The sequence below is a fragment of the Paraburkholderia sediminicola genome, assembly GCF_046026855.1.
Classification (GTDB): Bacteria; Pseudomonadota; Gammaproteobacteria; order Burkholderiales; family Burkholderiaceae; genus Paraburkholderia; species Paraburkholderia sediminicola_A.
The window spans coordinates 115,344-173,014 of the sequence record NZ_JAQQET010000018.1 but is presented as its reverse complement, the minus strand read 5'-3'; the positions used below and the strand labels follow the sequence as shown (position 1 = coordinate 173,014).

The following is a 57,671-nucleotide window of genomic DNA, read 5'->3' as shown; positions in this document are numbered from 1 at the left end:
GGTCGCGCGTCGGTTCGACCAGGTACGCGAACGTGCCGGCCTGCAAGGGCTTCGTGCGCGTCTTGCGAAACGCCAGATGCACGCGCGCGCCTGGCTCGACGCCTGGAAAGATGACCGTGCGCAACACGCCGTCCTCGAAACTCGGCGCGCCCGCCGAGCGCGGCTCCTGCACGTCGCGGATCGCTTCGGGGCCGACCGGATGCGTCACGCCGTTCGGGTCGATCGTTTCCGCGCTCAGCAATTGCACCTGCTCGATGTCCTTGTTGAACCACACGTAACGTTGCGCGATATCGTCGACGCCGCTTGTCGTGTTCGCCCGCAGGACCGTGTCGTCGTGTTCTTCGACGGAGCCGTCTTTCTGGATCACGAAGAGATGGACGTCTCGCTCCATCGTCGAGGGGGAGAGGTCGTCGTTGGCGGTGCTTGAGGTGCTTGAGGTGCTTGAGGCGTCTGTGGTGCTCGAGCCGCCAGCGGCATACGAGGCAGTTGCGCACACGATCAACGCCAGCGTGGCAGCCCGCTTCATAAAAGCGACGCACCGCGTCATGCGCGACGCGCCCTGCCCCGCGCGCGCCACGCACGCGGACTCGACGCGAACTCCGCGCGAAACGCATGATTGAAATTCGACAGATCGTTAAAACCGCAATCGAGCGCGATATCGACGACCTTCGCGCTATCGTCCTGAAGACGCAGCGCCGCTGCTCGCAAACGCGCCCGCAACACATATTGATGCGGCGTCACGCCGGTCACGCGCTGGAACGTCCGCAGAAAATAGAACTCGCTCAGCCCTGCCGCGACAGCGAGGCTCGTGAGCGTATGCGGTGCGCCAGGCGTGTCGTCGATCAGCCGCACCGTCTGCGCAACGCGCGACCAGGCCGCAGCGCTCGCGGGCGGTTCCCCGCGTGTCAAAGCGCCCGCCGCCTTGAGCGTCGAGACCGCCAGTTCGACCGCGAGTTCGTCCCACACCGCGTCGCCTGTATCCGACGCGCCCGCACAGGCCCGTGCGATCAGCGATGACAACGCAGGCAGTGACGGGATGCGAACGCGCCTGAAGTTCAGATTCCCGCTCGCGATGCCCGCGTCCGCGGCAAGCTGTTCAAAATACGCCGGCGCGTAGCGGAAGGCGAGGCAGCGATCGCCGGCCCCATGCCGATGGCCGCATTCGAAACACTCACCCGTATTGCCGAGCAGCAGCGCGCCGGAGGTGAGCAGCTCACGCCCCGTCCCTGCCCGGTAGCCGAACGAACCGGCGACCACCATCGCGATGCACACGCCCGCATGCCGTTCTTCGAACGGCTGGTCGCGTGGCCCGAAGGTGCAGAGGATGTCCGCGACATCCCAGTTCGCGCCTTGGGCCAACGGGCGCGCGGTTATGCTGCCGCGCGCGCCTTCCCGGGCCCGTTGCGCGAGCGCCTGCTGCAAAGTGACGGCAATTTTCCCCAAGATGCACCTCGGCTGAGTCCGTATCGTCGTTTTAGCACATCGGCGGCCGGCGCGGTTTTGCCCGTCCCGGCGATGGCGCTTTCACCGAACGCCCGAAGGAGCACATACGATGAACATGCTGGACGACACCGTCGACCGCGGCTTTCACGCCGCCTTAAGCGCCCCGGCGCGGGCCGCCGACATCGATATCGCCGACGACCTATACGGTTGGCTGATCGGCAGTTGGGACATGGACGTGCTGCATTACCGCGTCGACCTTGGCAGCGCGCGCCGCCGCGGCGAGATTCATTTCGGCTGGGTACTGGAGGGCCGCGCCGTGCAGGACGTGTGGATCATGCCGCCATGCAGCGAGCGTCACACGGGGCTCGACGCCGGCGCCACGATGTACGGCACCACCCTGCGAGTGTGGGACCCAATGCTGCGGGCGTGGCGCGTGACATACATCAATCCGCAGACCGGTCAGCGCGATGAACTGATAGGCCGGCGCATTGGCCATGATCTCGTGCAGATCGGCACGCACGCCGACGGCACGCCGATTCGGTGGAATTTCACCGATATCACGAAGGATTCGTTCCGCTGGACCGGGGTCGCGCTGGCGCAGGACGGCGTGACGTGGACGCTCGAGGCGGAATTTCACGCGCGCCGCAGGTGTTAGCGTGCAGCCTCGCAATCAGGGGTTTCAAACCTGCGTATCACCGGAACCCCCGCTGCGCGCTCAATCCCCCTCCCCGATTTGCCCGAGCAACGCCTGCAACCGCTCCACATGCCTGAGCAGCAAATGCCGATGTTTTTCGATCTGCTCCAGCCGCCCGGCCAGGTCGGCCTGAATCGGGTCGTCGAGATCGGCGGCGGCGATCACGTCCTCCACCTTCGATCGCATCGATGAAAGATCCACCGGCGCATGACTCAAATGCCGCTCGAAGCGCCGCACGTCCTGCATCGCCAGATCGCGAACTTTGCGGATATGGGCCTGACGCCGGTGTGCTTCGGCATCGAGCGTCTCTTCTTCCACACGTTTGGCCGGACCCGCCTGGCCGAAAATCGGCTCAGGCGGCCGCAGCACCGTCTTCTTGCGCACCGGATGCGCAGTGCCGCGAAACCGCGCCAGCGGCCGTTCGTTGTCGATCGCCTCGCGCGCCTTGGCCGGTATGTCCTGCTGCGTATGCGACGCGTTCATCCAGCCATTCGGCAAACCCGTGACCGCCTCGATACCGCGCACGAATTCCTCGCTGAATTCGCGCTGACCGGACAACATCAACTTCAGGTAGCTGGCGGAAAAGGTCATCATGCGTGCCAAACGCGTCGCCGCGCCCACCTCGCGGGTCAGCAGCACCAGGTTCGCTCGCCAGACCGGGAGCAGCAATTCGTCGGAATCTTCCATCGCTGGGTCTTCCATCTTTTTGCCCGATGTATGGACGACGCGCTCACACACGTCATCGTTCTGAAAGGGTAGCCGCCTGGGCGCGCGGCGCGCAATGCCCGCGCACGCATCCTGCGACTGTCGATGTGTCGAAATTACACGCTACTGCGCGCGGCTGCCCGGGGATAAAACGCCATGAAGCGCTGCGTTTTGAGTTGACCCATGCATTCAGCCAGCGTTCCTCCGCTACGCACGCGATGTATGGCATCCTTCGCTACCGGTGCGGCACGTCTCGTGCTGTAGCCCCTGCACCACCTCAATGATTTAAGGATTCTGTAATGAAAAAAGTCATTCTTGCGCTTGCTGCGGCCATAGCCGCCCTCAGCGCGATCGCTCCCGCCCAGGCCGACGAGCATCATCACAGGGTATGCCACAAGGTGCACGTCCACCATCACTGGGAAAACCGCTGCCACTGATTGCCGCGTGCCGCCCGGGTGAGCATCAAAGATGCCCCGCTTTATGCGGGGCTTTTTTTTGAGCCGCCCGGGGCTGCGTGCCGGCATGTTCTTCAACGCTCTATAAGTTCTGCGCGAAACCGGCAGCATGCAATCACGGACACATGCTGTTACACCTTTGCGGTGCAAGGGGACGCCTCATGGCGACCTCGCGGAATGCGAAGCGCCATGAATGCTGTGGGGAAGAGTAGATGAAAAGCAACGACAGCGGCGCCGACCTGGCCGACGCGCGCGAACGATCGGTCAAGCTGCCTTGACGCGCTCCAACGCTGTCGCCACAAGTTTTTCCAGCAAGGGCTCGATTTTCACTGCCAGCGTTTCGTTGTACGCATAGGGCATCTGCTCCTCCATATACGTAATCTGCGACAACTCGAGTTGTACCGCGTGCACACCCTCCGAGGGCTGCCCGTACTGCCGCGTGATATACCCCCCCTTGAAGCGCCCATTGGCGACAGCGGAATAACCGCCATGCCGCTCGACCACAGCGGCCAATTCCTCGCCTAATCCGGCCACCGCGCTGGCGCCGTTCGACGTGCCGAAGTTGAAATCCGTCAGACGTCCTTCAAAAAACCGCGGCACATGCGAGCGAATCGAATGCGCTTCCCAGAGCAACACCTTGCCGTGCTTCGCCTTCAGCGCGGCAATCTCGCCCACCAGTGCGTCGTGATAGGGCTTCCAGTAAGCATCGCGCCGACGCGCGACTTCGGCGTCGGTCGGCAGATGGCCTTCGAGATACAACGGCTCCTTGTCGAAGGTATCGACCGGCAGCAAACCGGTGGTGTCCTGCCCTGGATACAGATTCGCGCCGTCGGGCGGACGGTTCAGGTCGATCACATAACGCGCATACGTCGGCGACAGGATCGACGCGCCCATGCGCCGCGCAAACGCGTAGAGGCGGTCGAGATGCCAATCGCAGTCGTCGGTGCGCTGCGCGACCGGCGTCATTGTTGTGGCGATATCGGCGGGGATTTGCGTGCCCAGATGCGGGATCGAAATCAGCAACGGCAGGCTTCCCTGATGCAGCGATAAAACCGGCGGAGTAGTTGCAGTAGACGAAGCAGTCATGTCAGTCCGGAATCGATAAAAGTCGAAGGCTCTAGTTTACCCAGCAATTCACGCGAGCATTTCACGTCAACAAGCCGCTTTAGCAACTCATTTGAGCAAATCGGCGAGCGCCACGCGATAGCGCGCGTACACAGCCTCTTCGTCGCGATGACGGCGGTTGTCGACAACCTTGTCGCCGCCTGCGTAGACGTCGCGAATCGGCGTCTCGCCATGCTCGCAGAATACAACGCCCGAGAGCCACGCGCCCGGCGCGTGCTCGGCGATACTCGAATGATCCGGATCGAGTACCAGCCAGTCGGCTCGGCGCCCTGCCTGCAATGCGCCGACCGCACGACCCGTTGCATGGGCACCGCCGTCGAGCGAGGCGTCGAACAGACGGTCGGCCACATGCGTGGCCTGCGGCGAAGCCAGCACGTTGCGCTGCCGACGCGTGAGACGCTGCCCGTATTCGAGCAAACGCAATTCCGCCCGCCAGTCGACGCCGATATGGCTGTCCGAACCAATGCCGATGCGCCCTTGCGCGTCGAGATACTCTTGCGCCGGAAAAATGCCATCGCCGAGATTGGCTTCGGTGGTCAAACACAAACCGGCGACCGCACCGCTTTTCGCGAGCGCCAGCGTTTCGTTCGCATCGACGTGCGTGGCATGCACGAGGCACCAGCGGCTGTCGACGTCGAAGCGGTCGAGCAGCCATTGCACCGGCCGCGCACCTTCGGTTTCAAGGCAGGCGTCGACCTCGGCGGTTTGCTCGGCAATATGAATGTGAACCGGCGCGCTTCGCTCGATGCCGTTCAACAATGTCCGCAACGATTCGGCCGAGACCGCACGCAATGAATGCGGCGCGACGCCATAGCGCAACGCCGCACTCTCAGGACGCGCCGCACGCAACGTGCCGAGCAGATCGAGCAGACTCTCCGGCGTATTGATGAAGCGCTGCTGATCTTCACGCGGTGCGCGTGAACCAAAACCGCTGTACTGATACAGCACGGGCAGCATCGTCATGCCGATGCCGCTGGCCGACGCCGCATCCACCACGCGCTGCGCCAGTTCCGCCTGGTTCGAATAACGACTGCCATCCGGCGTGTGGTGCACATAATGGAATTCGCAGACCGACGTATAGCCCGCTTTCAACATCTCGATGTACAGCCACTGCGCGACAGCAGCGAGTCCTTCCGGCGTAATGCGCGCGGCAAAACGGTACATCAGATCCCGCCAGCTCCAGAAATTATCGGTGGCCCCTGTGCCGGATGCGGCGCGATATTCGGTGAGGCCGGCCATTGCGCGTTGAAACGCATGCGAGTGAAGATTCGGCATGCCAGGCAATACGGGACCGGCGGCTTTTTTTACACCGTCAGGAACCGCTACCGTATCGGGCGTAACCGATGTCAGCGTGCCGTTTGTGTCCCATTCCAGCAGCACATTGCGGCGCCAGCCGTCGGGGAGATAGGCGTGATCGGCGAATAGTGATTGTTTTGCTTGCGTCATCTCTCAGGCCCTAGCTCAATTCACGCCGCGTATAAACGGTCTCGCCCGCGCGTACGACTCGTGCGCACAACGGACGCCCAATCCAGTAAGCCAGCTCGGCAAGCGTTTCCACCGACCACACCGCGAAATCCGCCGCACGCCCGGCTTGCAGCGCGCCATGCGTATCCGCCTTGCCGAGCGCACGCGCCGCATGCGCGGTCACGCCTTGCAGCACTTCGGGCACGGTCATGCGGAATAGCGTGGTCGCCATGTTCATCATCAGCAGCAGCGAGGTGGTGGGCGATGTGCCGGGATTGCTGTCGGTGGAAATTGCGATCGGCACCTGATAGCGCCGCAGCAAGTCCAAAGGCGGCAATTGCGTCTCGCGGATGAAGTAGTACGCGCCGGGCAGCAGCACGGCGACTGTGCCGGACGTTTTCATCGCGGCAACACCGGCCTCGTCGAGGAATTCGAGGTGATCCGCGGATAGCGCGTGGTGACGCGCGGCCAATGCCGTGCCGCCGCTGTTCGATAACTGCTCGGCGTGCATCTTCACCGGCAGCTTGTAGCGCTCCGCTGCGTTGAACACACGCTCGCTTTGTTCCAGCGAAAAACCGATGCGCTCGCAGAACACGTCGACCGCATCGACCAGGCCTTCGTCGGCAAGCGCGGGCAGCATCGTGTTGCAGACTTCGTCGATATACGCGTCGGCTCTTCCGGCGAATTCGGGCGGCAAGGCGTGCGCGCCGAGAAACGTCGTATAGACCGACACCGGATAGCGCTCGCCCAACTGGCGCGCGACGCGCAGCATCTTGCGCTCGCTCGCGAGATCGAGGCCGTAGCCGGATTTGATTTCGATCGCCGTGACGCCTTCGGCGAGCAACGGTTCAAGGCGTGCGGCCGATTGGCGGAACAGCGAGTGCTCGTCGGCGGCACGCGTGGCGCGCACCGTCGACACAATGCCGCCGCCCTGCCGCGCGATTTCTTCATAACTGACGCCCGCGAGACGCTGCGCGAATTCATCCGCGCGCTGGCCGCCATATACCAGATGCGTATGGCAATCGACGAGACCTGGCGTCACCCACGCGCCGTGCAGGTCTTCACGCGGCCATGCGGCGTACTCGGCGGGTAATTCGGAAGCTGCGCCGAGCCATGCGATCTTGCCGTCTTCAACGGCAATCGCAGCATCGGGCAGCGTGTGTTGGGGATCGCCCTCGGGGCAGAGTTTCAGGTGATGCCAGACGGTTTGCTTCATCGCGTGCTCTTTGCAGCTCGTTGCGTGTCTGTGGTGATTCGCGGCGCGCTTTGCCAGGCCTTCGCCGAGCGTTTGCCAGGACCTAGGCGCGGGCGCGAATCGTCGTCATCGTTGCGTTCATCACGTATAGCGGATGCTGATCGCGAGCAAGGCACCAGCGCCCTTGACCGTGCATGACAGCGTATTCGGCGTGCCGATGCGCAGTGTGTCGCCGGGCTCCAGCGCGCGCGGTTGGGCGTCGCCACCGAGCGTGACCGAAACCGAACCGCTTGCGCAGAACAACAGCACCACGTCGGCGGACACAGTGCGCTGCGTAGCGCCGCGCCATACTTCAGTTTCGCCCACCGCCGCGCCACGCCGGACCATCAGGTTGAAGTCGCGCGTGGCGCCGTCAACGAGGCGTGCATCGATTTGCGCTTCGCCCGCGAACTCCGCGATATCGAGCGGCTGAATCAATGCGAGCGTGTTCACGGCGTGCGTGCCGGCGTCGTCTGTTTCGTCGAGCAACATGCCCGCGCCCGACAACAACACGAGTGTGCGATCGATGCCCGCGAAACGCGAGAACGGTCCTGCTTGCGCGACATCGGCGATGCTCACGCGCCACACGAATGCATCGAGCCCCGCGCCTTCGGGGAACGCCGCGACTTCACGCGTGACGCCGCCGCCGTTCTTCCACGGCGCCGCCACGAGATCGGCGCCACGGATGAGCGTTGCGGTTGCCATGCTACCGACAAGCGTGCCGTGAAGCGCCATGATCAACGGCCCAGCATCGGCAGATTCAGGCCTGCCTCGCGCGCCGTTTCCTGCGCGAGTTCATAGCCCGCATCCGCGTGACGCATCACACCGGTCGCCGGATCGTTGAACAGCACGCGGCCGAGGCGCGCCTTCGCGGCATCCGTGCCGTCAGCGACGATCACGACGCCCGAGTGCTGGCTGAAGCCCATGCCCACCCCGCCGCCATGGTGCAGCGAGACCCACGATGCACCGCCTGCCGTGTTCAGCAGTGCGTTGAGCAACGGCCAGTCGCTGACTGCGTCCGAGCCGTCTTTCATCGATTCGGTTTCGCGGTTCGGACTTGCGACCGAACCGGTGTCGAGGTGATCGCGGCCGATCACGATCGGCGCCTTCAGCTCGCCGCTCCTGACCATTTCGTTGAACGCCTGGCCCAGACGGTAACGATCCTTCACGCCGACCCAGCAGATCCGCGCCGGCAAACCCTGGAACGCGATACGTTCGCGCGCCATGTCGAGCCAGTTGTGCAGATGCGGATCGTCGGGAATCAATTCCTTGACCTTCGCATCGGTCTTGTAGATGTCTTCCGGATCACCGGACAGCGCGACCCAACGGAACGGGCCCTTGCCTTCGCAGAACAACGGACGGATGTACGCCGGCACGAAACCCGGGAAATCGAACGCGTTTTCCACGCCCATTTCCAGCGCCATCTGACGGATGTTGTTGCCGTAGTCGAGCGTGGCGGCGCCGCGTTCCTGCAGCGTCAGCATCGCCTGCACCTGTTTGGCCATCGACTGCTTGGCCGGCGTGATGATGGAATCCGGCGCCGTCTTCATGCGCTCACGCCAGTCTTCGACGTTCCAGCCTTGCGGCAAATAACCATGAATCGGATCGTGGGCGCTGGTCTGGTCGGTCACGCAATCCGGCGTGATGCCGCGCGTCACGCATTCGGCGAACACATCGGCTGCGTTGCCCAGCAGACCGATCGATACCGGCTTGCCGGCCTTCTTCGCTTCTTCAAGCATGACGAGCGCTTCGTCGAGCGTCTTCGCTTTTTTGTCGACGTAGCGGGTCTTCAGACGGAAATCGATACGCGTCTCGTCGCATTCCACCGCGATCATCGAGAAGCCGGCCATGGTTGCTGCCAACGGCTGCGCGCCGCCCATGCCGCCGAGACCACCCGTCAGAATCCAGCGGCCCGAAGGATCGCCGTTGAAATGCTGGTTCGCCACCGAGAAGAACGTCTCGTAGGTGCCCTGCACGATGCCCTGGCTGCCGATGTAAATCCAGCTGCCCGCGGTCATCTGCCCGTACATCATCAGGCCCTTGCGATCGAGTTCGTGGAAGTGTTCCCACGTCGCCCAATGCGGCACCAGATTCGAATTCGCCAGCAGCACGCGCGGTGCGTCGGCATGCGTCTTGAACACGCCGACCGGTTTGCCCGATTGAATCAGCAGCGTCTCGTCTTCGTTCAGGTCCTTCAGCGATGCGAGGATCTGATCGAAGCAATCCCAGTTCCGCGCAGCACGGCCAATACCGCCATACACAACCAGTGCATGCGGATGCTCGGCGACTTCCGGGTCCAGATTATTCTGGATCATCCGGTACGCAGCTTCCGCGATCCAGGTCTTGCAGGTCTTTTCCGCGCCGCGCGGTGCGCGGATCGTGCGAGTCGGGTCCAGACGCGGGTCGATGTGTTTCGGGTTGTTCATGGTGGCCCTCGGAATGCGTGAAAATGTTCGGGAGAAATCGGGAAAATGAGTCGGAAAATACGGCGAAATCAGAAATGTCCGGTGAAGCGATAGCGGCTGCCGGGATGCCAGAGATTGGCGATCGAGGCGACCTGGCTTTGCGACCACGTGCGCCGATGCAGCACGAGGCACGGTTCGAGTTCATCCATGGTCAGCAATTCGCGCGTGTCAGCGTCCGCAGCCAACGCTTCGATGCGGTACTCGACGCGCTGCAGCGGCGCGACGCGCACCAGATACTGATTCGGCGTGGTGTTCGTGAAGTCCTGCAACGCGTACTCGGGCGCGACCGCCGGGTTGACCCAGCGCTCTTCGAGCTGCACCGGCTCGTCGTTTTCGAAATGCAGCACGCGTGAATGAAACACCGGACTGCCCGCGCTCACCTGCATTTCTTCGGCGAGCGCTTCGTCGGCGATGCTCGCGCCGATGTGCAACACCTTCGCCTGATAACGATGACCGCGCGCGACGATTTCGTCGGAGATGCTGCGGATCGCAACCAGCGTCGATTCGTACTTGGGCCGGGCGACGAATGTGCCCGAGCCCTGCACGCGCGTCAGCACCTGCTCCGAAGTCAACTCGCGCAACGCGCGGTTGACCGTCATGCGCGCGACGTTGAATTCGCGCGCGAGCTCGTTTTCGGAGGGCACCTGGTCGCCTTCAGACCATTCGCCCGCATGAATGCGGCCGAGGATGAAGTCCTTGATGCCTTGATAGGCCGGTGCGTTCATTGGCTTGTTGGCGTGCTTAAACGTGTTTTTCGAGCTTACTGTTCGGATGCAAACGAGAACGGGCTCAGCTTCGCGATCGTGCCGTTCTGCACCAGGTGCGTCACAGCCTCGATATCCGGTGCGAAGTAGTGATCGAGTTCATAATGCGCGACGTCCTTGCGCACCGCGTCCATCACTTTCTGCAGGCTCGGGCTGGTCTTGTGCGGCGCGCGCAGGTCGACGCCTTGGGCGGCGGCAAGCAACTCGATCGACAGGATGTTCGCGACGTTTTCGGCAATATCGCCGAGCTTGCGCGCGGCGAACGTGGCCATCGAAACGTGATCTTCCTGGTTCGCGGAGGTCGGCAGGGAATCGACCGAAGCCGGATGCGCGAGCGTCTTGTTCTCGGAAGCGAGTGCCGCGGCGGTTACATGAGCAATCATGAAGCCCGAATTCACACCGCCATCACGCACGAGGAACGGCGGCAGGCCCGACAGCGTCGTGTCGATCAGCAGTGCGATGCGGCGTTCGGCCAGCGCGCCGATTTCAGCGACGGCAAGCGCGAGGTTGTCGGCCGCGAATGCGACCGGCTCAGCGTGGAAATTGCCGCCCGACAGCACTTCGCCCGTGTCCGGGAAAATCAGCGGATTGTCGGAGACGGCATTGGCTTCCAGCAGCAGCACATCGGCTGAATGGCGCATCTGGTCCAGACACGCGCCCATCACTTGCGGCTGGCAGCGCAGGCTGTACGGGTCCTGCACCTTGTCGCAATCGGCGTGCGAAACATTGATGCCCGAGCCTTGCAACAGCGAACGGTAAGCGGTTGCCGCGTCGATCTGGCCTTGATGGCCGCGCAGTTCGTGAATGCGCGCGTCGAACGGTTTGACCGACCCCGCTGCTGCGTCCACCGACAACGCGCCCGCCACCAGTGCGGTGCGGTACAGATCCTCAATGGCGAACATGTTGTAGAGCGCGAGTGCGGTCGAAGCTTGCGTGCCGTTCAGCAGCGCGAGACCTTCCTTCGCTTGCAGCGTGAGCGGCTTGAGGCCGACCAGCTTGAGGCCTTCGATGGCCGGCATGCGTTCGCCCTTCGCGAACACGTCGCCGACACCCAGCAAGGCGGCCGACATATGCGCAAGCGGCGCGAGGTCGCCCGATGCGCCAACCGAACCCTTGACCGGAATCACCGGCAGGACGTCGGCGTTGTACAGCGTGATGAGCGCTTCCATCACTTCACGGCGGATGCCCGAGTGGCCGCGCCCGAGGCTCGACAGCTTCAGCGCGATCAGGAGACGCACGACCGGACGCGACATCGGCTCACCCACGCCAACCGCGTGCGACAGCACCAGATTACGCTGCAGCAGTTCGAGCTGGTCATGCGGAATGTGCGTGCTGGCGAGGCGCCCGAAACCCGTGTTGATGCCATAGGCCGGTTCGCCCTTCGCGGCGATATCGGCGACTGCTTTGGCGCAGGCGTCGATGGCGGCGTGGCTGGCAGGATCGAGTTGCAGCGCGACGTGTTCGCGTGCGATCTGGCGCAGTTGCGGGAGGGTCAGGTGGCCGGGCTTCAGAATCATCATGGTGTTGTGTCCTGTCTTGTCTATACAATTCGAGAGAAGTCTAACGTCGCCGTCTTGTATATACAACTTGTTTTTGCGGCTTCCAGCCTAGGGGTTTCCATTAGAACTAGATGCTGGCAAGGCACCCATGTCGGTTGAGCCGCGGTTTGAGGTGACAGCGCTTGCCCCACCGCATTCGTTCGCCTCGATAGATAACTTGTATATACACGTTCAAAATGTAGAGCGGCAAGCGGACAAAAAGATTCAACGCGCCGGCTGGGGCAGTTCGCGGGCCGCGGCGGTCAATGCACCCCCTTCCCCTGCCGATGCGCCGCGCTGGCCTGCAACCTCGATGTCCCTCTTCCAGAGTTATAGGAGAACGCACTGACGACGCAAAAAAGCCCGCGCACTCCTACGAGCCGCGGGCTCTGTTGAAACGCGCTACTGGCGAAAGATTCGCTAAAGCCTTACCCGCGCCGCAATGAAATCCAGGAAGCACTGCACGCGCCCCGCCAGCGACGCGCTCTGGTAATACACCGCGCTCACCGGCTGCCTTTCATCTACCAGCACGTTGCCGAGAATCGGCACCAGCCGCTCTTCGCGCACGTCGGCCGCAGTCATGAAGTCGGCAAGACAGGCGATGCCCCAGCCTGAGAGAGCCAGTTGGCGCAGCGTCTCACCGCTCGATGCGGTGATCGCGGGCTCGATCTTCAGCGGCTCTGACTTGCCCTTCCCGCCCCGCCGCAACGGCCAGCGATTCAGATGCTCCGGCGCGGTAAAACCGATCAGACGATGCTCGCGCAACGCTTCCACCGACCTGGGTTCGCCGTATTCGGCCAGATACGCCGGACTGGCGAGCACTCTCAGCTTGCTGTTGCCCAAGGCGCGCGCATGCAAGGTCGAATCCTGCAACGCGCCAATGCGGATCGCGATATCCACCTTCTGTTCGAGCAGATCGACGATCCGCTCGTTGCTGGTCAGCTCCAGACGAATCTCCGGATACAGCGCCGAAAACGCCTTCATATGGGGCGCCACGCAATGAAGCATGAATGGCGACGCCGCATCGACACGCAAACGCCCCGACGGCCGCTCGCGCCCGCGCGTGACGGATTCCTCGGCCTCTTCCATCGCATCGAGAATCGCCCGGGCCCGCTGCAGGAACGCCTCACCCTCTTCGGTCAGTTGCAGACGGCGCGTCGTGCGCCGTACCAGCGCCGTGTCGAGTTTCTTTTCGAGGCGCGTAAGCGCCCGGCTGACGCCTGAGACGGTTTGCCCCAATTTCTCCGCCGCCGCGGTGATCGAGCCGCTATCGATCACCGTGACGAACACCAGCAATTCGTCGGTCGAAGTTTTCATTGTTGATTTAAAATCAAGATTGATTTGAGACTAACACGCTTTTTGCGAGAATCAAGACGGTGGATACTGCGTGCATGTCATCGTGTTTCCGGTGTTTCCATCTAGGAGAACGTCTTGAAGATTTTCATTACTGGCGCAAGCGGCTTTATCGGCGGTTCGATTGCGGCGCACCTCGTACGCGCCGGCCATCAGGTGCGCGGTTTGATCCGCAAGCCCGAACATAGCGCCGAGTTGCAACGCCTCGGTATCGAACCCGTCATCGGCACGCTCGACGACCGCGAGCTACTGATCGCGGAAGCAAAAGCGGCCGACGCGGTCATCAACGCCGCGAGCAGCGACCATCAAGGCGCGGTGCAAGCGCTGATCGACGGCCTGGCCCGCTCCGGCAAGCCGTTTCTGCATACGAGCGGCTCGAGCATCGTCGGCGATGCCTCGGGCGGCGAAGCGGGCGAGGCACGCATCTATCACGAGGACGCCCTGCCCGAGCCGACCGCGGATAAAGCGGCACGCGTCGCCATCGATCAACTCGTGCTCAACGCGGCGCAGCAGAACATCCGCTCGGCGGTGCTGTGCAACACGCTGATCTATGGCCACGGCGCGGTGCCGGGCAGCGCAAGCGTGCAGTTGCCACGGCTCGTGCGTCAGGCGCAAAAGAGCGGTGTCGTGCGGCACGTGGGCAGTGGCGGCAACATCTGGTCGAACGTGCATATCGACGACGTCGCCGAACTCTATCGCCTCGCGCTGGAGAAGACACCGGCGGGCACGTTCTACTTCGTCGAAAGCGGCGAGGCGTCGTTTCGTGACATGAGCGCCGCGATCGCGCGCGTGATGAAACTCGGCGCGGCGCAAGACTGGCCGCTCGGAGAAGCGCAGAAGGAATGGGGCTACGAAATGGCGTCGTATGGGCTGGGTTCGAATAGTCGTGTGCGCGGTGAGCGCGCACATAAACTGCTCGGCTGGCAGCCCAGGCGTAACTCGGTGATCGACTGGATCGAGCACGACATGATGTCCGCGTAGGGGACTTCCTCCGGGGCGCCCCCCAAGGGGACTTCCTCCGGGGCGTAATTTGTGTAAGCCCAGTCGTTGCGAATCCGTAAGCTCAACTCGCTAGAATCCGGCTCACGTAATAGCGTGATTCGACGATACGAGTCACGCGCGAGCCCGGATTTAATCGATGAACTTGGCGCTGAACTTCGACTGGCTAACCAACCTGCTAGCGATTATTTTCGTCGTGGCGTGTCTATACGACTCACGCTACGACGAATACGGCACGTTGACATTGTCAGCGGCCGCAATGGGCCTTGTGGTGATGGCGATCGAGCTGTTCCTCAGGCCCGCTTTCGATATGTCGCTTTGAGTTCGACGCTGCACGAAGCAGCGTCATCAGGTTTAATTCGCGCATGCCCTCGCGCCGCACCTCGCCGCTGGCAGACAACCGCGAGCGCGAGCGGCTGCGTCAGACCGCGACTTCCGGCGGTGCCTGGCGGAAACAGCGCGTGATCCAGCCCAGATAGCACAAGCCCAGCACGAACCACACCGCACCCAGCACCAGCGCGGTTTTCTCGAGGCTCACCAGCAGCCAGATATCCGCAATCGCCCCGGCCAGTGGAAACAGCAGGCCACCGATCACACTCATCGCATTCGCACTGCCCTTCGCGTTGAAAAACTGACGGATCACGCACAGATTGACCGCAGTGAACGCGAGAAACGCGCCGAAGTTGATAAACGAGGTTGACGTCGCCACATCGAGCTTCAACGCGACGAGACCGATTGCGCCCGCAATCGCGATGTTCAGCGCCGGCGTCTTGAACTTCGGATGCACGAAACCGAAGATGCGTTTCGGCAATACTTCGTCACGTCCCATCGCATACAGCAAACGTCCCACGCTTGCCTGCGCCGAGATACCCGAAGCGAACTGCGCGAGAATCAGGCCGGCCAGAAACACCGTCACGAAGATATCTCCGCCCACTTTGCGTGCGACTTCGAAAGCGGCCGAATCCGGGTCCTTGAACACCGCACCCGGGTGCGCGAGCTGCACCGTGTACGCGGCAATTACGAAGATCGCGCCGCCGATCAGTGCGATCAGCACGATCGCGCGCGGCATGGTCTTTTCAGGGGCGATGGTTTCTTCGGTCAACGTCGACACCGCGTCGAAGCCGAGATACGAATAGGCGGCAATTGCGGCACCCGCCATCGTCGCCGAGAACGGCACGTGCGGCTTGAAGAACGGTTCGGCCGAAATCAGACCACCGGGGCCGACTGCAGCGGTCACATAGTGGCAGCACAGCACGACGAACAACGCGACGATCGCGAGTTGCACGACCATCAGCACGATGTTGAAACGGTTCGCGAGTTCGATGCCGAGAATATTCAGCGCGCTCGTCAAGACGATAAACGCGATGATCCAGATCCAGCTCGGAATGTGCGGGAACGCGGCGCTGAGATACGCGGCGCCGATTAGCCAGATCACCATCGGCAGGAAAAAGTAATCGAGCAAGGTGGCCCAGCCAATCATGAAACCCAGATGTGGATTGAAGGTTTTGCGCGTGTATGTATAGGCAGAACCCGCCACCGGGAACAGCCGCGCGAGCTTGCCGTAACTGAGCGCGGTGAACACGATGGCGATCAGGGCAATCAGATACGCGAGCGCAGCGGTATCGTTGCTGGCGCTCGCCAGCACACCATAGGTGCCGTAGACGATCAGCGGCGCCATATAGGCGAGGCCGAACAGCAAGACTGAAGGCAGGCCAAGCGTACGCTTCAGATGCGTGCCTTGCGGCGCGGCAGGTGCGTCTGCGCGCTCAGCGGGTGATATCGGGGTCATGCGGTGTCTCCTCTTACGAATGGGCGAGCGTCGCCGGGGGCGGCGTTGAACGCGCCCCGGTCGAGCTTTGTCGATCAGACTTGCTGGATGCGCGTATCTCGCGCAGATAGTTCTTTGCGTGAAGGGGTGCGCGTGAGTGCGTGGGTGCGCTTATTTGTGCCCGAGGCTACGCATCTGCACTTACGTACGCCTCAACGCGCGCGGATCACACGCGCAGGTTGCCCGTGCTCGCCATCCACTGTCGCGAGATCGAGCGCAATGCGCGCGTCATGCAGATAACGATAGTGTTCACGCGCGCCTTCGAGACGCGCCGGATCGAGCGTGGCGCGCAGAACTTTTTCTTCCTGACCCGCATCGCACACTACGTCGCCGAACGGATCAATGAGCGCCGATTCGCCGGGGAACGTGAGATTGTCGTCACCTGTGCCGATGCGATTCACGAGCGCCGCGAACATCTGATTCTCCATGGCGCGCGCCACGATCGCCCGGCGGTGCACTGGCCCGAACGGCTCCATATTGCCGTTCGTCACGATCAGGAGATCGGCGCCCAACGACGCGACCGCGCGCGCCGTTTCGGGAAACTCGATGTCATAGCAAATCAGCAGGCCAACGGTCAGGCCCTTGAAACTGCACACTTCGTAACGGTCGCCCGGTTCGAATACACCCGTGTCCGAGGCCCACAGATGCGTCTTGCGATAGCGCAGCGCGATCTCGCCGCGTTCGTCGACCAGCACCGTGGTGTTGAAAAAGTGGCTGCCGTCCCGTTCGGCGAGACCCACTGCAACCGCAACACGTGCTTCGCGTGCCGCATTGCGCACTGCGGTAAGCGACGGCCCGTCAATCGGTTCGGCCACGTCTCCGATGGTGTCCCGCGTCGGAAAGCCCGACAGCGTAGTCTCCGGAAACACGATCAGATCGGTCCCGGCCGAGCGTTGGCTGATGGTTTGCAGCACGCGTTGCACGTTTCTACCGCCGACGCCCACCGCGCCATCCACGATCGGGATCTGTGCCAGTTCGAGTTGAAGCATTCTGTCTCCTGTGTCGACTAGAGTTAGCGCTTCAGCGCTTACTCTAGTCCCATGCAATCTGCGGTCGACCAGAGTTAGTGCTTTAGCACTTACTCTGGTCCCATGCAAAATGGTTACGGTCCTTGCCGGTCTGCTTCGCGTTAAATAGCGGTTGTTGTCAGTCCGCCCGCGTTTCAGGTTGGGCCTATTATTACCAGACATATTTTTGTTCGTAATCACCCAGCTGGGTTACCCTCAACGGAGCACGCATGGAACTCGAATGGCGCGATCTGGCCTTTCATCGCGAGATCGGCGCGGTTATCGAAGCACTCGACAGCGCGCAATTCTGGACTCGCCTCACGCGCGCACTCGAACGCTATGTCGTGTTCGACAACTGGGTCGCCCTGCGCTTCACACCGGGCGTCGCGCCGCTCGTCTGTGCGGAATCGCCCACACCGGACGGCACAGTAGATGCGATGTTCCAGGACTATCTCGCCGCGCTCTATCAACTCGATCCGTTTTATATCGCCGCAACCGGGAAGCCTGCCTCCGGCTTCGTCACGCTTGCGGATGTCGCGCCCGACAACTTCTCGATGACCGATTACTACCAGCGGTACTTCAGGAAAAACATCGTGGGCGACGAAGTGCATTTCAACTACGTGATCGACGCGAGGCATACGCTGGCATTCTCGCTGGGCGCAACGCATCGCTATGGCGAGCGCGACCTGGCCGTACTCGCGCTTTGCGCGCCATGGGTCATCGCACTGCTGCGGCAGCGCTTGCCGTATGAGGCATTCGACGCGCCGCAGCCCACCTCGATCGAAGCGGCGACGCAAACAGAGATGGGCGCAGCGACAGAAGCAGGCGCCCCAGCGGACACGCCCACCTATGCCGCGCGCTTCGAACAGGTGTCGTCGACAAGCGGACGCTCGCCGCTCACCGCACGCGAAGTGGAAGTCGCGATGCTGACCTTGAGCGGATTTTCAACGCGCGCCATCGCGGAGAAACTGGTGATCTCATTCGAGACGGTGCGCGCGCACAAGAAGCACATCTATACAAAACTCAACGTCAACTCGCAGTCGGAGTTGTTCGCGCTGTTTTATGAAGCGGGACGCAAAGGGGCATGACGTCCCGCGCTTTCCTGCGAGCGCGCACTACTGCTGCACACGGCCGCCGCGCACTTCGCCATCACGAGCCGCACGCGGCGCAACCACCCGCCTTCTCTTCATAGCGGTCGTGATGTTTGAGCCATTCGCCCATATTCTTCTTCTCGTCGCGGCCCTTCGGCGTGACGTCGAAATGCGCGTACGTGCTGAGGAACTGCTCGCCGCCGCGCCCGTAAGTGGAATACGTGTGATGGACGTCGCCCGCTTCGTCCTTGTAGAACACGCTGTGACCGGATAGCTCGTCGATGCCGACATCCTGCTCGGTAAAGTTGTAGAAGGCCTTTTTGCTGGCGACCTCCTCCGGCGTGAACGACACGTGATAGTCGAAATTGAAGTCACTCTCATTGGACGACACCCACTGAAACTTCCAGCCCATCCGTTTCCTGAAAGCCTCGATCTTCGCGAGCGGCCCACGCGAGACCGCCACGTACGATACGTCGTGATGTTCAAGATGCGTCAGGATGCCGTCCATGTGATCCGACACGAACGAGCAGCCGAAACAGCCCTCTTCCCAATCCGGGCCCAGCATGAAGTGATAGACAATCAACTGGCTACGCCCGCCGAACAGATCCGCCAATGTCTTGCGGCCTTGCGGCGTATCGAATATATAGGTCTTGTCGACCTTCACCCACGGCAGCGCGCGACGTTTGCGGGCGAGTTCGTCGCCGGCGCGTGTGTACGCTTTCTCTTCGACCAGTAGCGCCTTGCTGGCGGCCAGCCATTCTTCCCTGGTGCCGATCCGGTGTTGGGGGTCCATATGCATCTCCTTGTCTGCGTCGTGCAGGTTCGATAGAGCAAAATCAGGCGAACCCAGATGAGTTCAGGCGAAGTAGCGTTCCAGCGAATCGAGGCCACCGTTCCAGCCGAATTGGTGGTGGTCGCGCGTTTCTTCGTCGACGAACTGTTCGTGCGTGAGCGTCAACAAGGTGCCGTTACCCTCCGGTCGTAACAGCACCGTGACGAGCGACTCCTGCTCAGGACTCGAACGCCATGCCCATGTGAACACCAGTTTGGCGTCCGGCGCCACCTCCAGATACTGGCCACTGACCTCGAGTTCGCGGCCATCCGCCTTCAGATACCTTATCGAGTAGCGCCCGTCCACGCGCGCATCCAGTTCCGCACGGGTCACCTCGGCATCGCCCGGATGCATCCACTTCATGAGTTGCGCCGCCTCCGTCCAGGCGCGGAAGACTTTGGCGGGTGCGGCGTTGATCCGGCGCTGGAGGGTGAGGCTGGGTTTGGTGGACATGGGGTTTCCTCTTCGACGAAAGCGGCAAGACGATCGAGTGATCCAGACCAGAAGCGCTGATAGCGGGTGAGCCATTCCATGGCTTCCTCCATGGGTCCGGCGCACAAGCGGCACGCCACTGTACGGCCGGTTTTGCTACGCGTGATGAGGCCAGCCTCGGACAACACGTCGAGGTGCTTCATCACCGCGGGCAACGACATCGCAAACGGCTCCGCAAGTTGACTGACCGACAGATCGCTCAGTTCGGACAGACGCGCGAGCAACGCACGCCGCGTCGGATCGGACAGTGCGGCAAAGGTCCGATCGAGTAGCATTTCATTAAACTTAACCATGAGGTTAAGTTTAGAAACACACGTGAGGATGTCAAGGACAGGTACGTACTTTTCTCAAAGCACGCAGGAAGATGAAGGGAACGCTACAAAAAAGATACGCGGCGCATCGCAGATAAAACCCTGCAATACGCCGCGTCAAGGTGGAGAACAACCGACTACACGTTCGAGCAAAGCGGCACAGAAAGCCCGCCCCACTCTCGCGTTACAGCAAATCGCGTAAAACGCAATGCAGCAGAATCAGATCGCCCAACCGCCGAGATAGAAACCGACCAGCACGACAGCGATGACAACCGTACCCACGTTCAGCTTGCGATATTCACCGCTCACCACGCGGCCGATCACCAGCGTCGCGAAGCCGAGCATGATGCCCGTCACGATGTTGGCGGTCAGCACGATGAACACGGCGCACATCAGGCCCGACATCGCGTCGACCATGTCGTCCATGTGCAGCTTGCTCACGTTCGAGAGCATCATCAGACCGACGTACATCAGCGCCGGTGCCGTTGCATACGAAGGCACCAGACTCGCCAGCGGCGAGAAGAACATCACCACCAGGAACAGCAGACCGACCACCGCCGCCGCCATCCCCGTCTTCGCGCCGGCTGCAACGCCGACCGTCGATTCGATGTAGGCAGCCGCCGGTGCGCCACCGAGCAGGCCCGAGAAAATCGAGCTCAGCGAATCCGCCGTCAACGCACGGCCGCCGTTGATGATACGACCGTTTTCGTCGAGCTGACCCGCCTGGCCGGCAACGGCGCGAATCGTGCCGGTTGCGTCGAACACAGCGGTCATCACCAGTGCCAGCACGCTAGGCAAAACGGCCATCGACAGCGCGCCCTTGATGTCCATCGCGCCAATCAGCGAAGCATGGCCCGGTGCGCTCAGCGCAGGCAGTGCGAACACGCCGTGGAACGCCACCGCCGGATCGATCATGAGCGCAATCGCCGAGATCGCGATGATCACGATCAGGATCGAGCCCGGCACGCGACGGCGCACCAGACCGAAGATCGCAGCCAGACCCGCCACCGACATGATCGCCGGCAACGCCGTGATGTTGCCGAGCGCGACCGGCAGACCGGCGCCCGGATTCTTCACGACCAGACCCACGTCGTTGGCGGCGATCAGCAGCAGGAACAGGCCGATGCCGATGCCCGTGCCGTGCGCGATGCCCGTCGGCAGATTGCGCAGAATCCACGAACGCACGCCCGTCACCGAGATGCCGGTGAAGACGACACCCATCAGGAATACCGCACCGAGCGCGACATTCGGATGCAGACCTTTACCAAGCACGAGGCCGAACGCGGTGAACGCGGTTAGCGAAATCGCGCAGCCGATCGCAATCGGCAGACGCGCCCACACACCCATCAGCAGCGAGCCGAACGCGGTGGTCAGGCACACGGCGACAAACACCGCGCTGGTGTCGAAGCCCGCTTTGCCGAACATGCCCGGCACGACGAACACGGAATAGACCATCGCGAGGAAGGTCGTGATACCCGCGACGATTTCCGTACGCTGCGAACTGCCGCGTGAAGAGATTTCGAAGTAGCGGTCGAGAAAGCCCTTTCCGTCGAATGATTCGGCGCCGACTTCAGAAATCGGTTGGGCGTGGGGTTCCATCATGATGAGTGCCTCCTTTATCAGCGTGCTGAAACGGCCCGTATTCCGGCCGCCATCAGGTTGGTCTCGTTACGTTGATCTAATGTCGTGTGGCAAGGTTTGAACGTCGGCTTGCGATGCGTCCGGATAACCCGCATGCTCCGTTCTTCTTTTGCTGTCCCGAAATGTAGGGCAACACAAATATGTCTCCCATCGCATGAATGGCATGCCCGACATGTCGCGACGCTTATATCGTTTAGGGGACGGCAAACCAGGTGGGCGCTCCACGCGTTTACACCTACGGTTTGTCATGAAGTTGTGAAAGGGTTTTGAGGGGTTCAGCACGCCAGAACGGGCGTCGATCGCGGCCGGAAGTGCACAACGCGGCATGCACCTTGCGCCGGGGACACCTGTCAGGAGCCCTTCAAAACCGGGCCGCCCGACGCCGCGGGTTACACTCTGGCCCTTACCCGACTTAACTGCGGCGGTCCACAGCGCCCGTCCGCACTGGCCGATGGAGTCCTTCTTGATGAGTGGCGGTTTTTCGCGTCCTGCCTGGCGTCTTCTGATTCTTGCTGTGTTCGCGCTATTCGCGCTGTCCGGTTGCAGCCTGCTGTGGGGTCCGGGACAGGCGCCGATCGTCGATGCCACGGTGATGCCCGTCGAACCCGCGAGCGCCCCCGTGGCTGCCTCCGCGCCGGAACCGGTCGAGACCGAAGCGGCCGAGCCCGAACAGCAGAAGAAGCCCAGGAAACCGGTCGTCAAGCCGCGCAAGGTCGAACCTCCGCCGCCAGTCGTCACGCCCGCGCCGCCGCCCCCTGCACCCCCGCCGCTGATCGTGCTGCGCACGATCGAGCGCAGCGAGGCGCGCGCCTTGCTCGATAGCGAAGTCCAGAAGCCCGACGGCAAAGTGATTGGCCGCGCGGTCGATATGATCGCGGATGCGAGCGGCAAGCCGCGCGAAATGGTGGTCAATCTGCAGGGCTTCCTCGGCGTCGGTGATCGCAAGGTCAATTTCCCGTGGAGCGCGTTCCGCTTCACGCCGACCGCGAAGACCGCGCCGATCACGCTCAACGCAGCGGCCGTGCCGACGCCTGCGGCAAAGTCCACTGCCGTGCAATTACAGCTGATCGACACCGATGTCGAGCGTTCGAACGGCGCCAAGGTCGGCCGCGTGATCGACGTGCTGATCGACGCCAACGCGCAGCCGCAGGCGGTCGTGCTCGACGTCAACGGCATGGTCAGCACCGAGCGGCGTTCGATTGCCGCCAACTGGTCGGCGCTGCGTTTCGTCGTCAAAGACAAGGAACTGCATCCGCTGATCGATCTGAGCGACGCGCAGATCAATGCAACGCCGCCGTACGCCAGCGACAAGCCGATCCGCGCGGTGTCGCCGGCCCCGGTACCCGCTCCTGCGCCCGCTCCCGCCGCTGCAGCCTCCGCCGCGCCGGCCGCGACCGTTACGGCGGGTTCCAACGCACGGGCGGCCCGATGATAGGCCGGACTTTGGTAACCACGCGCAGTCTGCGCGCCCTCGATTGGCTGAATTTTTTCGTCGCCAACGTGCAGACCGGTTTCGGGCCGTTCATTGCGTCGTACCTTGCCTCGCACAAGTGGACCCAGGGCGAGATCGGCATGGCGCTGTCGGTCGGCACCATCAGCGCGATGGTGAGCCAGGTGCCGGGCGGCGCTGCCGTCGACGCCCTGCGCAACAAGAAAGGCGCGGCCGCATGGGCGATCTTCGCGATCATCTTCAGCGCGGTGCTGCTGGCCGCGAGCCCGACCGTACTGCCGGTGATTGCCGCCGAGGTGTTCCACGGCTTTGCCAGCTGCATGCTGACGCCGGCGTTGGCCGCGATCTCGTTTGCGCTGGTGGGACGTGCGAACCTCGGCGACCGGCTGGGACGCAATGCCCGCTGGGCGTCGATCGGCAGTGCCGTAGCAGCCGGGCTGATGGGCGTGTTCGGCGAATACTATTCGCCGCGCGCGGTGTTCTGGCTGACCGCGGCGCTGGCCGTCCCCGCGCTGTTTGCGCTGACGATGATCCAGCGCACCGACACAATCGAACTGCCGAAAACCGGGCCGACACCTGAACAGATCGAACGACGCGAGAGCCTGCGCGAGTTGCTGCGCGACAAGCGGATGCTGCTGTTTGCGGCGTGCATTGTGTTGTTCCATTTGTCGAATGCGGCGATGTTGAATCTTGCCGCCGGGGAAGTGACGGCCGGCATGGGCGACAACGTGCAGCTCGTGATTGCCGCGTGCATCATCGTGCCGCAGGCGATTGTGGCGATGATGTCGCCATGGGTCGGACGCTCCGCCGAACGGTGGGGGCGCAGGCCGATCCTGCTGCTCGGGTTTTCCGCGTTGCCGATACGGGCGTTGTTGTTTGCCGGAATCAGCAGCCCTTATTTGCTGGTGCCGGTGCAGATGCTGGACGGCCTGAGCGCCGCGGTGTTCGGCGTGATGCTGCCGCTGATTGCCGCCGACGTGGCCGGCGGCAAGGGACGGTACAACCTTTGCATCGGCCTGTTCGGGTTGGCTGCCGGGATTGGGGCGACCTTGAGTACGACTGCGGCTGGGTTTGTGGCGGATCACTTTGGGAATGCGGTGAGCTTCTTTGGACTTGCTGCTGCGGGCGCGCTTGCCGTTCTGCTGGTGTGGGCGGCGATGCCCGAGACGCGGGATGCAGCTGCGGATGAGGAGGCTGCGGCTGTGGGGGATGGGAAGTCGGCTGTTAGATGATCGGTTTTTTGCCTTTGGCGGCGGCATTTGGGTGGTTTGTGTTTTGTCTGCGCGGCGCTTTATTTGTCTGTTCGCCTACGGCGTTGGCCTTTCCTTGAATTCTTATTGGTTTATTAGCGTCGCCCCTGTGCGGGGCAGGCACTTACTTCTCTTTGCCGCCGCAAAGAGAAGTAAGCAAGAGAAAGCGGCTCACACCGCTAATTCTTAAGCGGGTCCCCCGCACAGCCACGGTAGTGGTGCATCTGGAATCCGTGCCCTCGCACATTCGGCGTTAGTGACACAGAGCTCATCAGCTCCCACTCCGCACTGCGTGCGTCGCGGATGGGTATGCACGGGAAACCAGAGGCTTCGTTTGAGCACGGCGGGAGCCGTCGGCTTCGCCTCGGCGAAGCGCCCAGCTATCCAAAAACGAACTCCCCCACGCATATCAAAGTGCAAAATCACTGACCGATAAACGTAGTTGCCATGACAGCGGCAATGGCGCTAGCAATGACATCGGCACTGGCAGTCGCAGTCGCACTGCCAGCGGCAGTCGCGAGCCGTGATGCTGAGCGAAACGCGGGTGTGAAAACGTAGTGGATGGTTCTATGAAGTGCGCTTCGGCGCGCGCAGCGCTGCTGGAAGTATGATGGCCTTGTCACTCACGCCGAATGTGTGAGGGCGCGGATTCCAGATGCACCACTACCCTCTCCGAGCCAGGGGACCCGCTTATAAGCTAGCGGTGTGAGCCGCTTTCTCTTGCTTACTTCTCTTTGCGGCGGCAAAGAGAAGTAAGTGCCTGCCCCGCACAGGGGCGACGCTAATAAACCAATAACAATTCAAGGAAAGGCCAACACCATAAAACCGCAGACAAACAAGCGCCGAGCAGGCAAACAACCACCCAAAGCGCCCCGCAAGAAAAACTCTTTAATCAATAGCCTTCCCAGCAGTCTCCCGCATAAACGGCAACGGCAACAACGACACAAGCCCACATCCAATCAGATACCAGGCAGGAGCCAGATTACTCCCAGAAACCTGAATCAACCATGTAGCAAAAAACTGCGCAAACCCGCCAAAAATAGAAACACCCAAACAATAAACAATCGACATCCCGGTAGCGCGAATCTCGCGCGGAAACATCTCCGGCAACATGACGATATTGGGCACCGCGGTAAACGCGACAAAAACGGCCAGCACAGCGACGACAGATAACAGAACAGGCACCGTCGGCGACGCATTGATGATCATGAAAGCCGGGTACACGGCGACAATCAGCAAAACACGAGACACCCACAAAACCCGCTTACGCCCGACACGATCGGACAGCGCCCCGGCGAACGGCGAGCAGATCACCGTCACCACCGCCGCGGCCCACGCGGCCCACAGCGCCGACGACATCGGCAAATGCAGAATCCGTATCGCGTAGGTGGACAGATAAAACAGCACGATATAGTTCGCCGCCGTGCCGCCAATCGTCGTCAACACGCCCGTCGTAATGACACGCGAATGCTCGCGGAACAGCTTGCGCACCGGCTGTGCAACCGGCACCCGCTCCGCTCCACCGTTGCCATCCTCAACGCCCGGCAGGGTCTCATTCAGGTGACGCCGGATATAAATCCCAATCGGCCCCATCGCCATACCGATCACGAACGGCACGCGCCAGCCCCAGCTCTCCAATGCGGCAGTGGACAGTGCCGCCGCTAGCGCCACGCCCAGCAGCGACCCACAGACGGTGTTCAACCCCTGGCTCACAAACTGCCAGCTTCCATAGAATCCGCGCGTCTTGTCGCTGCCATATTCAAGCAGCAACGATGTCGAAGCACCGATCTCACCGCCCAGCGCGAAACCCTGAATCAATCGCGCAAGGATCACCAGCAGCGGCGCGGCCACACCAATCGCCGCGTAAGTCGGCGCAAACGCGATGATCGCGGAGCCGAGCGTCATCAGCCACAGCGTAAGACTCATCGCCGCCTTGCGGCCCGCGCGGTCAGCGTAGGCGCCAAGGAAAATACCGCCCACCGGACGCATGATGAACCCCACGCCGAACGTGCCCACCGCCAGCATCAGTTGCGCAAGCTGCCCTTCCACCGGGAAATACAGCTTGCCGATGATCGTTGCGAAGAAACTGTAGATCGTGAAATCGAAAAACTCGAGGCCGTTGCCGAGCGTGATCGCAGCAATCGCTTTGGCCTGGCTCGCGCGCCCGGCATGCGCAGTCGACGCGTTCTGCATGTTCAACGCGTCGGCGCCCGCGGGTTGCGGTGTAGCGGAATAGTCCATCTGTGTCTCCATGGTGTCCGTCCTGCTGATGCGCGGCTCTACGGCTTTGTGCGCCTGAAAACAATGCGCGGCCTGACTGGTCCCACAAGGCCTTGAAGGCCCCGATGGTCTTCGCGCCCTTCGGAGCCTTACATGGCGTCAGTCCGATCCGATGCCGCCCGCCTCAGACAAGAAACGTCTGCGCGAGCCGCACCCAATAAGCCGCGCCGGTCGCGAGGCAATCGTCGTTGAAGTCGTAACCCGGGTTGTGGACCATGCAGCCGCCTTCGCCGTCACCATTGCCGATGATCAGGTAGCTGCCGGGGCAACGCTCGAGCAGGAACGCGAAATCCTCGCTGCCGGTCAGCGGTTGCATGCCGGCAATCAAGCCGTCTTCGCCGAGCCAGTCGAGCGCCACTTGCCTGGCAAGACCGGTCATCTCCACGTCGTTGACGAGCACCGGATAGCGGCGCTGGTAATCGACCTGCGCCTGCGCGCCGAACACGGCCGCCTGCCCGCACGCAACCGCCGTGATGCGCTCCTGCAAATGGTCGCGAACCTCGGGCTTCAGCGCGCGCACGGACAAGCGCATCTCCGCGGTCTCGGGAATCACGTTCGGGGCTTCGCCTGCGTGAATCGCACCGACCGTGATGATCGCCATATCGAGCGGTGCGATATTGCGCGAGACAATGGTCTGCAACGCCAACACGATTTGCGCGCACACCACCACCGGATCGACGGCCTTATGCGGCACCGCGCCGTGACCGCCACGACCGGTCACCTTGATGATCACCGTATCGGACGACGCCATGAACGAGCCCGGCAGAAAACCGAACTTGCCGGTCGGAAAGCCCGGCATGTTGTGCATCGCGAAGACGGCGTCGCACGGAAACTTGTCGAACAGGCCGTCTTCGAGCATTTTTTTCGCGCCGGCCTGACCTTCTTCGGCAGGCTGGAAAATCAGATTCAACGTACCGTCGAAATTCTTTTCCTGCGCCAGATGCTTGGCGGCGGCCAGCAGCATCGCCGTGTGGCCGTCGTGGCCGCATGCGTGCATCTTGCCGGGCACCGTGCTCGCATACGGCAGACCGGTCGTTTCGTGGATCGGTAACGCGTCCATGTCGGCACGCAGGCCGAGTTTGCGCGTGCCATTGCCAACTTTCAATTGGCCGACAACACCGGTTTGACCCAGCCCGCGATGCACCGTGTAACCCCACTCCTGCAAGCGCTCGGCGACCAGATCGCCGGTGGCGAACTCTTCGTAGGCAAGCTCCGGCTGCGCATGGATGCGATGGCGCAGTGCGATCATTTCGTCTTCGAGTTCGGCGATGCCCGCCGGGATAGCCATGGTGTTCACGATGTCGTCTCCGTCTATGAATGCGTGGACCCAGCATAACGACGCCGATTTTCCAGCGGCAGGCGTAGAATCGTTGCGGCAGCAACCAGCGGTTGCCACCTTTCTACCCTCTCGTCAGATGAAACTGCATCAATTGAGCACTTTAGCGGCCATCGCGGATACCGGTAGTATCCGGGCCGCTGCCCGTTCGCTTGAGCTTTCGCCGGCCGCCGTGACCAAGGCAATGCGCGAACTGGAGGCGGATCTGCACGCACCGTTGCTGGTGCGTGGTGCGAGCGGCGTTGCGTTCACCGAGTTCGGGCGCGCGCTGGTCGTGCATGCACGGCTGGTGCTCGGCCAGTTGCAACGCGCGGAAGCGGAGATTGAAGCGATGCGGGGCGCGGCGGCCGGTAAACTGTCGATCGGCGTGACGCCCTGGGTCGCGTTGACGTTTCTGCCGCCGACGGTGCAGCGCTTCCGGCAGCGCATGCCGGAAGTCCAACTGGAATTCTTCGAGGGCCTGCTGGCGGTCGTGCAACCGCGCTTGCGCGACGGCAGCCTCGACTTTTCGATTGGCCGCCCTCCACCTGCTTCGCCGCAATCGGAGTTTCACAACGTACCGCTGTTTTCGACGCATTCAGCGGTGGTGGCGCGGCGTGATCATCCGAAGGCGGGTTGCCGCACGCTGCTCGAACTGGAAGACGCCGAATGGGTGTTGAACTGGGACCCGGCAAGCCGCGAGTCGATCTCGGACAATCTGTTCCGCAAGCGTGACATGAAGGTACCGCACACGATCCATCTCGCGCATTCGCTCGCGGTCGTGCTCGGCCTGCTCGCGAGGACAGACATGCTCAGCATTTTTCCGTGGCCGCTCGTCGAAGTGACCCTCGCGAAGGAAAATCTGTGGGCGCTGCCGCTGCGCGAAACGGTGGATGAAACCATCGTCAGCATCACCTCGCGCCGCGGTGCGCCGACAAGTCCGGCGGCCACGTGTTTTCTCGATTGTTTGCGTGAAGTGATCGACGAAGGAGCGCGTTCGCAAGACCCCGAACTGCGCCGCCTGTTTCATTCGATCGAACTGCTGCTGTAGCAAAGTGGCGCGATAAAGTAACGGGTAATGTGGCCTGGTGGGGTGACTCAATTCGTCGAACGAGATCTTGTCCCCACCTCATAGCCTCGTAGTCAAACAGGCGACGCACACATGTCGCTCGTCGCCACCCATGCGGGCTGTAAGCTGAATCGCATGCACGCCCACTATGCTTCGAGTGCGCAGCGGCGCGCCGCCCTGCACCACTACGTGCCGACCATGAAGCAGACTCCGCCCAATAACGAAGCCGACTACGACACACATGCGCCAAACGCATCAGTGCAGCGCGGCAGCGGCAGCGGCAGCGGCAACGACAGCGATAACGACAGCGCCCCGCTCGATCCGTCCCGTCACCGTACCCTCGCTGAAGCCCGGCGCGCCGATGGCGACGAACTGGGCGCCATCGCGCATCTGATTGCCGCCCACACGCTGGACGCCTATGCCACCGGCGAACCCGGCGCCAGCACCTCGAATCTCTGCGATGTCGCGACCGGATACTTCATGACAGGCGATCACATGATCGCCGGATACTGGTACCGCCTCGTTCTGACGCTCGATCCGCATGTCGCGGTTGCCTGCCAGAATCTGGCTGCCGTCCTCGCAGGCACTGGACACACGGCAGAAGCCACCGCCTATCGGGACCGCGCCTATCGGATCCAGCGCGTCTTTGTCGAAGGAACCGGCGCTCAGCAGCGCCGCGTGTTGATCCTCTGCGCAGCACACACGTCCGGCAATGTCCCGTTCGATGCACTGCTGCCCGGCACGACCTGCTGCCGCATCAAGTACGCGATCGACTATGCCGCGGACGAAGAGGATCAACAGTTGCCGGCCTACGACCTCGTGTTCAACGCGATTGGCGATGCTGATGTCGCCGCCCCGCTCGCCGGGCGGCTCGCGCACTTCGTCTCGCACTGCGCGCGGCCCGTGCTCAATCCGCCCGCCGCTGTCGCCCGAACCCAACGGCACCGTACCGCGAGCCTGTTCGCCGGGCTGCCGGATGTGCAGGTGGCGCCTTGCGTGCAGAGCGAGGCCGCGCCGGTTTCACGCGCCGCGCTTGACGCCCTGCTGGCAGAAGCCGGCATCGACTTTCCGGTCCTGGCGCGCCCCGCCGCTACGCACGGCGGCGAGGGACTGACGCTATGCGAGAGTCTCACCACGCTGGAAGCGTGGCGGTCGGCACAAGTCGGGGTTTCCTATCTGGCGACGTTTCGCGACTATCGCAGCGCCGACGGCTTCTACCGCAAATACCGGGTCATTTTTGTCGACCGGGAGCCGTTTCCTTACCACCTGGCGATTTCGCCGCACTGGATGGTGCACTACTACTCAGCCGAAATGGAACACCAGCCGTGGAAGCTGGAGGAGGAGCGGCGCTTCCTCGACAATCCGCACACCGCGCTCGGGGAGCGTGTGATGCATGCCATTACGGCAATCGGCAGGCGGCTCGATCTCGACTACGGAGGCATCGACTTCACGGTGCTGCCCGGAGGACAGGTGCTGGTCTTCGAAGCGAATGCGACCATGCTCGCGCACTTCGAGCGCGAGACCGGCACCCTCGCCCACAAAAATCCATACGTGCAACGTATCGTCGACGCATTCGAACGGATGATGTCACGTCACCCGGCAACCTGAATGCGGGTCCGTTACTGGCTGGATAGATGCTGGTTCAGAAACGGCACGAAGCCGTTTTGCGTCGGACCGATCTGCTCGACGCAATCATCGTAGTCGGAGCCCATTGCGCGATCCTGACCATACATGCCGCGACACTGCGCATACAGCGTGATCGTCGCCCCGCTGCCCTTGGCCACGCGCGTGGCCGAATAGACCGCCTTGCCCGAGCGGCTCGGAACGTCGGTCTCGATCGCAGCCGCATCCGCACGGACGATCGAGGTGGAAGAATGCGCCGCCACGTAGTCTTTCGTGAGCGACCAGGCCTTATCGCACTGCGTCTGATCCGCGCACGCAACAGAGGCGTTACGCTGCGCGGTATCGAGCAGGCTCTCGGAGCGGGTAAAGTCGCGCGCCTGGGCTTCCTGCTTTTCGGCGGACATGCAGCCGCTCAGGGCAAGCGCGGCAAGCGCAATAGCGATAGTTGTTTTCACAGGTTGAAGATCCGATGGCGAATTCCGGTGAGGATTATAGTCGCCCTCAACAGACATTCGCAGGTTTGGAACCGCCATCGGAAAACGGCCATCGCGGTGATGTCCCGCACCGCTCACTGTCCGCATAACTTTCGTTATGCTTGCGCGGCTTAGGACCACCACTGGGTTAAATCACTGAGGCGCATCACGGCTCAGCTGTCAGGCAGCCTCAACCCGCGTAGCCGACCACGCCCTTGATCTCCAGAAAGTCCTCGAGACCGAACTCGCCGTACTCGCGGCCATTACCCGATTGCTTGAAGCCGCCGAACGGCGCATCGGGACTGTAGTCCGCGTAGTTCAGATAGATCGTGCCGGTACGCAGGCGCTTTGCCACGGCATGCGCGTGCTCGATCGACGCGGATTGCACATAGCCCGCGAGACCGTAGAGACTGTCGTTGGCCATCGCGATCGCTTCGTCTTCAGAGTCGTAGCCGAGGATCGACAGCACGGGCCCGAAAATCTCTTCACGCGCGATCGTCATACCCGGCGTGACGTTGCCGAAAACTGTCGGGCGCACGAAGTAACCCTCCTTCAATCCTTCGGGACGTCCCGGGCCGCCGGCCACCAGCGTCGCGCCCTCTTCGATGCCCACGCCGATCAGCCGCTGGATCTTGTCGAACTGCTGCTCGCTGATGACAGGCCCAAGATCGATGCCCGTGGCATCCGCGGGACCGACGACCAATGCTTCAGCCGTTTCCTTCGCGTACGCCAATGCCTCGGTGAGGCGCGCGCGCGGCACGAACATGCGCGTGGGCGCATCGCACGACTGGCCGCTGTTGTCGAAACAGGCACGTGCGCCGCGCATCACCGCCTGCTTCAGATCGGCGTCTTCGAGAATCAGGTTGGCCGATTTACCGCCCAGTTCCTGATGGACGCGCTTGACGGTATCCGCCGCGGCCTTCGCGACCTGCACGCCCGCGCGCGTCGAACCAGTGAACGACATCATGTCGATGTCCGGATGACGCGACATCGCCTCGCCCACCGTCGCGCCTTCGCCGTTGACGAGGTTGAACACGCCGGCCGGCACGCCCGCTTCATCGAGGATCTCGGCGAAGATGATGCCGGAGAGCGGCGCCAGTTCCGAAGGCTTGAGCACCATCGTGCAGCCGGCCGCGAGCGCGGGCACGAGCTTGGTGGCGATCTGCAAGGCCGGCCAGTTCCACGGCGTAATCAGCCCGCACACGCCGACCGCTTCCTTGCGGATCAGAATGCTGCTCTTCACGTACTCGAATTCGAACGTATCGAGCGTGCGGATCATCGTCTCCAGATGCGCGACACCGGTCCACGCCTGCGCGTCGTTTGCATATTGCAGCGGCGCGCCCATCTCACGGCTGATCGCATGCACCATGTCGTCGTAGCGCTTGCGGTAGACGTCGAGGATCACTTGCAGCAAATCGATTCGCTGCGCGATCGTGGTCTCGCTGAAGGCAGGAAAGGCACGCTTTGCTGCCGCCACCGCGCGGTCGACATCCGCCGCGCTGCCGAGTGAAATCTGCGCGAACGCAGTGGCGGTAGACGGATCGATCACATCGAGCGTGGCGGAGTTGGCCAGCTCTTGCGGGTCGACCCATCGGCCGTCGATATAAAACTGCCTGGCGTGTTGCAGTTGCATGGCTTGGTCCTTTACATAAATGTGTTAGGTCAGACGGTGGGCCGCAGATCGCGCCCGGGAGCGGTGTCGAATGCTTTACATCGACGCCGCTCAATCTGAATGTCTTCAAATCGAAATTCATCGCTACGCAGCTTTGGCTCAGACTCCGGTTCTGCTTCGACTCAGCAATCGAATGCTTCGTCATCGAATCACATTCACCAGGAGAGACACATGAGCACCCTCACTTTCACCCGCATCGACGCTAAAGGCCCCGGCGCTTCCGGCCTGAACCCGGCCCTGCACGATCCCGCCGACGTCATTCTGGAAGGCGCCAAGGCGCCGCACGCCCTCAACGCCTTCTCCGATGCGACCAACATGCTGTCCGCGGGCGTCTGGCAATGCGATGCGGGCACGCTGAAGCTGGCCGACCTGCCGATCCACGAAGTCTGCGTGCTGATCGAAGGCGAAGTCGTCATCACCAGCGACGACGGCCGCAGCGACCGTTATGCCGCCGGCGACGCCTTCATCCTGCACAAGGGCTTCTCGGGCACGTGGCACATGCCGGTGGCGACCAAGAAGTACAGCATCGTGTACTGCGGTTGATTCATACTGCATCACACCGTTGCTTCATCAGGAACCGCACCCGTTAAGGTGCGGTTTTTTTATTCTGGCGGCAATGAGTAAAAAACCGCCAGGTACATAGACAAACTCGCAGACAAGCTCGCGACACCATCCGCCGCTACATCGGGAAACCCAGCGCCTTGATCGAATTGATCCAGAGACGCCGCCAGCCACCGCGATCGTCGGCGCCGTCGAATGCGTTAAAGGTGATCTTCGCGGCGATCCAGCGCAGCGGTTCCGGCGGAATGTACGACGGCCCTTTGCGCGAAATATCCAGCGACGTAATCAGCGTATCGCGATTCCACAGCATGTCGAGGCCCATCTTCGCACCGAAGCGGCTGCCCGCCACGCCGAAGCCCGTATAGCCCGCGACGAACACGCTCTTGCCGCCGTGATAGCGGCGCGCGAACACCGCGCCACGTGAACAGTAGTCGATCGGGCCACCCCACGCATGCGTGAAGCGCACGTCATCCAGTTGCGGGAACGTGCGATAGAACGCTTCGGCGAGCTTGTAGTAGGTGCTTTCGTCACGATCCGCAGCCGGATTCGGATCGCCGCCGAAGTGATAGCTCACACGGCCGCCGAAGATGATCCGGTTGTCTTTGGTGAGACGGAAATAATTAAGCTGCGTACGCGTATCGTAGATGCCCTGGCGATTGTTCCAGCCGATGCGCGCCATCTGCTCGTCGCTCAAAGGCGCGGTCGCGACGATGTGATCGCGCACCTGCATCACGCGGCGCTTGATGTCGGTCACGCCCACATCCGCTGTGCCGGTGCCGAGCAGCACGCGTGGCGTTTCGATGCGGCCTGATTGCGTGTGCACGATCATCGTCGCGCCAAGATCTTCCATACGCGTGATCGGCGAGTGTTCATGCAAACGCACGCCGAGTTTCAACGCGGCGGCTTTCAGACCCCACGCGAGCTTTGCCGGATGAATCGTGCCGCTGCGATTGCGCGACCACATCGCGCCCGCGAACAGGGGCGAATCGAGTTGTTCGCGAGCGCCCTTGCTGTCGAGCAGCACCACGTCGTGCCCATGCGCCACGTGCAACTCGTAGTCGCCCTTGAGGTGATCGAGGTGGCCCGGATCGACGGCAACCGTCATCTCGCCATTCCATTCGACATCCGCTTCAATGCCGTAACGCGTCAATGACGCCTTGAAGCCGTCGAGATTCTCCTGGCCCAGCTTTTCCAGCACGTCGAGGTCTTGCGGAAACACCCGCGTCGCGTTCGGCAGACCATGCATCACCGAGGTGGAAATGATGCCACCCGGACGGCCCGACGCACCGTAAGCCACCTTCCCCGCTTCGACCAGCACGACGTCGAGCGAAGGATCGGCTTCTTTCGCCTGAATCGCGGCCCACAAGCCGGTAAAGCCACCGCCAACCACCACCAGATCCGCCGAAGTCGGACCGATCAACTCCCGTTCGACAGCCGGTGCGCGCGGATTGTCCAGCCAGAACGGAAACAGCTTTACCCCTTCAAACGCGCGCTTTACTGACTCGCTCATCTTGTTTGCCTACTCAACTTGAATACCATTGCATTTACTGCGTGACTGTTGCTTCGGTGCAGTCCTGGTCGCGCTTCGACGCAGCTTCTAATGCCACCTCGATGCTGCCCTCGTCGCAGTCTGACTGCGCCCGCCCTGAGCGCCTCGAACCGCACGATTCAATCCGCGTCCTGCGTGTCCAGCGCTTCTTCGCGTTCACGTTGCGCGGCGCGCTGCTGCGGTTGCGGTTGCGTCTTCATTGACGTCGTCATTTGCGGCCCGCCAGCCTTAAGCTTAGTCGCCGGCACTACCGGATGCACGGTCACATTGCGTTGCGACCCGCTACGCAACCAGCGGCGGCCACGCGGCCCATACACGCCGTCCGGTTCTGGAAAGCACTGCAGCAATCCGATATACAACGCGCAGGCAAGCGTCAGCGAAACCGGCATGCTGATATCGAGACCACCGGCGAGCTGCCCGAGCGGACCGACAAACTGATCCGGCAGATTGACGAAACACAGACCCACCACCGCACTCGGAATCCACGCGCCCATCGCGCGCCAGTTCCAGCCGTGCCTGAACCAGTAGTGGCCGCCACGGCCGCCGCGATTGAACACCTGCAGATCGTCGGACAGATAGAAACCGCGCCGAGTCACGAAGCCGATGATCATGATCACCATCCACGGGCAACTGCAAACGTTAATCAGCACCGAGAACGTCGATACGCTTTCAACCAGATTGAATGCAAAGCGGCCAAGAAAAATGAAGCCGATGGCGAGGCTGCCGATCAGCAGCGTGGCGCGCACGCGATTCAGAAACTTGGGGAACATGCTCGACATATCGAGCCCGGTGCCATAGAGCGCAGTGGTTCCCGTCGACATGCCGCCGATAATCGCAATCAGGCACACCGGCAGAAAGAACCAGTTCGGCGAGATCGCCAGCAGACCGCCCACGTAGTTATTCGACGCGATGAAGTCCGGCGCCTTGCTGGCGATGATCGTTGCGGTAGCGAGACCGAAAAAGAACGGCACGAAGGTGGCCAGTTGTGCCAGCATCACCGCGAGAATCGTGCGCTTCTTCGGCGTGTTCTGCGGAATATAGCGGGCCCAGTCGCCGAGCGTGCAGGCGAACGACACCGGATTGCTCATCGCAACCAGCACGGCGCTCACAAATGCTGGCCAGAAGCCCACCGACCCGAGTGCAACCTTGCCGGCGTATGCGCTATTGAACGGCCCGGCGAACGCCGCGATGCCGACCACGAACAGCAGACTCGCCGCCCACACAGCGATTTTGTTGACCCACAGCATGAAGCGGAAACCGTAGACACAGACGGTCAGCACCAGCACCGCAAAAAGACCGTACGCGAAGCTCAGCGTCATCCAGTTGACTGGCAAACCGAGCAGATGATTCGCGCCGCCCACCAGCGCGTCGCCCGAACTCCACACCGCCAGCGAGAAAAACGCGACCGCGGTCAACACCGCAAGAAAGGAGCCGACGATCCGGCCATGAATACCGAAATGCGCACCGGAAGAAACCGGATCGCTCGTGCCGTTGCGCGGACCGAACAGGCCCATAGGCGCGAGGATGCACGAACCGATCACCACGCCAAGCACGATCGAATAAACGCCTGCCTTGAACGACAGACCGAGCAGCACCGGAAAACTGCCGAGCACCGAGGTGGAAAAGGTATTGCAACCGCCGAACAGCAAGCGGAACAGATCGATCGGCCGCGCATAACGCGAACGATCCGGGATGCGTTCAAAACCGAATGTTTCGACTTGGGTGATGCTGTTACTGCTCATTGTCTCCGACTCCTGTAACGGCCAGGTCAATCACAATGGCTCGCCACGGGGATGCGGCGTCCACTTTTCTCAGATGTCTGGACGTCACTGTAAAGACAATCGGCGCAGGCAAAAATATCGCCCGCCCAACCTTTACTTCGATCTCGGGCGATGTAACCTGAAACGCCCGTCCTATAAGGCTCAGCGCATGCAATGAAAGACTGCACGGAGACGTCCTGTGAGCCTTGCACAGCGCAAACGTCGAAGCGAATCGCGAGAATCCGCGCGTCAAACCGGGCAAGCCTACCGCGCCTGACGGCGCCGCTTCGCAGCGGCGACGGTGGGCAGCGGCACCGGCACCGCGCCGGACATACCGTGCTCGATCAGAAAATCGCGGAACAGCCCGGCGACATGCGGCAGGCGCTTATCGGACACATGCATCACGTACCAGTCGCGCTCGATCGGATTGGCGGGCAAGGGCAATAACGCCAGCAAGCCGGCCTGAAATTCCAGCGAGCACGCGTGCAGCGACAGAAACGCGATGCCCAGGCCCGCCTCGACCAGTTGCTTGATCGCCTCGTTGCTCGAGAGCTCGGAGCCGATATGCAGCTTGTGGCCCGCGAGTCGAAACAGATTCTCGACAGTCGAGCGTGTGCCCGAGCCCCGCTCCCGCACGAACAGATTCGCGGTTTGCAGATCGTCCAACGACAGGCGCTTTTTCTTCATCAGCGCATGGGCGGGCGAGGCAACGAACGCCATCGGATGCTTCGCAAATGCGGTGGCCACCGTGCGCAATTCGCGCGGCGCGCTGCCCATCACCGCGAGATCGATTTCGTGCGTGGCCAGCATGCGGATGATGTCGGCGCGATTGCCGACTTTGAGCTGCACCTTCACTTGCGGGCGCAACTCGGTGAAGCGCACCAAAAAAGGCGGAATCAGATATTCAGCCGTGGTGATCGCGCCGATGCGCAGCGTGCCGCCCTGCTCGCCTTGTAACGCGGCGAGGTCATCTGCCGCGCCGTTCCATAGATCGAGGATTTCCAGCGCATAGCGTGCGAGGATTTCGCCCGCCGCGGTCAACTGCACGCCACGGCCCACCCGCTGCAAGAGCGGCGCGCCCGCGGCCTCTTCGAGCAGACGCACCTGAAGCGACACCGCCGGCTGCGTGAGCTTCAGTTCTTCGGCCGCACGCGACACGCTGCCGAGCTTCGCGATCGTATGCAAGGTTTTCAATTGACGGAACGTGGCAGCTTTTAACATAAGTGAAAACCTATATGTTCTGTATAAACATTAAATTGTGCTGCGGTTTCCGTCGATTCTATACTGGCCCTGACAGATGAGGCCGATGAATACCGGGTATGGCCCGGGAACGCTTTCACCGGCTCAGCACGGATAACTTCAGGAGGATACGGATCATGGCCGCAACCGATCAGCAAACACCCTCTGACGCGCAGCAATGCATGCCGCACACGGCAGACGCGGCAGAAGCAGTGCAAGTGGCGCAAACCGCGCAAGCGGCAGCGCATCGCGTCGTGGTCGTCGGCGGCGGTGTCGGCGGGCTTGGGCTCGCGACGCGGCTGTCGGAAACGCTCGGCCGCGCCGGTCTCGCGCAGATCGTGCTGGTGGATCGCTGGCCGACGCACTTCTGGAAGCCCTTGCTGCATGAAGCCGCATCGGGCCAACTCGATCCGGCCACGCATCAACTGCAATACGCGGTGCAGGCGCAACGGCATGGCTTCGAATTCGAACAGGGCGAACTTGCCGCGCTCGATCGTACGACCCGTCACATCACGCTGAATGCGCTCCACGACGCCGACGGCCGCGAAATCCTGCCGTCACGGCAGCTCGCATTCGACACGCTGGTGCTGGCAATGGGCAGCGTCACGCAATACTTTGGCGTGCCGGGCGCGGCCGAACACGCGTTGCCGCTCGAATCGGTCGCGCATGCGGAAGCGTTTCGCCGCAAGCTGCTCGACGCCTGTCTGCGTGCGAACCATGCGCGCCGTGCACGGACCGCGCAAGCGGACACACCGGTGTCGATCAATATCATCGGCGCGGGCGCGACCGGCGTTGAACTCGCCGCCGCGTTGCGCGACACGGTGCGCCTCCTGAACCGCTACAGCCCGTTTTCACTCGATCCCGTGCACGACTTCCGCATCCGTCTGATCGAGAGCAGCGAGCGCGTGCTGCCCGCTTTGTCTGAAACGATTTCGGCGCGCGCGCAGAAGATGCTCGGCAGTCTCGGTGTCGAGGTGTTGAACGCAACGCGCGTCACCGAAGTGCGCGCCGACGCCGTGCTGACAAACGAAGGCGCGCCGCTCGCCAGCGACATCGCCATCTGGACCGCGGGCATCGCAGGGCCGCCAGTGTTGCGCACCCTGGACGGCATCGCGGTGAATCGCAATGCACAGGTGCAGGTGAACCGCACGCTGCAATGCACGAACGACGCGAATATATTTGGACTCGGCGATTGCGCGGCCTGCCCTTCTTCTGAAAACGCGGACACGTTTCTGGCGCCCCGCGCTCAGGTCGCGCACCAACAGGCGCTGTTTCTGGCACGTGCGCTTAAGTGCCGGATAGCGGGAGAGCCCTTACCTGAGTTCGTCTATCGCGACGCCGGCACACTGGTCGGTTTCGGCCGCGAAGGCACGATCGGTAGCCTGAGCAACAGCTTGCTGACGCAGCCGGTGTTTGTCGACGGCTGGCTGGCAACCGCCGTCTACAAACTCATCTATCGCCGCCACGTAATGACGTTGACAGGCTTCGCGCGCATGGCGCTGGATTCGGCGAGTCACTGGCTGCGCAGACGCGTGCATCCGGTGATCCGGCTGCATTGACAGCTTTCGAATAGCGTACGAGCCGGACCTCGCCAGGGATCCGGCTCGTACGCATCACGGCCTGCATGTCGCGCTACTCGGTCTGAAAAGCGTCCGCCATCGCGCGCGATGACCGGCGCGCCGCTGACGCCGGGCCAGCAAAGGCGAGCCTCAATCGAGAAATTCCGTGGCTCGCTTGCGCAGCACCGCACCGAAATCGTCGAGCCAGCCGATCGAGAGCCGCCAGCTCTGCCAGTACAGATCGATATCGATATGCTTGCCGGGCGCCATGTCCACTAACTCGCCGCTGGCCAGATGCGGCGCGATCATGCGTTCGGGGCACATGCCCCAGCCAAGTCCCGTCACGCATGCGCGCAAAAACCCGGCAACGTGCGGAATCCAGTGCAACGGCGGATCCAGTTCCGCCCGCGTGATGCGGCGCATGAAGCGCTTTTGCAACTGATCCTTCGGATTGAAATCGACGCACGGCGCGCGCCGCAGCGACTCGCGCGTGACGCCGTCGGCAAAATGACGCTCACGAAACGCCGGCGTGCATACCGCCAGATAGCGCATCCGCCCGAGGCGGGTCGAGCGGCAGCCCTGCACCGGCTCCGCTTGCGTGGTAACCGCCCCTTGCACACTGCCGTCGCGAATCCGCTGCGCAGTGTGGTCCTGATCGTCGACCACCAGATCGAGCAGCATCTCCCGTTCCACGCAGAACTGCGCCACCGCGTCGATAAACCAGGTGCCTACGCTGTCGTCGTTGACGGCCACGCGCAGTGCCGGCCATGGTTCGACCAGCGCGCCGGGCAGCGCGGGCAGCCGTCCGCTCAGCTCCGCTTCCAGCAATTGCACGCGTTCGGTATGGCGGCACAGCAGCGCGCCCGAGGTGGTCGCGACGCACGGCTGGCCGCGCTTCACGAGCACGCTGCCCACCCGTTCCTCCAGCAGCTTGACCCGCTGGGAGACGGCTGACGGGGTCACATTCAGTTCGCTGGCCGCACGGTCGAACGAGCCGTGCCGCACCACCGCGGCCAGTGCGTCGAGCAACGCATAGTCGAGCATTAGCGTTCCTTAATCAGCATTAAGTAAATTAGCTTCTCTTATGAGAAGCAACACCGCAGACTAGCCCCGTTCGCTTCCCCCGTCTACTGGACCGATTATGAATTGGCTGTCTTTTTCCCACGGTGCCGCCCTGTGCGCGTCGCTGATCGTGACGATCGGCGCGCAGAACGCCTTTGTGCTCCGTCAGGGCATCATGCGCTCGCACGTCGGCAAGATCGTCGCGTTGTGCGCGCTGTCCGACTTCATCCTGATCGGCGCGGGTGTGGGTGGCGCGTCGGTCCTGGTGGAACGCTTTCCGGTATTCGTCCACGCGATGCTGTATGTCGGGCTCGCCTATCTGGCGTGGTTCGGCATCAACGCGCTGCGCCGCGCGGTGCGGCCCGGCCATGCGGTGCTGGACGCCAACGGGAGCGGCACCGCACCTGCCGCGCGTGCGGCACCTGTGCAACGCGCCATGCCGATCATCCTGATGACCTTGGCCTTCACGTGGCTCAATCCGCATGTGTATCTCGACACTTTCCTGCTGATCGGCACGGCGGGCGCGCGCGAACCGGAGGGCGCACGCGTGGCGTTCGCGCTCGGCGCGATGGCGGTGAGCGGAGTCTGGTTTGTCGGGCTGGGCTACGGTGCCCGTGCATTGGCGCCGCTGTTCCGCCGCGCGACGGCGTGGCGCGTGCTGGATGGCGCGATTGGCAGCATGGTGCTGCTGCTGGCCGTGACACAGTTGCGGTGAGCGTCGCGCACGCCGCCTGAGGACAGCGCGCCGGCCGGCGCGCTGCAGCGCAAGCGCCTAGTCGGCCGCTGCCGCTTGCACGCGTTCGTCCGAAGTGGGCGCCGTGCGCGCCACGGGCATTGCGGGAGCCGCAGCTTCGTCGAGCGGCACAAGCTTCATCAGCCGGGCGAGCACCGGCCACTTCAGCAGCGACAACTGATAAGACTCCCGCGCCTGTTCGTCGAAGTACCTGGCCGGATCGAGCTCAGGCAACCGGCGCCCAAGGCCGGTGATATCGTCCACCGGCCAGCCGCTCGCCGGCGCCCTCACTTCAGGATTGGCTACTGTCATTTGCCGTCCACCCATACGCCGTCCGGCGTCTTGACTACGTAGCCCGACGCCGTCTTCATCGTCACGGTGCCTTCGTTCTCGCCGACCATCTGCGTTTGCGGCAGATTGGCGGCGTATTGCGCCAGGGTCACGCCCGGCTTGAACGGACTGTTCGAGACGAGGTTCGACAGCAGTTGGGCAACCGCCAGGAAACTCGCCGGGTTATCGATCACGGTGGTCGGTCCATGATTGCCCTGGAAACCGACCAGCCGCACCCCCGCCGGTCCATGCACGATGCGCGGCGTGGGGATTTCACGCAGACCGGCGACCTGATTCGCATCCCCGCGCAGCGCCGCGCCATGCTCCGGCACGAATACGATCACCGCGCGCCGCCCCGAGGCCGCGATCAGATCCGCAAAACGGTCAAAGTCGCTCATCATCTTGTTCACGCGCTGCGGATACGAATCGATACTCGACAGACTGCTGTTCGGCAGACGGTTGCCGTCGTGCAGGCTGATCGTGTTGTAGTACAGCGCCACCGGGCCGGGCGTGCTTGCGCGCTGCGCATACCAGCTGGCGAGCGTCGCGTAATCGTCGTGAATGGCCGAGCCATCGAAGGCATGCATCGCGACCGGCACGTTCGCGTTCGAGATCATCGCCACGTTCGGCACACCGGTGTTGTCGTGCACCAACTGCAGGAAGTTGTCGAAGTGGCCGTCGTGATTCAGCATCGTCTGCGGCGTGTAGCCGGCCTGCGCCAGATCGGCGAGCAGGTGGCATTGCTGCGGCGCATCCTTGTAGAGATCCGCGTGCGCTTCCTGCCCACAGCTCGCACGCAGCACGCGAATCGCGGCCGGTCCGCTGTAGCTGGCGGCTGTGCTGAAGTTGGTGAACAGATAGTCGAAGTGGCTCAGCATCGGATGATTGCGCGCCTTAGCCGCGTCGAGGTCGTCCCACGACAACGAACAGATATGCAGCACGATCACGTCGAACTGCGTGTTCGCATCGGCGCCGAGATGACCGAAGGTAACTTGCCGTTGCGATTCCTGCGTGCGGAAGGCAGATAGCGCCGCGTTGTGATCCAGTGGCTGCGCGGCAAGTGCATTGCCGGATGCCGCCGTGGCTGGCCCGATCTGCAGCCGCGCATACACCGCGTTACCCTGTTGCCACAGCGGGATCGCGACCAGCGCGATCAGCACGAAAGTCGCCACACGCAGCCAGCGGTTGACGATCAGATAACCAACCAGGCCGCCAAGCGCGGTGAGCAGGAGCATCGGCGGCAGGAAACGCTGCGCGAGTTCAAGCCAGTAGCCAAAGCTGAAGGTGGTGAGATTGCCGAACTCTTCGGTCAGACGCGAGAACGGCGGCACATTCGCTTCGTAGTACATCAGCGGGATGCCGATCGCGAGACCGAGCAGGTTACGCAGGATGCGCCAGCCGCGGTGGCGCAGCGTCGCACTCGCCACCAGCGCCAGTGCGAAGACGATGTTGGCGATCCACACCGGCTGCAGATGTCCGCCCGTGAACAGGTACAGCTTGATGATGAAATACAGGTTCCACAGAGTCATGCTTGGCGTTCTCTCATTGGCCGGGCGCACGCGCCACCGGCATTAATAGCGTGTACGGTCCAGCGCGAGCAGCGACTGAAAGGCGCGCAGCGCCCCGCTCAGCAGCCGCGAATAACCTTCCATGCCCATCGTCAGCACTTCCTTCAGGCCGCGCAGCGGCGCGTCCTCAATCGTCTCTTCGTCCCAGTTGAGCCAGGCGTCGGCACGGCCGAACGTACATTGCACCATCTGCCGCTCCTGTTCGAGCGTCAGGCCGTCGAAGCGCACACCGAGGTGCGAACCCACAAAACGGCTCACGTGCACCGGAAAATGGAATTGCCGGTCGCCACGGCTCAGACACACGCCGAGGCTGTCGCCGAGCGCAAGCTTCAACGCCGGATCGACTTCGAGACCGAGACCGCCGGTCGAATAGTCGCTGGTGGTGCACGCCACCGTCGTGCCGTCTACGAGCAGCAACGTCGCCGCGGCCCGCATCGAAATACGATGGGTGACGCGCACCTGCTTCGCTTCACGCGCCACGCTCGCTGCGGCACCGAGCATCACGAGGTTGTAGAGCGTCCAGAACACGTTCATCAGGATCGTCGCGGTTTCACCGCCCGGCCCGAACGTCAACCGGTACACGCCCGCCATCAGCGCGCAGCCGTTCAGCGCCAGCAGTACCAGATACGGTTTCGACACCGCCCAGTCGAAGTAGCCTTCATCGATGCGGCCGCCCTTGTCAGTGACATTGAACTTGCCGTGCTTCGGGCTAAAAAACGCGATAGTGGTCGGCAACGCGATGTACCACGCGAGCACCGATTCGTACACTTCGGCCCAGAACGAATGGCGGAATTTGCCCTGCATCCGCGAGTTCGCGATGTTGGCGAGCACGATGTAAGGCAGGACGAAGCCCGCGATGGTGGTCGCGGACGCGTTGATGAAATACATCTGGAAGAACAGGTACGCCATCGGCATGGTCAGGAAGATGAGCCGCGGCACGCCGTAGAAGAAATGCAGCATCGCGTTGCCGTAGCACAGGCGCTGAAACAGACTCAGACCGCGGCCGAGAAACGGATTGTCGATGCGGAAGATCTGCGCCATGCCGCGCGCCCAACGGGTGCGTTGCTTGATGTGGCTGGCGAGACTCTCGGTGGCAAGACCCGCTGCCTGCACGGTCGGCAGATACGCGGTCGTATAGCCGCGCCGGTGCAGCTTGAGCGCGGTGTGTGCGTCTTCCGTGACTGTTTCGACCGCCACACCACCCACTTCGAGGAGCGCCGTGCGCTTGATGACCGCGCACGATCCACAGAAGAACGACGCGTTCCACAAGTCGTTGCCGGACTGCACGAGCCCGTAGAACAGATTGCCTTCGTTGGGCACGCGGCGAAAGGTGCCGAGATTGCGCTCGAACGGATCGGGCGAGAAGAAATGATGCGGCGTCTGCACCATCGCGCATCGGGCGTCACGCAGGAACGTGCCCATCGTGGTTTGCAGGAACGAGCGGGTCGGCACGTGATCGCAATCGAAGATCGCAATGTACTCGCCGTGCGTTTTTTCGACCGCGCGGTTAATGTTGCCCGCTTTCGCATGCTGATTGTCGTCGCGCGTGATGTAACCGATACCGGCATCGCGAGCGAAATTCCTGAATTCCTCGCGATGGCCGTCGTCGAGCAGATAAACCCGCAGCTTGTCCGCGGGCCAATCGATTCCCTGGGCGGCAAACACGGTCGGCCGCACCACCGTCAACGGTTCGTTATAGGTCGGAATATAGATGTCGACGCTCGGCCAGCTCGAGGAGTCGGCGGGTAGTTCGGAAACCGTACGATTGAGCGGCCATGCGGTCTGCACGAAGCCGAACAGCAGAATGATCCAGGTGTACGCTTCTGCGCCGAACAGCAGATAGCCGAGAATCGCCTCGCCCGGCGTCTGGAACGACAGCGTTTGCGTGACGCGCCACCAGACGTAGCGCATCATGGCGAGCAAGGCCAGCGTCGTCAGGATCAGCGCGGGCATGCGGCCGGGGAAGCGGCGCACCACGAGCGCCACGACCACCAGCACCGCGAAGAATTCGAACTGGCCGTCCGTCGACAGTGGCGAGGTGCCGATCATGGTCCACAGCACGCCGCCCGCCACCACCAAGAACGGCAGTAGCCAGCGAATGTGGCCGACGCGTTCGGTGCCGGCTTCGAGCCGCATACCCCAGCGTTGCCACGGCAGACTCGGCAGCCTCGCTTCGATGTACCGGCGCACGCGCCGCCAGCACAACAGCACCGGCACCAACCAGCGGTCAATCCACGCAAGCACTGCGCGCACCTTGGCCACGCCCGCCTGGGCGTGCGGCTTCGGCGCCCGGATGAACGCGCGCCACAACCACGCACGCAGGCGATGCGGTTCGAGCACGCCCCACTGGGTGGCCAGATGCAGCACGGCAGCGTGGATCCACAAGCGCGCGACATCCGCTTTGCCGGCTGCCGGCGGCTGGAAGAACACACGCACGAGCCAGTCGAGCGCCGTGCGCTCGGCGGGAAGTCCGAGGCCGCGCGCGAGCCGGTCGAACGCGCGCTGGCGTAGCGTGCGTTCGTTGCGGCTAGCGGACGTGGCTCCGTTCATGGCTGCCCACCCGCACGGCGCGCGTTTGCCGCCGGTGCATCAGAAGGTGCAGCAGCGAGCCACGCATGCAGCCAGTTCGCTAGGCCTTGCAGATCATGCGATGCCTGCGAATGCGGTGCGTCGTCGAACAGCCATGTGCCGCGTGCGAACGATTCGGGCAAAGCCGCGTCCAGATGCACGCGCTGCGCGAGCGGCAGGCCGTCACCGAGCGCGGCACCCAGCATCGCCAGTACGTCGCGTTGCATGTCGCGCGCCGGATTCAGCCGGTTGACGATGATCCGCAGATTCGCGCCGCCGCTTCGCAACGCCTCGAGCCGCGCGACCAGGGTCGCGCAGGCGGCCGGCTCGGGCGGCGTCACGCACAGCACGAGATCGGCACTCTGCACGGCCTGCCCGGCTTGCTGCGACGGGTAGCGGGCCGTGTCGATGAGCACGACGCCATCCTGCGAAAGATCGAGTTGCGCGAGCGCGTTCGCAAGCCACTGCGGTTCGGCCGCGAGGCGCGCATCGCAGCGCGCGCTTTGTTCGAGCGACACTGCGCCATACGGAACGAACAGCACGCCTTCGCTGTTGCGCCACGTGTGCGCGTGCCACGCTTCGTTTTCGTCGAGCATGGCTTGCGCGAGGCCGGCCGGGGCGAGGCAATCGAGACCGAGGTGCGCGCCGAGCATATTCTGCGGATCGAAATCGAGCGCGACCACGGGACGGCCGCGCCGCGTGAGCAGCACGGCGAGCGCGGCGCTCAGGGTCGTGCGGCCGCTACCGCCTGCGGTGGAGACAACCGCAATCGTCTTCATGACGTGCCCCCAGCGGCGCGCTCCGCGTCGGGCAACAGGCGCGCGCGCAATGCGACCGGCTCGATTTCGCAGGGCACCGCATCGCGCGGATCGAAGTGGCGCATCGCCGCGAGACCGCGACGCGAGCCGGCGCGCTGCCACACGATCCACACCGGGATCGCGAGAATCAGCCCCGCGACAAAACAGATCAACAGAAATCCCATTACTCGCTCCCCTTCTTGCGCAGCGGCATCGCGTAGGGCTCGGCACGGCGCTGCGGTGGGGCCGCGCGGAGTGCCGGCGGCTGCGGTGGCTGCGGCGCGTTTGACCCGGGCGTTGCTTCGTGCCCTGCTACCTGCCCTGTCTTCTGCTCAAGCTCCTGGGCCGCTTGCGCGCGCGCGGCCCCGAGCGCCTGCTCCACTGCGACGAGCTGGTCTATCGTGGACATCCCCTCCCCGACCGGCAAAACCGTGCCGACGTGCGCGGCTATGGCCGGCGCAGCGGTTTGTTTACCCAACGGCATCGCAAACAGATCGCTGTAGTCGGCGATCGGCGTGCGCCGGCTCGCCGTGGCGAGCGCATTCAATTCATCGCCAATGCTCTGCTCCGCCAGATACACGATATCGCCCGCGATCCGCTCGACCGGCACATTGAAGATGCGGGCGAGCGCGGCGTCCGCGTCGGCCAGCCGGCAGGCGAACAGAAACACGTACAGATGCGAGGCATCCGCCGTGAAGACGTCGCCCGCACGGCGCGGCACGCAGCTTTTCAGCGCTTCGATATGCGCGCATTGCGGCAGCAGCGTCAGCTTGACGAGCACATGCGGCAGTTGCAGCACGGCGCTGCGTTCGAGCACCGCGCGCACCCGCGTGCAGTACGTGCCGGCCGGCAGATAGCCAAGCACGTCTTCGCTCAGCGCGGCGCTGAGCGCGGTTCGATAATCGGCGGCGACGGGTCGCGTGTGCAGTTGTCCCTGCAACGATTGCAGCAGCGACTGCATCCGCGAAAACGGCAGATCGCGACCGAGCACCAGGTTGGCGCCGAGCGTCAGCACCAGCAGTTCGTATTGATGGCGCAGCACTTCACCCCGTTCGGCGACGACGATCTTCAACGCGCGCCCGGCCTGGCGGCGCAGCGCATGAATCGCTGCGCACAGTGCATCGAGCTGCGCGCCGCCGGCGTAATCGAGCACCACGGTCGCCGCCTGCGCGCCAACGCATGCCGCGAGTACGGCCTGCTGATCGGCCAGCACTTCCCAGTTCGGCGGGACCCACGCCTCGTGTCCGCGCACCACCGCGCGGCTGACCACTACCCGCTGTTCATCGCGCGCCAGCAGCCCATCGCCTCCGGCACCATTGCCAGGCGTATCGGACGCAACGCTCAGCCGGCCGCTATCGGTAAAACGCAGCGAGCGTACGTCGCCGGTGACGAGCGTGCGATCCGAGCGCCAGAAGTCCACATGCCACAGCAGTTCGCCGTGGGTGCGCTCCATCCGCGCGACGCCCGCGCAGGCTGCGTGAAATTCGTTGCGGCCATGCTGCGCCGCTGTGCCGTCGAGCGCGGGTGCAACGAACAGCGAATCGGCATCGGTGGCATCGGCGTCCGCGTCCGATTGCGAACCCAGCAGCAACACCAGCGTAATGTTGCGCACCGCGCACCAGTTCGCGAGCATCCGGCCTTCCCGCGCGAGTGCGGCCGGATCCTCCCAGTTGAACCAGCGCTCGGCGCCTTCGACGAAATACAGCGAGCGCGAACGGAAACCGAAACGCTTGAGCGCGCGCAGCCCGCCGAACACCCTGGCAAGCGCGACCGGCGGCACCCCATGGATGGCTGCATCGGCGGAACCGGCCAAGGCGTTGCCGGTCGGCGGCATCGCAAGGACGCTCAGGTTACGCGGCCAGCCGGAAGCCGGCGCATTGGCGCTGAAACCGAGTTCGCGCAGGCGCGACGCGACCTGTGCGCGAGCGCGTGCCAGCACGACAGTGACATCGCGCGCCTGCGCCTGGCGCGCGCTTTCCCAAAGCAGCGCATCGGCGCCCGGCGTGCGCGCAGCCGCGTAGATCGCGTAGAGCTTGCCGGCTTCGAGCACGGCCCATTCGTCGGGGAGTGCATCGATCGCCAACTGGCCGAGCGACCGCGCGCCGCTCTCCGAGCCCGCCCGGCGGACAGCCTGCAGCAGGCGTCGCACAAAGGCGCCGGCCAGCGTCGGCTTGAGTGATTTCGAAACGGTGCTCACGCGTGGCTTCCCTGATCTCGTTGTATCGCCGCTCAAAAGCTGGAGTAAAGGCGCACAGGCCTCGGCGACAGACTGTTGTCCTGCTTGCGTCCGTCGAAGGTATAGCGCATGTACAGCAGCGCGGAACTCGGTGCGTAGTCATGCGAACGGTCGATGCTCAATTGCGCGCCCGCCACCAGATAACGGTTGAAGCGGTACTGCACGATGCCGCTCAACCCATACGAGAACGCGACGCCGCGCGTCGAACTGGCCGTGTTGACGAGGTTGCTGAAGCCCGGCGCCGAGGCGGCCGTATTCCACAGACTGTTGAGCGCCGGCGACGCACTGTTCAGGGCGGGCAAACCGTTCGGGTAATACGGCGAGTCCTTCTCATACGAATTCGACACGCCGACAGTGGCCGTCAGGTCCCAGTTCAGCGCATCGCGCCGGCCGGCCCATTCGATCGGCACGCCAACCGACAGATAGCGTTGCGGGCTGTAATAGCCGCCCTGCCCGAACGAATAGAAGCGCTGATTATTCGTGTAGTGCCAGACGTTGCCGACCAGCCCCGTGCTCACCAGCGTGTTGACGCGCTGGTAGACCGGCACGGTGAAGCCGGTGCGCAGGGTGATTTCCTGGTTGCTCGCCACATTGCGGCCGGTCAGCATCCCCGCGCCGACATCGGCGAACACGCTGCTCCTGCCGATATCGACGGCCGTGTGGAAGTCGAGGCCGTCGCGACGCACCCCGCCCCATACCGCGCCGCTCACCGGATCGTGCATGCCCGCGTACGACAGCAGGCTGCTCGTCTCCGGACGGCGCGAGCCGCTGATCGAAAAGCTCGCCGGTCCCGCATCGAACTGATAGCGCACGCCGCCAACCATGTAATGCACGGGAAAACCAAGCGGCGTGGTGCCGAAGTCGAAGCGCCATGCGTCGGACGTATAGCCGGCGCCGAGCGCGACACCGGTGGCCGATTGATGCAGATACGGCAGCGTCGCGGCGAAGTCGGCCACGGTCTGTGCCGGCACGTTTTGCGATTGCGCGAGCTTGTCGGCGGCGCCCAGTGTGCCGAACGTGTCGCGTGTGAATGCGTTCGCGTCACTGACGTCGAGCGTGCCGGCATCGATATGAACCGTATCGGCGTGGAGGAAAAAGTGGCCGTCGTAGCGATAAGGAATCTGCAGGTACACGGGCGCTTGCCACGCACGAAACTGCGAAATGCCGCTGTCGCCCGACTTATAGGCGGGTATCCATGCTGTCTCGATCTCCGGATTGCGGCGTTGCTGCAGATCGGTCAGCGCGGCCTGCGCGGGCGTGCCGTCAGGACCGGCCGTCACACCCGCCACGCGCTCCTGCGTAAGCGACAAACGGTACAGCGATTCGGCGTTCTCGTACTGGCCCAGGTCCTGCGCAATGCGTCCGCTTTGCACGGTCACGTCCGGCCGCGCCGGATACGCGACCCGCAAGGCCGAGGTGATCTGCTCCGCCTCCTGCGGGCGGCGCAATGCCGCCAGCCGGCGAGCCGCGGACAGCCGCGTATCGACGTCGTCGGGCGCCGCGCCGTCGATCACCGTGCGCACGAGATCGAGCGCCGAGCGGCGATCACCGCTTTGCTCCAACACACGGGCGAGCGCCAGTTGCGCGTCGGGATCGTTAGGTGTCGCGGCCAGCACCGGGGCCAGCGCGGCGCGCGCGGCCGCATAGTGCCCCTGCAGCCGCTCGAGATCGGCCACTTCGAACACATACCGCTTGTCGCGCCGGCCAGCCGGGCTGACGCGGGCGAGCAGGCGCCGCGCGGCGGCAAAGTCCTGGCGATCGAGCGCTTCGTCGGTCTGCCGCAGGATCAAACGCAACGCCTGGTCTTCGAGACGCGCGCTTTGTGCGGGGCTCAGTTGCACGTCGTCGCTGCGCAGTGACGTCAGCCATACATCCAACTGGTCATTGCGTTGCGCGCTGCCGAGCAGATCGCCGTAACGCAGACGCACGTCGGCGTCGGTCTGCTGCGGATGCGTGTCGATCCAGTTCTGCAGCAACGCGAGGCCGCGCTCGGGTTGGCCGTGATCGATCCACATCGAGCCGACCGCGGCCAGCAGGTTCGGATCGTCACCGGCCAGAGAGCGTGCCTGCTCGAGCGCTTGCGCGGCGCCCGCCTGATCGTCCTGCGCGAACGCGGCTCGTGCTCTCGCGAGGCACTGCTGCGCTTGCAGGTTGCGCTCGAGCGCGCGCATGCCATCCGTGCGGTCCTGATCGGCGATCGGCGCAAGCACGTCTTGCGCACCGCCGATGTCGTCGAGCGAGTTGCGATAGAGCGCGCTCGCATAGCGCATTTCGGGTGACGCCGACACGGAAAGGCCATCGTCCATCACCACCCGCCCGAGTTGCGGCAGACCCAGATCGCGATACAGGCGCGCGAGCGCAAACCGCGTCCACGGTGCATCGGGTGCGAGCCGCAAGGCCGCTTCGTAGCGCTGGGCGGCCGGGCCGCGCTGGCCGGCCATCAACAATTTTTCTGCTTGCCCGCGGAGGATAGCGGCGCGCAGTTGCGCGAGGCCCTGGCGGTCGTCGGCAGCAGTGAAACGGCTTTGCAAGGCGTCGAGGAGGGGCGCGACCTGAGCCGCGCGACCGGTGTTCTCGAACAGCGTCTGGGTACTGCGCACCGCGGACAGATTCGGTTCGCGCGCCGCCAGCAAGTCACGCAGCAGCGGTTCCGCGGCACTCCAGTTGCGTTGCGCGAGCAGCGCGTCGGCGAGCATCAGTTTGGCGTCGGCGTTGGCCGGCTCCATCGCGAGCGCGGCGCGTGCGGCCCGCTCGGCATCCTGCGGACGTCCGGCTGCGGCGGCCTCGCGGCCCTGCGCCAGCGTGCCCCAGAATTGCGCGGCACGCGCGAGGCTTTCCCATTTCCCGCGATTGTCCGGCGCGAGCGCGGCCGCGCGCAGAAACAGCGTGCGGGCTTCGTCACGCCGCCCTTCGCGCATGCGCACCAGACCGAGGCCGCCAACCGCCTCGGCGTCGTTCGCCCGGGCTTGCGCGGCTCGCGCCAGCAGCGGTTCGGCCGTCGTCAGATCGTTGCGCGCGAGTGCCTGGAGGCCGCGCTGCTGCGCGATGTAGTCGGGATTGCGTTCGAGTTGCCGCTGCGCCTCCAGTTGCGCTTCGATCACGCCGACCCGGTCCTTGAATTCGGTATCGTCCGGCACGAGTTGCAGATAGGCGCGCAGCGCGGCGAGATAAGCCGGATCCGCGCCAGCGGATTGCAGCACGTGACGCCATGCGTCCAGCGATGCCGAGCGATCCGAGTCCGGCCGCGTGGCGAGATTCCATGCGATGCGATTGGCCTCCGCGCGCGTCTCGCCGCGTGCGTTCAGCAGATTGGCGAGCACCAGCGCCGAATCGAGATCCGACGGATCGGCAGCGATCCGCTGACGCAATGCGCCGACTGCCTGCACGCGGCCCTCGGGCGTGCCCGCGATGATCTGGTAGTACTCGGCGCCGAGCGACCCCGACGGCGCACCGTGCGGAAACAGAGCGACCAGCCGCCGCGTCGCTTCGGCGGACTGGCCGCTGCGCGCCATCAGGCGAATCGTCGCCAGTTCTTCGCGGCCGTTGGTGGCAACGCGGAACTCGTCTTCGATCTGCTGCGTGGCCGGCGTGCCGGGGGCTTTGATCCGCAGCCGCGCCAGCGTCGTCTGCGCGGCCTGCGCCTCGCCGAGACGCAACTGGATGCGCACCTGCTCTGCCAGCAACGAAGTATCGTCCGGCGCGATCAGCAGCGCTTTCTGGATCGACTGCAAGGCGAGATCGTCACGATGCTTGGTCGACCACATGCGGGCCGTCGCGAACAGGCGTTGCGCGGCGGCGTTTTGTGACGGTGCGGTTGTGCCGACCCACGCGGCTGCCGACGCGACCTGCGCCGCGAGGCAGAGCAACAGCACCGCGCACGTTAGCGGGAAGCGGCGCGACACGGCGAACTCCAGTGCAGGTTGAGGGTGCCGTCGGCGGCAAAACGATAACGGCCATCGCGCCAGCCCAGCCCGAACAGACTCAGCACACTGGTGTAATAGCCGGCCGGCGTGTCGCGATCGAGTTGTTCCATGCGCGCGATCTGCGCATCGCCGAGCGCGCGCTGGCCGCGCGCGTCGAGAAATGGCACGGCCGCTGCGGAGAAGCCTGCGTTACCCATGTTCGCGCCGACGCTGCCGTTCGTCGTATCGACCTTTTCCGGCGGCGCACCGTGCGCGGCAATAAAGCCGGCGAACGGCGCGAGACGCGTGAGCAGCGGTTGCGCGAGCGGATCGCGGGGATTGAGCATGCCGGCCCACAGATAGACACGAATTGCGTTGTAAGCGCTCTCGGCCTGGGTTTGCGGGTCTGGCGCGAAACCCTGTCTGGCGCGGTACAACGCCCAGTCAGGCGAAAAGCCGTGCGGCGCGGTGTCGAGCAGGACCCGGCCGGTACTGGCGAGAAGGCGCGTCCAGCGTGCGTCGTCCGGCAGGCGCGTGCCGATGCCGCGGACCACCTGCGGCGGCGAATAACTCGGATTGACGCGCCACACGTCCGGCGCCGGATGAAAGCCCACCGGCCCAGGCAACAACGTCAACCCGAGACCAGGAACGCTGGCGGTTTCCTCGTCGAGCACGCGCTTCGCGAGAACCGCGCCACGCGCTGTATAGCTGCGTTCCTGCCACGCGCTGCCGGCTTCGAGCAGTGCATAGGCGATCCACAGATCGGCATCGGACGAAGCATTCGCATCGAGCACGTCCCATTGCCCGCTGTCCGTGCGACCCCATAACCAGGCCGGCAGGTGCGCGGTCAGGTCGCCCTGGGCGAGATGCGCCTCGGTCCAGTGCAGAATCGAATCGAAGGCCGGGCGGTCGTTGGCGACGAGCGCGAAAAATAGTCCGTACGACTGACCTTCCGATACCGTGCGCGAATCGGCCGAGCCGACGTCGATCACGCGCCCTTCGGGCGAGATGAAATCGCGCTTGAACTGCTGCCAGCGCGGCCATGCGGGCGCTGCGCAACTGTCTGGCGCAGGACTGGCGAGCCCTGTTGCGGTGGCCGGCAGCGGCAAGGCCGCAGCGAACGCGCCGCTCGCGAACAGGGCGGCCACGCCGGTAGCCACACTGGCAGACACGCTGGTGGCAATCGTTGCGCCTGCCACCGACGCGAGACGTGTGCGCGCACTCGCCAGTGCCCCGCCGGGCGCCTGCCACAGCGACGCTTTCCACTTCACCGGCAGCATCGCTCAGACTCCCCTGCGGCGCGCGGCCAGTTCCTGCAGCGCGGTGAATGCGCCAACCGCCAGCAGCAGCCCGGCGATCGCGCCGAGCACGCCCAGCAGAATCGGATGCTGGATCGCCTTGCTCCAGAGCCGCGCATACCAGGGCACATAACCGACCAGATACGGTTCGCCGACGCGCATGCTGTCGACTTCGCCGCCGCGCACCAGTGCGACGTCGCCCTGCAGTTGCGAGACCCGGTCCGGTTTTTCCAGCACGTCGAGCAACTGGGTCAGTTGATGCTGATCGGTGGCCGTCAGCGCGACCACGCTGCGTCCTTTGCTGCCGGGCAATTCGAAGCCCATTAACGCGGCCAGCGCGCCGTCGCGTTCGAGATGCGCGCTGCCGTCCGGCAGATGCGCGCCGTTGCGCCACTGCTCCTTCACCGAAAACGAGGCGCGCGTGAGCGTGCCGCCATCGACACCTTCTGCGCCGACGTTCGGGCTCGCGCCGATGGTCAGCGGCAGTGCCTGATGCCAATGATCCAGCATGGGTCCCGAACCATTGCCGCCAATCACCAGCAGATCCTTGCCCGCCAGTTGCGTGATCTCGGCCGGCCGCGCGATCTGCACGCGCAGCGCCGGATAGCCGGTCCACTGCCCCATGTGGCCGAGCATCGTCAGCAATGCTTCGAGTTCTTCGGGTGCGGGATGCGCGGGAATCACCACAGCCGTCTGCGCCAGATCGGCGTAACGCGTGAACGGGAAGCCGCTATTCGCGAAGTACGCGAGATTCGGCATCTGCGCGTAGTGAACGAAGTTCGAGAAGTCGATCGTCGAGTCCGGATCGACCGCCGCCTGCACGGGATTCGACGCGACGCCCTGACACAGCCCCGTCTTTTGCGAATCGAGATTGAAGCGCAACTGCAACTGGTTCGAGCTGCCGACACGGAACGCCGGAATATCGAGCAGGTTGCTCGAACGATTGCCGCTCGTCGACAGCACCGGCAGTTGCAGGCGGCCCTGCGCATCGTCGGCGCTAGCCGGCGCAAGCCGGTACGACTTGACCAGTTGATCGTTGATCTGCACGGCAAGGACAGAATTGTTCTGCACCGTCGGCGCCGTGTAACGGTACTTCAGATTCAGCGGCACGCCTGCGCCATTCCATGAGAACAGATCGGCGGGCACGCGCAGGTTCAGACGGATCGCGTCCGGCGCACTGCCGCGCACCTGCAACTGATTCGGATCGTCGATCAGCTCCTTGAAGGCGACCGGGCGGTCGACCGGCAACCAGCGCGGCGCGTCATAGGGCTTGCGCGGTGCGCCGATATCGATCTGCGCGACCTGCACAGCCGGGCCCGCCATCGCCGTCCTGCCAAGCACGAGCGCGGCGGCCGCCTGATCGACTTCGGCTGCGGTACGGCCCGTCACGATCAGCAGCTTCTTGTCGACGGCGGCCGGATTGTCGGTGACGATCAGCATCGGCCCGTTGACCGGCGGCAGCTTCAACGCCGCGGGCAACTGCGCGCTACGCGCCACCACCACGGCCTGATCGTCGGACGGCAAGGTGGACGAGGCCGGAAAACGCGCCTGACGATAATCGGCGAGCGCGCCGAACCACGAGGCCAGCACCCCGGCGCTGCGCAGCGTCGCGTTGTCGGCGGCCGCCGGTAACACGAACGGCAGACGCAAGCGGCCCACATCGCGCCGGTCAAAAAACGGTGCCGGCAGCAACGCGAGATCGTTAGGCAAACGAATCGGCGAGGTGTCGAGAATGATCTCGCTCGTCGGACTCACGTCGGCCCACAGCGACGAGTTTTCCGGATCTTCGCAATGGTCGAGCGTGTAATGTGCGATGAGTCGAAGGCCAAGCTGGTTGTAATCTGTCAGGAAACGCGGATCGAGCGGAATGTCCTGCGTGACGATCTGCCCTGCATGCTCACGATCGAACGGTACGGTCGCCACCACTTCGTTGTTGATCGACACCTTGAAGTGCGAGATCGGAAACACCAGTGCCGGCGAATACGTGTAGCGCAAGCGCAGCCGCGCCGCGGTCACCACATGATCGAGCCGCACGCCGACGTTGACGACGCGCACGTCCTCGAGACCGCGCAGGTTCAGCGGCTGATAGGCGCCCAATGCGGAGAACGGCAGATGCACCGTAGTCGAACCGGCGACGCTGCTGGCGGTATTGGGCACGTTCGTCGTGTTCGACGCGTTCATTGCATGCGCGCCGTTGGGGGCCGCGCCTGGCGCAGCGGGCGACGGCAATGCGACAGTAGCGGCAAGCAACGGAACGGGCGCGGAAGGCGCGGCGGCCAGCGTGGCTGTGTACAAAGCGCCGGCGAGCGCCGTCAGCAACAGGCAAAACGAGACAACAGGTTTCATGGACAGATCAGCTTGTTGGACTTCGGCCATCCGCCCCATGACTACGCGGGACATCGTTGCGAATTCGGCCTGCCGCAGAAGTTTGCGGGGAACGTGAAAAACGGAATGCGGCATGACCGCGATGCGGTCCTCTACACGTGTATACGGACGATCCGGCGAAACCTTGAATGACGAGCGGCGCGACCGGCGCGGCCAACACTTGAAACGTGTCTCGCATAGCGTGCCGGAACCCTGCTTTTCGCCTATTTCCCGTAGTCTCTCGCTCAGGCGTACTGGCGCCGTTGGGCGGGCGCAAAGATATCACAAGTCTGTGACAATTTGTGACATTTGAGGCATGCTGCGGCCATCTTCATCCGAAGCAAATCATGAGCAATCCGACCCGATCTTCTCCTGTCCCTTCAGAGGTTTCTGCAGCGGCCCCGCCCCCTGCGCCGCTGCCAGCCAAACGCAGCGGTCCTTTACGGGCGCTGTTCGCGCTGCGGCACTCGTGCGACGGCATGGTTGCGACGTTGCGCGAGGAAAGCGCCTTTCGTCAGGAGATAGCATTGGCGGCGATCTTGCTGCCTTGCGCGCTGTTGCTGCCGGTTAGCGCGATCGAGCGGGTATTGCTGATCGTTTCCGTGCTGCTGGTGCTCCTGGTGGAGTTGTTGAACTCGAGCATCGAGGCCGCGATCGATCGCATTTCGCTCGAACGGCACGAATTGTCGAAGCGTGCCAAGGACTGCGGCAGCGCAGCGGTGACGATGGCGCTGCTGATCTGCGCGGTAACATGGGGCATATTGTGCGGACCGCTGGTTTATCACTGGCTCCGCGCGCAAATGTGAGCCGCTGTGCCGGCGGCCTGGCAGGTCTCGCGAATACCGCGCGTCTGATTTCTATGTAATGCGTATTAATCGTTTGCGCGTGGATAGACTGGAATGCGCAAACGTTAGCGCATGGTGAAAGTCCTCGGCTTTCGGTTGGTCTTCTACAGTTCTCCGGCGCATTGCTACGTGCCCTGCTCATCCGATTCGAGTGCGATAGCCGCGGCCAACTCCGCTATTCGGGATTCCGCGAAAACGCGGATGCCGTGCTGCTGCAGCAAGGCGGCGGTGACACCTGCGCCCGCGTGCGGGGTGCCCGTGAAGGCGCCATCGTAGAGGAAGGTGCTGCCGCAGGACGGACTGCCGTCGGCCAGCAATGCATAGCGGCAGTTTTCCGCTTGTGCGCGGCTTAATGCGTGGTGAGCGCCCGCGATGAAGAGCGCGGTAACGTTTGCGCCTGTGTTGTCTTCGATCGACGCCGCTTGGGTTAGCACGTCGAGACCCGTGCGGCGCAGCTGGATTTCCGCGGGCGGACGCGGGGTCGGAAACCCGGCGGCCACTTCCGGACAGACGACAATGAGACGCCCTTCGGCGCGCCATTTTTCCAGCAGCACTTCGTGGACGGGTTTGGCTTTGCCGTTATAGCGGACGGGGTGGCCCGCGAGGCAGGCACTGACCAGAATCTTCAACATTGGATGGCTGCCGCAGGCTTGGGGTGGTTTCTAGTCGTTTGGATTGTAGTAGGGATTGGGTCTTTGCCTGCGGTGGCGGTCTTTCTCTTGTCTTC

Annotated in this window: 48 protein-coding genes (1 of these 48 only partly in view); 13 read left to right on the top strand and 35 right to left on the bottom strand. The window is 63.4% G+C overall.

The genetic code is table 11. From position 1 onward, the window contains the following. Together PQR40_RS21120 and PQR40_RS21115 are read right to left on the bottom strand one after the other, a co-directional pair. Positions 1–547, bottom strand: the 5' portion of a protein-coding gene (locus tag PQR40_RS21120) for a DUF3857 domain-containing transglutaminase family protein (protein WP_408509799.1). 1,382 nt of this gene lie to the left of the window's left edge; 547 of the gene's 1,929 nt are visible here — the first part of the coding sequence; it begins with the start codon at positions 545–547; its stop codon lies off the left edge, out of view. Next, positions 544–1,443 (bottom strand): helix-turn-helix transcriptional regulator, encoded by a 900-nt coding sequence (locus PQR40_RS21115; RefSeq protein WP_408509798.1) that lies wholly within the window; start codon positions 1,441–1,443, stop codon positions 544–546. Before PQR40_RS21115 ends, PQR40_RS21120 begins: the two co-directional genes overlap by 4 nt. Before the next feature lie 109 nt (positions 1,444–1,552). Between PQR40_RS21115 and PQR40_RS21110 the strand changes: the two genes are divergently transcribed. Beyond that, positions 1,553–2,098, top strand: coding sequence for a hypothetical protein (locus PQR40_RS21110; protein WP_408232399.1), 546 nt, complete (start codon positions 1,553–1,555; stop codon positions 2,096–2,098). Positions 2,099–2,158: 60 nt separating this feature from the next. Here PQR40_RS21110 and PQR40_RS21105 read toward each other — a convergent pair whose 3' ends face one another. Beyond that, positions 2,159–2,824: a hypothetical protein gene (locus PQR40_RS21105; protein WP_408232402.1), complete on the bottom strand. Its 666-nt coding sequence runs from the start codon at positions 2,822–2,824 to the stop codon at positions 2,159–2,161. Positions 2,825–3,141: 317 nt separating this feature from the next. Between PQR40_RS21105 and PQR40_RS21100 the strand changes: the two genes are divergently transcribed. Continuing rightward, positions 3,142–3,279, top strand: coding sequence for a hypothetical protein (locus PQR40_RS21100; protein ID WP_408232405.1), 138 nt, complete (start codon positions 3,142–3,144; stop codon positions 3,277–3,279). A 282-nt stretch (positions 3,280–3,561) separates the two neighbouring features. Here PQR40_RS21100 and hutG read toward each other — a convergent pair whose 3' ends face one another. The 8 genes from hutG to PQR40_RS21060 all read right to left on the bottom strand — a co-directional run bounded on the left by hutG (position 3,562) and on the right by PQR40_RS21060 (position 13,204). Next, positions 3,562–4,383 (bottom strand): N-formylglutamate deformylase, encoded by an 822-nt coding sequence (gene hutG / locus PQR40_RS21095; protein WP_408232408.1) that lies wholly within the window; start codon positions 4,381–4,383, stop codon positions 3,562–3,564. Between the two features lie 87 nt (positions 4,384–4,470). Then, on the bottom strand, positions 4,471–5,868 hold the full coding sequence (locus PQR40_RS21090) for a formimidoylglutamate deiminase (protein WP_408339292.1): 1,398 nt from the start codon (positions 5,866–5,868) through the stop codon (positions 4,471–4,473). Between the two features lie 10 nt (positions 5,869–5,878). Continuing rightward, positions 5,879–7,102: an imidazolonepropionase gene (hutI, locus tag PQR40_RS21085; RefSeq protein WP_408339290.1), complete on the bottom strand. Its 1,224-nt coding sequence runs from the start codon at positions 7,100–7,102 to the stop codon at positions 5,879–5,881. Positions 7,103–7,222: 120 nt separating this feature from the next. Then, complete coding sequence (locus PQR40_RS21080) at positions 7,223–7,855, bottom strand: HutD/Ves family protein (protein ID WP_408339288.1); 633 nt, start codon at positions 7,853–7,855, stop codon at positions 7,223–7,225. A gap of 2 nt (positions 7,856–7,857) precedes the next feature. Then, on the bottom strand, positions 7,858–9,546 hold the full coding sequence (hutU, locus tag PQR40_RS21075) for a urocanate hydratase (protein WP_408394098.1): 1,689 nt from the start codon (positions 9,544–9,546) through the stop codon (positions 7,858–7,860). A 68-nt stretch (positions 9,547–9,614) separates the two neighbouring features. Continuing rightward, on the bottom strand, positions 9,615–10,310 hold the full coding sequence (gene hutC, locus PQR40_RS21070) for a histidine utilization transcriptional repressor HutC (RefSeq protein WP_408232423.1): 696 nt from the start codon (positions 10,308–10,310) through the stop codon (positions 9,615–9,617). Between the two features lie 35 nt (positions 10,311–10,345). Next, on the bottom strand, positions 10,346–11,869 hold the full coding sequence (gene hutH, locus PQR40_RS21065) for a histidine ammonia-lyase (protein ID WP_408339286.1): 1,524 nt from the start codon (positions 11,867–11,869) through the stop codon (positions 10,346–10,348). Positions 11,870–12,307: 438 nt separating this feature from the next. Further along, positions 12,308–13,204, bottom strand: a complete 897-nt coding sequence (locus tag PQR40_RS21060) for a LysR substrate-binding domain-containing protein (protein WP_408509797.1) — start codon at positions 13,202–13,204, stop codon at positions 12,308–12,310. A 114-nt stretch (positions 13,205–13,318) separates the two neighbouring features. Here PQR40_RS21060 and PQR40_RS21055 point away from each other — a divergent pair, with 114 nt between their 5' ends. Then, positions 13,319–14,221, top strand: a complete 903-nt coding sequence (locus tag PQR40_RS21055; RefSeq protein WP_408509796.1) for an NAD-dependent epimerase/dehydratase family protein — start codon at positions 13,319–13,321, stop codon at positions 14,219–14,221. A gap of 157 nt (positions 14,222–14,378) precedes the next feature. After that, entirely contained in the window at positions 14,379–14,561 is a 183-nt protein-coding gene (locus tag PQR40_RS21050; protein ID WP_408232435.1) for a hypothetical protein, read from the top strand. Positions 14,562–14,660: 99 nt separating this feature from the next. Here PQR40_RS21050 and PQR40_RS21045 read toward each other — a convergent pair whose 3' ends face one another. Continuing rightward, the gene (locus PQR40_RS21045) at positions 14,661–16,028 is read right to left on the bottom strand and encodes an APC family permease (protein WP_408232438.1); all 1,368 of its coding nucleotides are present in this window, start codon (positions 16,026–16,028) and stop codon (positions 14,661–14,663) included. 191 nt (positions 16,029–16,219) lie between these two features. Next, complete coding sequence (locus PQR40_RS21040; RefSeq protein WP_408232441.1) at positions 16,220–17,056, bottom strand: carbon-nitrogen hydrolase family protein; 837 nt, start codon at positions 17,054–17,056, stop codon at positions 16,220–16,222. 248 nt (positions 17,057–17,304) lie between these two features. Between PQR40_RS21040 and PQR40_RS21035 the strand changes: the two genes are divergently transcribed. Further along, on the top strand, positions 17,305–18,162 hold the full coding sequence (locus PQR40_RS21035; RefSeq protein WP_408232444.1) for a helix-turn-helix transcriptional regulator: 858 nt from the start codon (positions 17,305–17,307) through the stop codon (positions 18,160–18,162). 61 nt (positions 18,163–18,223) lie between these two features. On the opposite strand, the gene PQR40_RS21030 is transcribed toward PQR40_RS21035, so the two are convergent. From PQR40_RS21030 to PQR40_RS21015, 4 genes are all read right to left on the bottom strand, one after another. After that, positions 18,224–18,958, bottom strand: coding sequence for a DUF899 domain-containing protein (locus PQR40_RS21030; RefSeq protein WP_408509795.1), 735 nt, complete (start codon positions 18,956–18,958; stop codon positions 18,224–18,226). 63 nt (positions 18,959–19,021) lie between these two features. Beyond that, entirely contained in the window at positions 19,022–19,450 is a 429-nt protein-coding gene (locus tag PQR40_RS21025; RefSeq protein WP_408232450.1) for an SRPBCC family protein, read from the bottom strand. Beyond that, positions 19,357–19,764, bottom strand: a complete 408-nt coding sequence (locus PQR40_RS21020) for an ArsR/SmtB family transcription factor (RefSeq protein ID WP_408339282.1) — start codon at positions 19,762–19,764, stop codon at positions 19,357–19,359. The genes PQR40_RS21025 and PQR40_RS21020 overlap by 94 nt, the downstream gene beginning before the upstream one ends. A gap of 255 nt (positions 19,765–20,019) precedes the next feature. Further along, positions 20,020–21,402 (bottom strand): NCS2 family permease, encoded by a 1,383-nt coding sequence (locus PQR40_RS21015; protein ID WP_325046944.1) that lies wholly within the window; start codon positions 21,400–21,402, stop codon positions 20,020–20,022. 505 nt (positions 21,403–21,907) lie between these two features. On the opposite strand from PQR40_RS21015, the gene PQR40_RS21010 reads away from it, so the two are divergent. Further along, positions 21,908–22,873, top strand: coding sequence for a PRC-barrel domain-containing protein (locus tag PQR40_RS21010; RefSeq protein WP_408232456.1), 966 nt, complete (start codon positions 21,908–21,910; stop codon positions 22,871–22,873). Further along, positions 22,870–24,123: an MFS transporter gene (locus PQR40_RS21005; RefSeq protein ID WP_408232458.1), complete on the top strand. Its 1,254-nt coding sequence runs from the start codon at positions 22,870–22,872 to the stop codon at positions 24,121–24,123. Before PQR40_RS21010 ends, PQR40_RS21005 begins: the two co-directional genes overlap by 4 nt. A 906-nt stretch (positions 24,124–25,029) precedes the next feature. Here PQR40_RS21005 and PQR40_RS21000 read toward each other — a convergent pair. Both PQR40_RS21000 and PQR40_RS20995 read right to left on the bottom strand, forming a co-directional pair. Beyond that, positions 25,030–26,382: an MFS transporter gene (locus PQR40_RS21000; RefSeq protein WP_408509794.1), complete on the bottom strand. Its 1,353-nt coding sequence runs from the start codon at positions 26,380–26,382 to the stop codon at positions 25,030–25,032. A gap of 163 nt (positions 26,383–26,545) precedes the next feature. Next, on the bottom strand, positions 26,546–27,718 hold the full coding sequence (locus tag PQR40_RS20995; protein ID WP_408232464.1) for a M20 aminoacylase family protein: 1,173 nt from the start codon (positions 27,716–27,718) through the stop codon (positions 26,546–26,548). A 118-nt stretch (positions 27,719–27,836) separates the two neighbouring features. On the opposite strand from PQR40_RS20995, the gene PQR40_RS20990 reads away from it, so the two are divergent. Further along, positions 27,837–28,787, top strand: a complete 951-nt coding sequence (locus tag PQR40_RS20990; protein ID WP_408232698.1) for a LysR substrate-binding domain-containing protein — start codon at positions 27,837–27,839, stop codon at positions 28,785–28,787. A 111-nt stretch (positions 28,788–28,898) separates the two neighbouring features. Continuing rightward, positions 28,899–30,413 (top strand): ATP-grasp domain-containing protein, encoded by a 1,515-nt coding sequence (locus PQR40_RS20985; RefSeq protein WP_408509793.1) that lies wholly within the window; start codon positions 28,899–28,901, stop codon positions 30,411–30,413. A gap of 11 nt (positions 30,414–30,424) precedes the next feature. Here PQR40_RS20985 and PQR40_RS20980 read toward each other — a convergent pair whose 3' ends face one another. Then, positions 30,425–30,883 carry a hypothetical protein gene (locus PQR40_RS20980; RefSeq protein WP_408232468.1) on the bottom strand — a complete coding sequence of 153 codons (459 nt, stop codon included), beginning with the start codon at positions 30,881–30,883 and terminating at the stop codon, positions 30,425–30,427. Positions 30,884–31,091: 208 nt separating this feature from the next. Then, a complete protein-coding gene (locus PQR40_RS20975) occupies positions 31,092–32,528 on the bottom strand; it encodes an aldehyde dehydrogenase family protein (RefSeq protein ID WP_408509803.1) in 1,437 nt (478 codons plus the stop codon). Between the two features lie 216 nt (positions 32,529–32,744). Between PQR40_RS20975 and PQR40_RS20970 the strand changes: the two genes are divergently transcribed. After that, positions 32,745–33,116, top strand: a complete 372-nt coding sequence (locus tag PQR40_RS20970; RefSeq protein WP_408220634.1) for a cupin domain-containing protein — start codon at positions 32,745–32,747, stop codon at positions 33,114–33,116. 136 nt (positions 33,117–33,252) lie between these two features. Here the strand turns inward: PQR40_RS20970 and PQR40_RS20965 are convergent, their stop codons facing one another. The 3 genes from PQR40_RS20965 to PQR40_RS20955 all read right to left on the bottom strand — a co-directional run bounded on the left by PQR40_RS20965 (position 33,253) and on the right by PQR40_RS20955 (position 37,664). After that, on the bottom strand, positions 33,253–34,644 hold the full coding sequence (locus tag PQR40_RS20965) for an NAD(P)/FAD-dependent oxidoreductase (RefSeq protein ID WP_408394247.1): 1,392 nt from the start codon (positions 34,642–34,644) through the stop codon (positions 33,253–33,255). Between the two features lie 158 nt (positions 34,645–34,802). After that, on the bottom strand, positions 34,803–36,425 hold the full coding sequence (locus PQR40_RS20960) for a purine-cytosine permease family protein (RefSeq protein ID WP_408509792.1): 1,623 nt from the start codon (positions 36,423–36,425) through the stop codon (positions 34,803–34,805). 282 nt (positions 36,426–36,707) lie between these two features. Then, a complete protein-coding gene (locus PQR40_RS20955) occupies positions 36,708–37,664 on the bottom strand; it encodes a LysR family transcriptional regulator (RefSeq protein ID WP_408394251.1) in 957 nt (318 codons plus the stop codon). A gap of 200 nt (positions 37,665–37,864) precedes the next feature. Here PQR40_RS20955 and PQR40_RS20950 point away from each other — a divergent pair, with 200 nt between their 5' ends. Then, positions 37,865–39,241: an NAD(P)/FAD-dependent oxidoreductase gene (locus PQR40_RS20950; RefSeq protein ID WP_408394291.1), complete on the top strand. Its 1,377-nt coding sequence runs from the start codon at positions 37,865–37,867 to the stop codon at positions 39,239–39,241. Positions 39,242–39,391: 150 nt separating this feature from the next. Here the strand turns inward: PQR40_RS20950 and PQR40_RS20945 are convergent, their stop codons facing one another. Beyond that, positions 39,392–40,285: a LysR family transcriptional regulator ArgP gene (locus PQR40_RS20945; RefSeq protein ID WP_408394253.1), complete on the bottom strand. Its 894-nt coding sequence runs from the start codon at positions 40,283–40,285 to the stop codon at positions 39,392–39,394. Positions 40,286–40,382: 97 nt separating this feature from the next. Here PQR40_RS20945 and PQR40_RS20940 point away from each other — a divergent pair, with 97 nt between their 5' ends. Further along, a complete protein-coding gene (locus PQR40_RS20940) occupies positions 40,383–41,018 on the top strand; it encodes a LysE/ArgO family amino acid transporter (protein ID WP_408509791.1) in 636 nt (211 codons plus the stop codon). 57 nt (positions 41,019–41,075) lie between these two features. On the opposite strand, the gene PQR40_RS20935 is transcribed toward PQR40_RS20940, so the two are convergent. From PQR40_RS20935 to bcsB, 9 genes are read right to left on the bottom strand one after another with little or no spacing between them, the layout of a single operon-like run. Beyond that, positions 41,076–41,348 (bottom strand): hypothetical protein, encoded by a 273-nt coding sequence (locus PQR40_RS20935; protein ID WP_408509790.1) that lies wholly within the window; start codon positions 41,346–41,348, stop codon positions 41,076–41,078. After that, positions 41,345–42,895: a cellulose biosynthesis protein BcsG gene (bcsG, locus tag PQR40_RS20930; RefSeq protein ID WP_408509789.1), complete on the bottom strand. Its 1,551-nt coding sequence runs from the start codon at positions 42,893–42,895 to the stop codon at positions 41,345–41,347. Before bcsG ends, PQR40_RS20935 begins: the two co-directional genes overlap by 4 nt. Positions 42,896–42,937: 42 nt before the next feature. Next, positions 42,938–45,484 carry a UDP-forming cellulose synthase catalytic subunit gene (bcsA, locus tag PQR40_RS20925; RefSeq protein ID WP_408509788.1) on the bottom strand — a complete coding sequence of 849 codons (2,547 nt, stop codon included), beginning with the start codon at positions 45,482–45,484 and terminating at the stop codon, positions 42,938–42,940. Beyond that, positions 45,481–46,281, bottom strand: a complete 801-nt coding sequence (bcsQ, locus tag PQR40_RS20920) for a cellulose biosynthesis protein BcsQ (RefSeq protein ID WP_408394263.1) — start codon at positions 46,279–46,281, stop codon at positions 45,481–45,483. The genes bcsA and bcsQ overlap by 4 nt, the downstream gene beginning before the upstream one ends. Continuing rightward, on the bottom strand, positions 46,278–46,484 hold the full coding sequence (locus PQR40_RS20915; protein ID WP_408232501.1) for a hypothetical protein: 207 nt from the start codon (positions 46,482–46,484) through the stop codon (positions 46,278–46,280). Before PQR40_RS20915 ends, bcsQ begins: the two co-directional genes overlap by 4 nt. Further along, a complete protein-coding gene (gene bcsE, locus PQR40_RS20910; RefSeq protein WP_408394265.1) occupies positions 46,484–48,496 on the bottom strand; it encodes a cellulose biosynthesis protein BcsE in 2,013 nt (670 codons plus the stop codon). The genes PQR40_RS20915 and bcsE overlap by 1 nt, the downstream gene beginning before the upstream one ends. Before the next feature lie 32 nt (positions 48,497–48,528). After that, a complete protein-coding gene (locus tag PQR40_RS20905; protein ID WP_408509787.1) occupies positions 48,529–52,437 on the bottom strand; it encodes a cellulose synthase subunit BcsC-related outer membrane protein in 3,909 nt (1,302 codons plus the stop codon). Further along, entirely contained in the window at positions 52,416–53,717 is a 1,302-nt protein-coding gene (gene bcsZ, locus PQR40_RS20900) for a cellulose synthase complex periplasmic endoglucanase BcsZ (RefSeq protein WP_408509786.1), read from the bottom strand. Before bcsZ ends, PQR40_RS20905 begins: the two co-directional genes overlap by 22 nt. Positions 53,718–53,720: 3 nt before the next feature. Then, on the bottom strand, positions 53,721–56,081 hold the full coding sequence (gene bcsB, locus PQR40_RS20895; RefSeq protein ID WP_408394271.1) for a cellulose biosynthesis cyclic di-GMP-binding regulatory protein BcsB: 2,361 nt from the start codon (positions 56,079–56,081) through the stop codon (positions 53,721–53,723). A gap of 365 nt (positions 56,082–56,446) precedes the next feature. On the opposite strand from bcsB, the gene PQR40_RS20890 reads away from it, so the two are divergent. Continuing rightward, a complete protein-coding gene (locus tag PQR40_RS20890; RefSeq protein ID WP_408394273.1) occupies positions 56,447–56,905 on the top strand; it encodes a diacylglycerol kinase in 459 nt (152 codons plus the stop codon). Positions 56,906–57,069: 164 nt separating this feature from the next. On the opposite strand, the gene PQR40_RS20885 is transcribed toward PQR40_RS20890, so the two are convergent. Next, a complete protein-coding gene (locus PQR40_RS20885; protein ID WP_408394275.1) occupies positions 57,070–57,576 on the bottom strand; it encodes a 2-thiouracil desulfurase family protein in 507 nt (168 codons plus the stop codon). Between the last annotated feature and the right edge of the window lie 95 nt (positions 57,577–57,671).

Coding starts and splice junctions, on each gene's coding strand:
- PQR40_RS21110 (WP_408232399.1), top strand. CDS start 1,553: ATGAACATGCTGGACGACACCGTCGACCGCGGCTTTCACGCCGCCTTA.
- PQR40_RS21105 (WP_408232402.1), bottom strand. CDS start 2,824: ATGGAAGATTCCGACGAATTGCTGCTCCCGGTCTGGCGAGCGAACCTG.
- PQR40_RS21100 (WP_408232405.1), top strand. CDS start 3,142: ATGAAAAAAGTCATTCTTGCGCTTGCTGCGGCCATAGCCGCCCTCAGC.
- hutG (WP_408232408.1), bottom strand. CDS start 4,383: ATGACTGCTTCGTCTACTGCAACTACTCCGCCGGTTTTATCGCTGCAT.
- PQR40_RS21090 (WP_408339292.1), bottom strand. CDS start 5,868: ATGACGCAAGCAAAACAATCACTATTCGCCGATCACGCCTATCTCCCC.
- hutI (WP_408339290.1), bottom strand. CDS start 7,102: ATGAAGCAAACCGTCTGGCATCACCTGAAACTCTGCCCCGAGGGCGAT.
- PQR40_RS21080 (WP_408339288.1), bottom strand. CDS start 7,855: ATGGCGCTTCACGGCACGCTTGTCGGTAGCATGGCAACCGCAACGCTC.
- hutU (WP_408394098.1), bottom strand. CDS start 9,546: ATGAACAACCCGAAACACATCGACCCGCGTCTGGACCCGACTCGCACG.
- hutC (WP_408232423.1), bottom strand. CDS start 10,310: ATGAACGCACCGGCCTATCAAGGCATCAAGGACTTCATCCTCGGCCGC.
- hutH (WP_408339286.1), bottom strand. CDS start 11,869: ATGATGATTCTGAAGCCCGGCCACCTGACCCTCCCGCAACTGCGCCAG.
- PQR40_RS21060 (WP_408509797.1), bottom strand. CDS start 13,204: ATGAAAACTTCGACCGACGAATTGCTGGTGTTCGTCACGGTGATCGAT.
- PQR40_RS21050 (WP_408232435.1), top strand. CDS start 14,379: ATGAACTTGGCGCTGAACTTCGACTGGCTAACCAACCTGCTAGCGATT.
- PQR40_RS21045 (WP_408232438.1), bottom strand. CDS start 16,028: ATGACCCCGATATCACCCGCTGAGCGCGCAGACGCACCTGCCGCGCCG.
- PQR40_RS21040 (WP_408232441.1), bottom strand. CDS start 17,056: ATGCTTCAACTCGAACTGGCACAGATCCCGATCGTGGATGGCGCGGTG.
- PQR40_RS21035 (WP_408232444.1), top strand. CDS start 17,305: ATGGAACTCGAATGGCGCGATCTGGCCTTTCATCGCGAGATCGGCGCG.
- PQR40_RS21030 (WP_408509795.1), bottom strand. CDS start 18,958: ATGGACCCCCAACACCGGATCGGCACCAGGGAAGAATGGCTGGCCGCC.
- PQR40_RS21025 (WP_408232450.1), bottom strand. CDS start 19,450: ATGTCCACCAAACCCAGCCTCACCCTCCAGCGCCGGATCAACGCCGCA.
- PQR40_RS21020 (WP_408339282.1), bottom strand. CDS start 19,764: ATGCTACTCGATCGGACCTTTGCCGCACTGTCCGATCCGACGCGGCGT.
- PQR40_RS21015 (WP_325046944.1), bottom strand. CDS start 21,402: ATGATGGAACCCCACGCCCAACCGATTTCTGAAGTCGGCGCCGAATCA.
- PQR40_RS21010 (WP_408232456.1), top strand. CDS start 21,908: ATGAGTGGCGGTTTTTCGCGTCCTGCCTGGCGTCTTCTGATTCTTGCT.
- PQR40_RS21005 (WP_408232458.1), top strand. CDS start 22,870: ATGATAGGCCGGACTTTGGTAACCACGCGCAGTCTGCGCGCCCTCGAT.
- PQR40_RS21000 (WP_408509794.1), bottom strand. CDS start 26,382: ATGGACTATTCCGCTACACCGCAACCCGCGGGCGCCGACGCGTTGAAC.
- PQR40_RS20990 (WP_408232698.1), top strand. CDS start 27,837: ATGAAACTGCATCAATTGAGCACTTTAGCGGCCATCGCGGATACCGGT.
- PQR40_RS20985 (WP_408509793.1), top strand. CDS start 28,899: ATGTCGCTCGTCGCCACCCATGCGGGCTGTAAGCTGAATCGCATGCAC.
- PQR40_RS20970 (WP_408220634.1), top strand. CDS start 32,745: ATGAGCACCCTCACTTTCACCCGCATCGACGCTAAAGGCCCCGGCGCT.
- PQR40_RS20965 (WP_408394247.1), bottom strand. CDS start 34,644: ATGAGCGAGTCAGTAAAGCGCGCGTTTGAAGGGGTAAAGCTGTTTCCG.
- PQR40_RS20960 (WP_408509792.1), bottom strand. CDS start 36,425: ATGAGCAGTAACAGCATCACCCAAGTCGAAACATTCGGTTTTGAACGC.
- PQR40_RS20955 (WP_408394251.1), bottom strand. CDS start 37,664: ATGTTAAAAGCTGCCACGTTCCGTCAATTGAAAACCTTGCATACGATC.
- PQR40_RS20950 (WP_408394291.1), top strand. CDS start 37,865: ATGCCGCACACGGCAGACGCGGCAGAAGCAGTGCAAGTGGCGCAAACC.
- PQR40_RS20945 (WP_408394253.1), bottom strand. CDS start 40,285: ATGCTCGACTATGCGTTGCTCGACGCACTGGCCGCGGTGGTGCGGCAC.
- PQR40_RS20940 (WP_408509791.1), top strand. CDS start 40,383: ATGAATTGGCTGTCTTTTTCCCACGGTGCCGCCCTGTGCGCGTCGCTG.
- PQR40_RS20935 (WP_408509790.1), bottom strand. CDS start 41,348: ATGACAGTAGCCAATCCTGAAGTGAGGGCGCCGGCGAGCGGCTGGCCG.
- bcsG (WP_408509789.1), bottom strand. CDS start 42,895: ATGACTCTGTGGAACCTGTATTTCATCATCAAGCTGTACCTGTTCACG.
- bcsA (WP_408509788.1), bottom strand. CDS start 45,484: ATGAACGGAGCCACGTCCGCTAGCCGCAACGAACGCACGCTACGCCAG.
- bcsQ (WP_408394263.1), bottom strand. CDS start 46,281: ATGAAGACGATTGCGGTTGTCTCCACCGCAGGCGGTAGCGGCCGCACG.
- PQR40_RS20915 (WP_408232501.1), bottom strand. CDS start 46,484: ATGGGATTTCTGTTGATCTGTTTTGTCGCGGGGCTGATTCTCGCGATC.
- bcsZ (WP_408509786.1), bottom strand. CDS start 53,717: ATGCTGCCGGTGAAGTGGAAAGCGTCGCTGTGGCAGGCGCCCGGCGGG.
- bcsB (WP_408394271.1), bottom strand. CDS start 56,081: ATGAAACCTGTTGTCTCGTTTTGCCTGTTGCTGACGGCGCTCGCCGGC.
- PQR40_RS20890 (WP_408394273.1), top strand. CDS start 56,447: ATGAGCAATCCGACCCGATCTTCTCCTGTCCCTTCAGAGGTTTCTGCA.
- PQR40_RS20885 (WP_408394275.1), bottom strand. CDS start 57,576: ATGTTGAAGATTCTGGTCAGTGCCTGCCTCGCGGGCCACCCCGTCCGC.